19 protein-coding genes and 5 pseudogenes (1 of these 24 only partly in view) are annotated in these 48,278 nt (G+C 57.8%); 17 read left to right on the top strand and 7 right to left on the bottom strand.

Annotated elements, in window-relative coordinates:
• Positions 1 to 1,112: 1,112 nt before the first annotated feature.
• Together IB263_RS30085 and IB263_RS30080 are read right to left on the bottom strand one after the other, a co-directional pair.
• Positions 1,113 to 12,698 (bottom strand): SpvB/TcaC N-terminal domain-containing protein, encoded by an 11,586-nt coding sequence (locus IB263_RS30085; RefSeq protein WP_192439415.1) that lies wholly within the window; start codon positions 12,696 to 12,698, stop codon positions 1,113 to 1,115.
• A 203-nt stretch (positions 12,699 to 12,901) separates the two neighbouring features.
• Positions 12,902 to 13,774 (bottom strand): tripartite tricarboxylate transporter substrate-binding protein, encoded by an 873-nt coding sequence (locus tag IB263_RS30080; RefSeq protein WP_210338348.1) that lies wholly within the window; start codon positions 13,772 to 13,774, stop codon positions 12,902 to 12,904.
• Positions 13,775 to 14,029: 255 nt separating this feature from the next.
• On the opposite strand from IB263_RS30080, the gene IB263_RS30075 reads away from it, so the two are divergent.
• The 3 genes from IB263_RS30075 (at position 14,030) to IB263_RS30065 (ending at position 16,915) form a co-directional block, all read left to right on the top strand.
• Positions 14,030 to 15,235 carry a branched-chain amino acid ABC transporter substrate-binding protein gene (locus IB263_RS30075; protein ID WP_192439413.1) on the top strand — a complete coding sequence of 402 codons (1,206 nt, stop codon included), beginning with the start codon at positions 14,030 to 14,032 and terminating at the stop codon, positions 15,233 to 15,235.
• 14 nt (positions 15,236 to 15,249) lie between these two features.
• On the top strand, positions 15,250 to 16,317 hold the full coding sequence (locus IB263_RS30070; protein ID WP_192439412.1) for a substrate-binding domain-containing protein: 1,068 nt from the start codon (positions 15,250 to 15,252) through the stop codon (positions 16,315 to 16,317).
• Between the two features lie 157 nt (positions 16,318 to 16,474).
• Positions 16,475 to 16,915 (top strand): isocitrate lyase/phosphoenolpyruvate mutase family protein, encoded by a 441-nt coding sequence (locus IB263_RS30065; protein WP_192439411.1) that lies wholly within the window; start codon positions 16,475 to 16,477, stop codon positions 16,913 to 16,915.
• Between the two features lie 60 nt (positions 16,916 to 16,975).
• On the opposite strand, the gene IB263_RS30060 is transcribed toward IB263_RS30065, so the two are convergent.
• The 3 genes from IB263_RS30060 to IB263_RS30050 form a co-directional block, all read right to left on the bottom strand.
• Positions 16,976 to 17,212, bottom strand: a complete 237-nt coding sequence (locus IB263_RS30060) for a hypothetical protein (protein ID WP_192439410.1) — start codon at positions 17,210 to 17,212, stop codon at positions 16,976 to 16,978.
• A 73-nt stretch (positions 17,213 to 17,285) separates the two neighbouring features.
• The gene (locus tag IB263_RS30055) at positions 17,286 to 18,512 is read right to left on the bottom strand and encodes a type II toxin-antitoxin system HipA family toxin (RefSeq protein ID WP_192439409.1); all 1,227 of its coding nucleotides are present in this window, start codon (positions 18,510 to 18,512) and stop codon (positions 17,286 to 17,288) included.
• Positions 18,505 to 19,095, bottom strand: coding sequence for a helix-turn-helix domain-containing protein (locus tag IB263_RS30050; RefSeq protein ID WP_192439408.1), 591 nt, complete (start codon positions 19,093 to 19,095; stop codon positions 18,505 to 18,507). Before IB263_RS30050 ends, IB263_RS30055 begins: the two co-directional genes overlap by 8 nt.
• A gap of 177 nt (positions 19,096 to 19,272) precedes the next feature.
• Between IB263_RS30050 and IB263_RS30045 the strand changes: the two are divergent.
• Positions 19,273 to 19,416 (top strand): annotated as a pseudogene (locus IB263_RS30045) (S-(hydroxymethyl)glutathione dehydrogenase); the annotation flags it as partial.
• A 349-nt stretch (positions 19,417 to 19,765) separates the two neighbouring features.
• Positions 19,766 to 19,904: pseudogene (locus tag IB263_RS34805) on the top strand (DUF3363 domain-containing protein); the annotation flags it as partial.
• A 91-nt stretch (positions 19,905 to 19,995) separates the two neighbouring features.
• On the opposite strand, the pseudogene IB263_RS34800 reads toward IB263_RS34805, so the two are convergent.
• Positions 19,996 to 20,289 (bottom strand): annotated as a pseudogene (locus tag IB263_RS34800) (GNAT family N-acetyltransferase); the annotation flags it as partial.
• Positions 20,290 to 20,676: 387 nt separating this feature from the next.
• Here IB263_RS34800 and IB263_RS30035 point away from each other — a divergent pair.
• The 7 genes and pseudogenes from IB263_RS30035 to IB263_RS30010 form a co-directional block, all read left to right on the top strand.
• The gene (locus tag IB263_RS30035; RefSeq protein WP_210338347.1) at positions 20,677 to 22,917 is read left to right on the top strand and encodes an AAA family ATPase; all 2,241 of its coding nucleotides are present in this window, start codon (positions 20,677 to 20,679) and stop codon (positions 22,915 to 22,917) included.
• Between the two features lies 1 nt (position 22,918).
• Complete coding sequence (locus IB263_RS30030) at positions 22,919 to 23,848, top strand: HNH endonuclease (RefSeq protein WP_192439405.1); 930 nt, start codon at positions 22,919 to 22,921, stop codon at positions 23,846 to 23,848.
• A 51-nt stretch (positions 23,849 to 23,899) separates the two neighbouring features.
• Positions 23,900 to 24,091: pseudogene (locus IB263_RS30025) on the top strand (IS6 family transposase); the annotation flags it as partial.
• 174 nt (positions 24,092 to 24,265) lie between these two features.
• Positions 24,266 to 24,559 (top strand): helix-turn-helix domain-containing protein, encoded by a 294-nt coding sequence (locus IB263_RS34330; protein WP_246811116.1) that lies wholly within the window; start codon positions 24,266 to 24,268, stop codon positions 24,557 to 24,559.
• A complete protein-coding gene (locus IB263_RS34325) occupies positions 24,556 to 25,014 on the top strand; it encodes a hypothetical protein (RefSeq protein WP_246811115.1) in 459 nt (152 codons plus the stop codon). Before IB263_RS34330 ends, IB263_RS34325 begins: the two co-directional genes overlap by 4 nt.
• A gap of 147 nt (positions 25,015 to 25,161) precedes the next feature.
• Entirely contained in the window at positions 25,162 to 26,418 is a 1,257-nt protein-coding gene (locus IB263_RS30015; protein ID WP_246811114.1) for a hypothetical protein, read from the top strand.
• Between the two features lie 447 nt (positions 26,419 to 26,865).
• Positions 26,866 to 27,170 (top strand): annotated as a pseudogene (locus IB263_RS30010) (transposase); the annotation flags it as partial.
• Between the two features lie 398 nt (positions 27,171 to 27,568).
• Here IB263_RS30010 and IB263_RS30005 read toward each other — a convergent pair.
• Positions 27,569 to 31,411 carry a hypothetical protein gene (locus IB263_RS30005; RefSeq protein ID WP_192439404.1) on the bottom strand — a complete coding sequence of 1,281 codons (3,843 nt, stop codon included), beginning with the start codon at positions 31,409 to 31,411 and terminating at the stop codon, positions 27,569 to 27,571.
• Positions 31,412 to 31,785: 374 nt separating this feature from the next.
• Here IB263_RS30005 and IB263_RS30000 point away from each other — a divergent pair, with 374 nt between their 5' ends.
• The 5 genes from IB263_RS30000 to IB263_RS29980 all read left to right on the top strand — a co-directional run.
• Positions 31,786 to 35,433, top strand: a complete 3,648-nt coding sequence (locus IB263_RS30000) for a hypothetical protein (RefSeq protein WP_192439403.1) — start codon at positions 31,786 to 31,788, stop codon at positions 35,431 to 35,433.
• 181 nt (positions 35,434 to 35,614) lie between these two features.
• The gene (locus tag IB263_RS29995; protein WP_192439402.1) at positions 35,615 to 37,129 is read left to right on the top strand and encodes an MBL fold metallo-hydrolase; all 1,515 of its coding nucleotides are present in this window, start codon (positions 35,615 to 35,617) and stop codon (positions 37,127 to 37,129) included.
• Between the two features lie 675 nt (positions 37,130 to 37,804).
• Positions 37,805 to 42,985 (top strand): DEAD/DEAH box helicase, encoded by a 5,181-nt coding sequence (locus IB263_RS29990; RefSeq protein WP_192439401.1) that lies wholly within the window; start codon positions 37,805 to 37,807, stop codon positions 42,983 to 42,985.
• On the top strand, positions 42,982 to 45,747 hold the full coding sequence (locus tag IB263_RS29985) for a DEAD/DEAH box helicase (protein ID WP_192439400.1): 2,766 nt from the start codon (positions 42,982 to 42,984) through the stop codon (positions 45,745 to 45,747). The genes IB263_RS29990 and IB263_RS29985 overlap by 4 nt, the downstream gene beginning before the upstream one ends.
• A gap of 3 nt (positions 45,748 to 45,750) precedes the next feature.
• Positions 45,751 to 48,278, top strand: the 5' portion of a protein-coding gene (locus IB263_RS29980; RefSeq protein WP_192439399.1) for an Eco57I restriction-modification methylase domain-containing protein. 2,236 nt of this gene lie beyond the right edge of the window; 2,528 of the gene's 4,764 nt are visible here — the first part of the coding sequence; its start codon is at positions 45,751 to 45,753; its stop codon lies beyond the right edge, outside the window.

The following is a 48,278-nucleotide window of genomic DNA, read 5'->3' as shown; positions in this document are numbered from 1 at the left end:
GACGCCGCTCGACCGACGTAATGACCTCAATCTGATGCTTCGTCATAGGACTACCCCTAGTGTTTGCACTAGGACTTGCAGCCTTCAGCCTAACTCAGCAAGGCGGCCCTCACCGGAGGGGTACGATATTCTGATATTCTCACAAATTCGGCCCCTGGATCGGTTTGATCCAAGATGAAGGCGGTCGCGAACCCAGGGCCGGCTGGCGTTGGGTCACCGGTGAGGCACTGACATTCACAAAGTGACTGGAAGGTTCACCGAACGAAGACAATCCAGGCGATGACGTCGGCATGTACTTCGTTGGCATTGAAGGAAAGCACGACATGAAGTCGGTTCGGCTGGAGACCTGGGCGGATATGCCGTCGACGGATTCCACCCATAGTTTCGTCATCGAATTCGATTGATTGCAACGCCTCGCATCGTCGCTCTGTGCGCTACGGCGCCGCGTGTCGCTTCAAGAGAGCGTTCAACTGTTTGGGCAACAGGTGAAGAGAGGACGGCCATGCCGCTTCCTCTAGCCTGACCACCAGGCCCGCTTATGGTCGCCTTTTTCTTAGTTCCACATAGCGGATGCGGCGAACTTAGGTGGCCGTGTTGTACATCACTCCTGTCGCGCCCGGTTTGAGGGAGCTAGGTTGTTCAAAAGCTCTGAAGGAGCGCAACATCAAATCGTACATCTTGGAGTGCGAATAGAGTGAATTCATCCTCCTTCAGAAGGACATACTGAAATGGCGGCACCTCCTCATACTGCCTACCGTTCCAAGAGACGAACTGATAAAAGGGTGCTTCGTTGATACTCAGGTACTTATGGGAAAGATGTTCAAGAGCGAAAGCGGAGCGGCCCCGACAAAGGATTCGGTGAGTAGGGAGAGCCTCCGGGAAAATTACGCGACTGCTGCGCCCATTTATGTCCGCGCCGCCTCCATAAGGTTCCAACAATACGCTGCAATTGAGGTGTCTCGAAAGTGCTCCTTCAACGAGCAGCTCCCAGTTTGCCTGACACCAATCGCCTAAATCCGCCATTTCAACCAGCTCGGATTTCGCGAGACTAGATTGGGCTCTGTCGAGAAACAAACAGAAGGCCCGAAGTATTTTATCTATTTGTTCGTGGTTCATTTTCTTGGTTTGAGACCTTTGAGAAAATCGAGCTCCGCCGGCGTAGGATCACGCTTTTCACCCTTCGACCCAGGCTGCGCATCCTCGAAGGTTTTTGGTCGCCTCAGTTTCGAGGCACGAGGTTCATATTCATATTCCTTCACCCGATCCGGCGAGATGTCAATTACAGAGCCGTCGGGCCTAATTACCTCGACGGCCTTTTCCCCTTTCTTTGTCGTTCGGGGTTTAAGCACCGATCCAGGTGGGGCAATCTCTGGCGCACTTTCTGGGGCCTTCTCTTGGTAAACAAGGTTACCCCACGGCAGTTCGCGAAGCTTTGGTTGGACTAGGGGAGGAGCAATTTGCCAGTCCGGTATATTTTGCCCAATCACAATGGTGCTACCGATCAATCCGGCCGCTGCGAGTATGGTGACGGCTGCCTCTATGACCCAAGGAGCCACCATCGGAGCCGCCGCGAAAGCGAAATTTCCGTCGACGTCGATCTTGTTGATCGGATCGCCATGAGTAAACAGATAAACGCTCGCATTTTTCGGGCTGTATACCCCTCCCAGAGGCTCGCCAGCTAGATATGCCGACAACGCTGAATCTGGACTTAGCCACACTGCCGTTCTCGGGTCATAGTAACGCGCCCCGAAGTAGCTATATTCTGTGTCTGTATCCCTCTCCTTACCGGCAAAAGCGAAATTAGGGGCGAGTTGGATATCGGCCTGCTTCTCGCCGTACTGGTAGCCGTGTAGAGGTTCGCCAAACGGCGCATACGCCATGCGCTGATACAGCTCGCCTTGATGCTCGCCACCCAAAACTTGACGAGTAATCGCAGTGGTGCTGCCGCTGGGGAGTTCCGAGTGATAGTAGAAGGTGGTCCGATCTGACTTCTGGGCGGTGTTGTTGAAGGCCACTGACGCTACTCGTTGCGCGGCAAGCGAGATCTGAATGAACCCCGGTCCATCATAGCGCCGTGAGAAACTAGGGCTAATGTAGAGGTGCTTCCATCCCTCCTCGTTCGCAACAGTTCCAGGGATATTGCCCCTTCGCCCTTCACGCTTCACAGTCCGGGTGCCTTGGTAGTCGTAAACATAGTCATTGAAAATCGTGGCGCCCTGAGTCTCCGTTCCGCCATTCTTAGAAACCAAATTGGTCTTTGTGATCTGAATATCGGTCAGTCGAGATTCCGGATCCCACCCTAGTCTCCGAGTCTGGTTCTCTTCGGAAGTTGTGTCGGCCACGCCGACTAGCGAACCCCACCCATCATATTGATGAGAAAGCCCTAGGCCGCGTTTTTGGACGTCACGACCAATGAATTCTGGCGCATCGACAGGCTTCCATTCAGATGAAGGTCGAAAAGTAGGATAGACATAGTGATCGGGACCCTTTTGCGTGAGACGATGACGTAGATCGTAATCGTAATTCTCAGCAAAATTTATTGCCGTCTCCACGAAACGGGTATCTTGAACGGCTCCCGAAGCGCTAACCAGTCGATTGGCCCCATCGTAACCGTAGCTCATGTCGTCCACATAGCTATCCGCGTGTCCATATGGGACGAGGTTGCGGTGACGCAGCAGATTCCCGCCGGCATCATAAGAATAGCCGCCGGCTATTAATGGTGTGCCGTCAAAAAGTGTGGCAACCGTTGTATTGAGTCGGCGGTCAATGATATCGTAGGTCAGATCGGTGATTGTTCCGTCGCCTGTCCATTTGGCTTTGCTGGCGTCGAATTCATCGTACGCGAACTGCGCAATGCTCCGGTTGTCCAGACGAACTCCGGTCGGCCTGCCCGCTTGATCATAGCTGTAGAAGATCGAGTGTTGAAAATCGCAAAGGTAGTCATTCCGACGCCGGGAGTTTATGCAAGCCGGACTGGGCCTCTCCGGTACTAGATCCTTTATGTACTCCGATCGCAGGGTACCCCACGTGTCATACTCATTGCGCAACTCGAAGCGGCCGATTTCGGCCCCGTGATAGCGAATGGAGCGAAGAGTGTCGGTCACCTGCCCATAAACATCAAAGCCGCGGACAAAAAAGCCGCTGCCATCCCTGATCGCGACGAGGCGCCCTAGGCAATTGCGGCAGGCCTCTCCGGCGAAGTTTTCAAGCCACTTTCTTGTCTGATCATTGGTCGCCAGCGAAGACCAGTCAGTTGGGTAGTCGTCATAGACATAGTCCACGTTGAGGTGGCTATACGCTGCATCATACCTGATGCCCGTCATCCGATCAGCGGCAAAAAGATAGCGAATCTTGCGAGGTGCCACGGCACGGATCGACACTCGGTCTCGTCCGATGACATTGCTTAACGCGTCATAAGATATTATTTCATCACCGCGATCTGGATCGGAAATTCGCGTCCGACGGCCGATCAGATCGTACTCGCTTACAATGGCGTCGTCACCAAGTGGGCGTGAAACCTTCGTAATCTGGCCCAGAGCATCGTGGAAATAGCGGGTTTGCGCGGTTCTTGGCGCACCTGGGATCAATGCCGCGTTGCTTGGGCAAGCCAATAATTCGAGATCTCGCTTGTCACCAATCGCCAACCCTGCCGTATGCATGGGAGCGACGGTAGGCGGGGCTTGGGCTTCAAAGACGCTAGCGATGAGTCCGCGCGCATCCCGATCAAAAGCTCTCACAGCACAACGGGCATCGATTAGTTTCGTTCGGACCCGGCCCAGTTCGCTACTTGAACCCGCGAGAACACTATACTGGAATTGGATGTGGTTCTGGTCCGGCTGTTTGATGTTCGTGATCCGGCCAAGCTCGTCGTAAGTAAAATCTGCGCGCGGACTGCTCTCGACAATCGCAGGCAGGTGCAACTCTTCAACGACGGCGTCAACTGATCTGCCCGCGGACGACTGCACAATCGGGAACGGATAGTACTCGGCAGTAACCCGCCCCAAGCCATCAAATTTCTGCCAGCCTGACGCTATTCCGTGAGCTTCTGTGGCGCAAAGTTGCGGGAGTCCCGAACTCAGATGAGTTGACTTGTCTTTCGGATTTGGCCGTCGTCCTTGCGTTAGACAGACAGAAGCTTCGCGGTTTGACTGCAGGACCTTGCCAATGCCATCTGACAGAACCGCCTGCCAGATGGCGGATTTGTCATCTTGGCCAGCGCCAGCAGCATACAAGTCTTCGAGTACGTAGCGCCGCGCAACTGCGCCCCATACACTTTCCGCATTGCTTAGTTTCTTGTAGTCGACGTAGAGCATAACGCTGCACGCCGCCTGCCGCTCCGCCGGTAGGAGGTTGCAGTGAACTGAAGCGTTAGCGGGTATTCTGGGATCGTCCGCGTTGGGCGCGCCCCAGTCAGAAACCACCGTACGCAAGCGCCCCCAATTGTCGCGCCCGTAGCCCAGGCTGTTGCCGTTGATGTCAATGGATGCCGAGACTGTTCCCAGGTGGTCGCTGATGGACGTGCTCCAGCTGAAGTCGGCCAAGGAGGAACTTGAACTTATCGCGGGATTACACGCTGCGCCGCCTTCAGACAGCCCATCAGCGTCCACGGCAAGCCGAATTTGTCTGACATGCGTGGCAGCAAGGGCGAAAGGGTCCCCGGTATAACAGTTGTAGTTCTCGATCCTTTCTCCGCCCATGTTGAAGGGGCTAATAACGCGCTGCGGATTGCCGAACGGATCAAGATCTAGGCGACGGTCAACGATGATGTCCATCGGCCCAAGCCCAACCCGCCCAACTAGCGCTCTGTAGCCTTCCCAGTTGTTGCCCGCCTTCAATTCAGATGTTGCGTCATCGCAGAATGTCCGGTCCCGGGAACGCGCCAAGGCGGCTGTTTCCCTCAAGTATTGGCAAATAGTGATCAGGTTTCCACGAGCGTCATAAGCCGCCTCTCGAAAACGCATAACGTTATCGCCACGCCAGCCAGGATCGAGGCCTCGCTGAACCAACATCGTTTCAACGCGGTCCGCGATTGCCGGGTTTGCGGAGTTTCTATCGTACTGGAGATCGGCGCGAAAATCATCGTCTTGGTCCAAATGCGACTGAGCGACTTCTCCGATTTGGCCCAGATTCAGGAGCGTCGTCACGTTGCCGTGGGTGTCATAGTCATACAACAGCATGGAACGGAGCTGATCAGAACTTCTCTCCCAAATCAGGTCCCGTACTATGCGAAGACGAGGCATGTAGCGTCGGGCGATCTGCTGGTTCCAAAGATTGGAACGCAATGCCGACGTCGTGTCGTTGCGAGCTTGGTCAGTCTCCTGGATACATTTGTCATCCGCACCGGATTCATGTGTACAGGCGGCGTCGAATTTCGTGAACGGTTGCGCAACCTTAATCGACCACAGATCATAGGCGAACTCCCGCGCCCGGAACGCCTTGTCATCTAAGACAGACCGAACCTCCTCACGTGCGAGGAGGCCCTGCACGTATATGCTTTCGTTGCGATATTGCTGAACGGTTGTCCTTAGCGGCGTCGACGGCTCAACACCCGTGCAGGAGGCGGCACCACAATCGGCTCCCCCGTCTGTGATCGTAAGCTTTGAAAAGCCAAGGAAAGCACGTTCCCATCGATCATATTTGCCGGTGGAATAGGCCACCTCGCGAATTTGTTCATCCGCTCCGTCCTCCGGCTGAGAGGGATGGAAGCCATCATCGATTGCGATCCTACTTAACCCCCAAATTCCCTTCGGATTGTCAGCGCCCTCGTTACCCACCAGTGCGTAGTCAAGATGAATGACGCTACCGCTTGGATTTATAATCTGCTTCAGCTTGTTCTGTTTTCCGAGAGGATTGATGTAGTTCTGCGTTGCAAGCCCAAAATCAAAGCCAAGATTAGGGCGCTCGCCTACGATGCCTTGGTAAAGGCCACCCGTACTAGCCAGATCGACTAGCCCATCCCCGTTGAGGTCCTGTGCACTTACAATTTGACGCCCTACCGTTGTTGCAGTCCGCATGCCGGGATTTTGTATTACAAAGCACGGTGGCGGGAAGCCACACGGAAACGCCGGTGCGACGATCACACCTGCATCAACGGTCGAACTCTCCGAAGCTGACAAATCACGAAAGCTCCAGACATTCGGGGTTCGAAGCGGTAGGCCATCCTTCGAAAAACTAGAGCCCTGATTAAGATAGACAATGTAGTTTTTGCCGGTTGGGACGACGAGATCGACAAGACCGTCACCGTTGATATCAACCAAACTCTGCCGGCTCGAAGAGAATGTACGAGACAAGGCAAGCCCACCAGCCCACCCCCCGTTCCCATCGTTGTAGCCAAGCTGAGGGCCAAGTCCGCCGGCAGCGTTTACGGTAGCGGGAACTTGTATAAGCGGCCAGGGCTGTTCTGCAGCGAAGTCCTTACCCAGATTAAGCCGGACGTGGATCGATCCTGCCTTTTGGGGGCCTGTCGGTAAGAAGCTAGGCTGGTCAAAGCGAACGAGGTCGGGTAGCCCGTCGCCGTTAACGTCAAGAAAGTCATCAGGTGTGAACGAGGCTCCAAGGCTGGCATCTAGACTCAGACCGAGCCCGAATGGGCCGTCAGGCGAGGACTTGGCGGACGTCGTTGCAGACGAACCATCCGTCCAAGCACCGTGGACAGTATCAATGCTCATTGTTTGCCCCAGTGCACCGCTTCCTGCGGCGGCATGGGGCGTCGCAGTGGTGGTTACACCTCCATCACCGATAGATACAGACAGGTCCAACGAACGGGACTCACTACTACGTGAGTGGCCGGAGGCGACGCTAGTGGCCCCAGGCAGCCATTGATCCCGGGGCACGCCGGTCGGTCCTGTCCGGTAGACTGTGTTGTTTATAATTGGGTCTGGATAGCCGTCCCCATTCATGTCGAGGTAAAGCGTCCGAGTGAGCGCGGTCGACCACAAATTGGAAACTACCCCCACGCGTGCCGACAACGTGTCACCCTCACTATACAGGCCTGGAAGCGGCAGACTGGGAATGATCTCCGTTGGCTTGCCCGGCTCTGAGGGCCTGGGTTGGGGAATCGATTGAACTAGGCTCTCTGGAACGATGCGCCCGATGTCGTCCGGCCCTACGCGACCGGTCGATTGAGCGATCAGTATGTTTTTGTTCCCACGCAAAACCCCTAGCCAAATATCGGAATCCGGCCCTATATAGCATTCGGCAACCTGTCGCCCAGTTACACCGCAGGGGCTGCTATTGGCAAAGGTGCTCAACCCAAACCCATCTACGTCAGACCAGAACGTGCCCGTCGCTCCCGGCCGCGCCTGTTCGTAGACGCCCGTAAGATCGCTTGCCCAATACACCCCCGCTAATGGAAAGGTACTAACACGATTTTGTTGATTGGCGACGGCGCTCGCATTGGTCTTACAGTCGTTGACCACGCGCCCACTGCAGTTAACCGAGGCGGCGCTGATATTGGCGGAACTTGTCTCAGGGAACGGCTGTTCAAACTGAACCCTTTCATATGATGGTATCGAGCCGGCAGCGGGATAGGTGGACGCAAACCGAGTCCAGCCACGATGATCCGTGGCGACGCGCGGAGAAGATTTATCTATCTTCAGCACATGTTCCTGTTCCTCGTAGTAGTGCACAGGCGCGAATAAACGCGCAAAGTCGCGACGGCTTGGGTTAGAGCTACCGAGGCCCAAGCCACCCTCGATTGACAGTCTTAACTCACTTGATCGCAGACCAAACCAGCGCCTGCAATCACCGCCGACGAGCGTGTCCATCTCAAGTAAGGTGAACGCGTCTCGGGGCAACGGGGCTGGATTGATGCAGCTGCCACTAAGGTCGGCCGTGCTCAAAAAACTACTGTCAAACTCGTTCCAGATCGAGCGCACTGACGTCAAGACATGGAGGACATCGCCTGGTTTAGCCCGAAACGAAAAAATCAGATCCCGGCCACGAACCCGATTTCCGTCATTCAGGATGAATTGGATTCCAATGTTCTTCTCAGGTGCACGCGAATCGGGAACGATCCAATCAGGGTCCTCAAGTCCACAGTCCACTGGGCGATTGAAATGGACGTTTGGAAAATCTGCAGTGGGGTAAACGCCACAAGCAAAATGCGGCACAGTGCCGAGATAGTTGAGTACCTGGATCTTTCCGTTTACGAAAAGTGTAACGTCGAAAGCAAACGCACCAGGAGCATATTCAATTTCCTTGGGGGAGTCGCTGAAAAAGGAATGAGCAATCCTATACTCACAGAGGCCATCCGGGGCGGGAGCGCATCCCGCTAGGGATGTCGGTAGTCTATAGCCGTCTTCGTCTATGACCGGATCGTCAAACACTTGCCCTCCTGGTAAAGTCGATGCCTGGTTGACATAGTCTCGCTCCTTTTGGATCTCGTCGAACTGATAAGATGCCTTTCCTGTTCTCGGCCCAATTTTGTCGGCATCTACTACCTTTCGATAGCGTCCGCGAATAATTGGTGTAATGAAATCTGTCTTGGTGGTTGGCCTTTCCATGATCTGCTGTGACGTGGTACTTACGCGAACGCGTTCGATCCCATCGGGATCCATCGGCCATTTTGCGACATCCAGCGGCAACTTCCCCCTGCTCTCGTAAGCGATGCGAGGGGCGTTCACCCAAAACAGATCGTCGTATCGAAGCCCGTCTCCAGCATTGTCATAGGCAATGATGACGTCGGGATGCGGTTGGCCGCGGCGAATACCGAACTGCGGCTGAATTTCGAGCCGCACCCGCTTTGTGGTTGAGCAGTCCGCACCACAGAGCCGCAGTGCAACTTTATCAAAGCTCACTTCGATCCATTTGCCAGACCTGTCACAGCTCACTTTGATCCCGGCGACGACCGGTGCTACCTGCTGAGGTCGTCCGAACGAGTCCGTGCAATTGCCCGGCAACACAATTGAGAACTGCTTACCCCAAACAGGCTGCTGCCCAACGAGAGAAGAGGCATCATCGATAAGGTCCCGTTGGATCTGCTTCGACGTTATGTAGCTACGATCATCGCTCGCCGGCATTTCTCTGCTTAACAGTGTTACCTGCACGGCTTGAGTTCCAACGGGATATCTCAGCATGCCAGAGAAGCGGGAATCCGAACCACTGGTGTTGGGGAGAAAACCCGACGTGTCTAACAACAAATCGCCGTTCGCAACTGCCGAAAAGACGAGATCTTCTTCCAATGAGAACGAGTTCGGGCTTCGACCGTACTGATCGCACCGTGGCGGAGCAGGCGGCAGTGCCGCCATGCCAGACAGCACGCACGCCCTGAGCGCAGCATGGTTCCATCTGTTTCCGCTCGCGGTGACAACACTTGCGACAAACTGTGTGGTCTGGGAAGGGCCAAGTGCAACACCGGGGGACGCTGTCGCCCTTTCCCACAACGCCCTTGTTTTCACAGCATAGTCGATATTTATGCGAGCGAGCCCTGGATTGACTTGGGCGTCGTCTCCTCCACTAGTTCTGAAATACACGACGTCATGCTTGGCTACCGCAATGAAAAGCGGTGCGCTCGCACCGAGCGCATTCCGAAGAACCGTAAGATGTTGTGATTCTTGGCTAGATAAAGGTGGAAGACAAGTGCTCGGCGACCAGACAGGCTCTCCACCACCCACCTGAAGAATATTACTTTCTGAGCACCTGACGCTATTATTGGCTCCGGGCGACGATCGTTCGACAATGATCTGGGTGTTTTCGATCTTCTTCGGGCCGTCGGCCGCAGCAAGAACAGCGCCGCTTATTCCCACAACTCCATCGAACGGTGCGCGCCATGCATGCACAAAATCTGCGGCTTTGAAGTATCTCTCATCGGCAAGCGCTTCAATCTTGGCAGCATCATAAAGTGCTGTAAGTTCGCCAAAAACAGCAGCCGGAGCCCCCACGCCCGGTTGCTTCACGAAACTTGTCGACGAGGTGAATGCGATTCTGCCTGCAGTGTTCGGGCCTTGGTTGAAAGCGGCCCTACCGTTGCTCACAATGTCGATCAACCCGTTTCCATCTACGTCCGCAAGGTAGGTCGTTTGGGCGGTTCTGTTGTGAGAATAGGCGCCCCCGAAAATCAATTTTGTGAACGGATGAAACTCACCTGCCACACTGTAGGAGCTCGACGATTCACTAGACAATCTGGGAACACTAATCCCCGTGAACTCGGTTTCCGTACAGGAAGAAAGGGAACTAGGATAGACGACTTGGCCACTCGGCTGTCTAGTGCCGGTGCAAACCTTTATTCCTTGGTCATCAATGATGATGTCTGAAATTCCATCTCCCGTTAGATCGGCCACCAAAGACTGCCCACGCGTCGATCGAGCTGTGTAACCGGTTTTCGGTCCACCGGAAAGTTGCTTCAATGGGGCCGGTGACACTCCAACGTAGAGGCTAGCTCCGGTCTCAGAAGACAAGTTCGTTCCGAGCAACGAATGCGAGCCTAAGGGAGAACCTGTCAGGTCCTTGAGTATGCCGGCGCCTTTCAATGTGAGATTCTGAGCAAGGCTACTGTTCGCGCCCCCGCCGCGTTCAAATGTCTTTGGACGCTCGTGATATGCGAGTACCACTGTCTGCGAACTGCAGGGGGCGCGGCAATCATCAGTTTCAGGCACCTCGGCTTTTATCGAAGTGAGGAGGCTCTTTTCCATCGTTTCGGGCGCGGGCTCGCTGTAGTTCATTCTGTAGCTTGCAAATTCTCGTCGCTGACCATCCTTCTTATAGGTCACGTCGATTTGCTCGAGCCGATCCTTCTGAAGCACTGCGATCCCTGTGCGCCCAGTTGTCACCTGGTCACGGCGTTCGGTTTTCCAACCAAACTCTACTGATGTAATACCTATTTCTTGCAGCGAGCCTGCTGTGATGATGGGATGCTGGTTATAGATCAGACCCGACGGCACCAGGGAGGTCACGCAAGGAACCGGTGCACACGCTTCAGCAGACTTCCATGTATAGGAGATGAAGTTTCCATTCGGATCTTCAGCCTTAGTGAGTCCCCAATCGAAAATCTCGCCGCTAGCTTTTCGGCGAACAGCCTCTTCGACTGCATGCGAGCTATTGGGGTCTTCAGGATCTGGCAAACCGCCGTAGTATTCTCGGTTTCCATTTTTGTAAACGATCTCCCACCAGTAGTTCGACGGCGTATCTCCGTGGCGAATGAACTCCGCAAAAAGAGACTCCCTCCGCAGCCTAAATACGTAGGAGTCGCGCTTGATAGGGAAATCTGTAAAATTGTTTCGATAGCCTGCAGGCAGTTCCTGGTCGCTTTTGAAAGCGACAAGTTCCTCGCCCTGATAGGCGTACGTGTCAGTCTCGAACTCTTTCGAATACTCTGGGACGCCCCATTTTGTTTCAACGCTGATCGTGGGAACCTCAAGCGTCCAGCCATCCCCTGCAAGACCGTTACCGCGCTGCGAATTGTAGGTAAGCGCGAAACGAGGTTCATTCGCCCCGCGCACGGGACGCAGCATCATGGGAAACTTAAGGTTAGCTGAGCCATATGGATTGGGTTCCGGGGCACTTAAATTGACCATTCCGGCGAGTGGCTCAAGTTTGCTGGCAAGATCGGACAGCGACCCCTTATCGTGCAGCAGGGGCTCGCCGGCATCGGGACGCGGACCTGGCAGTATTCCACTGGTGACGATTGAAGAACGGTCGCGCAACGTCACCACAGTCTGCTTGTTATCGAAGTCCAGGAAACCTTCGGGAGCGATCGCCCAAGTATTGCTGGCCGTATCATAGGCGATTGCTCGCGTGTCGTAAGGCTCGAAGCCGTCTGGGAGTTTGTCGACAATCGTCGGCATACGCAAAGTGATCGCGGCTTGACCTGACTGTTCGAGACGGAAAGCTGTGCAAGCGCCATTCAAATTCTCAAATGCGTCTAATGCGGGCGTATCGACCGTCCGTAAACAGGTCAGCGACACGTCGGTCGCCCGCGCTAAGTCTTCACCGACGGACAACATTACGCCAAACAACATCGCTGCCGGCTTGCTCGATGAAAGCGAGATTGTTTTTACCTGCGGCTCACTCAAATTGGCACGTGGCATTTGAGACACAAACGAGACGATGCGCCTTTCGGAAGTACCATCCGGACGGACCGCGACCACTTCAGCGGATCGTTTCCTGCCTTCGTCGATAGCCAACACTGTTTCGAAAGCTCCGTTGTGCTGCCGTGTTGCCCGTCCGTTAATGTAAATCTTCGCGTCTGGTGCTGAATGCCCCCTTATAAGCGCCCGGGTATCGTAGTATTCGCCTTGAAGTGGATAAAACAGGGTAAGCGACTCCGGAGGCACCCTTGGCGGCGGTATCGGGGACCAATCGGCTGGAATAAAGCCTGACGTGATTAGATCATCGTCCTCAAGGGGCTCCGTTCTGATGGCGACGACGCTTGACCGGAGACCATCCTGATCGGAAGCCCTCGACCACAGCATCAGCTTGGCATTGCGAACTGCAGGATTCTGCCCGAAGTCATTATTCAGAAAATAAAGCCTATTCTGTCCTTGCCGCAATTCTTGCGGCGACAAAGTTTCGCTAACGGTATGCCAATGTGCATCGTTAAGCCTGAGGTAGCCACCGAGGGGTGGACCGGTATTTATAACGCGCCTGACTTGAGCCACATTTGTTGCACCCACAACCTCATATTCCAGATTGGCAGCGACGATTTCGGCTGGGCGGTCGGACAAATAGAACGTAGCTTCGCGAACCGGGTGAAGCTTCACCTGGTTGACTAGAGCCAGCTCCTCAGCAGCATATATGGGAGTTGATTGAACGAGGTAAGCTATCTGGAGAAGTGCCAGAAAAAATCGCAAAAATGTTAGGCAGCCCCTCCTCAACATACGCAACTGCTCCCCCCCGAGCGCTCGACGTGCGTATTTTTAGGATTGCAAGCTTAGCAAGAAAATCTAGCCCCTGCAAGGTTGTGTCAATCAGCCTTTAGGCCATCCTGTAACAACTCATGGTGGATGGCTTCTTGTTCGGTTTCAACAAACGCGCCAAGCTCATCGGAGGGAGCGTACTGATTATACCAACCGCCCCTGTCCAATACCTCGCGCCACTGATCGCGCGATGTCATGTTTTTCACTAGAGCCGCCAGTCGTTCTCGTTCTTCAGGGCTGATTGCGGAATCGACCATAACCGCTGTCCACGATTGGCTGTCCGCACGAAGGCCCTGCTCATCGAATGTCGGCACTTCGAAGCCATTCTCACGGACGCTTCCGGTGATACCTAGAGCCTTCAATTTGTGATCTTCAATCTCCTGCTTCACCGAACTTATCGGCGCGATCGTCACACTAGAGGAATCCAACGCCGCAACTGCCGCCGAAGGCGTCCCCGAATTTATAAGTTGAACGTTCAAATCGGAGGGTTTAACGCCTATTCGACGAGCAATATCAGCAATTCCTAGCTGCAAACTCGCTGAAGAATCTCTATCCAGTAACCAATTCACTCCCTTAGGCTTTTCACGCAATTCATCTACCAGATCCGCAAGTGCACCGTATCGAGAGTTCGTAGGCACAACCATAACATGGTATTCGCCTGTCAATAACGCGAGCATTTCAAGACTCTTGAAGTCGACCTTTGAACCGGCACCCAACTGATCGGAACTGATGAAAACCATCGATGGATTGTCTGCATCTACCAGAGCATCGGGAGGTCTGTGAACGACATCGACTACTGCAACTGTCCCAGACGCTTCCAGGATCCTTTCCGCCGCGGCGGCGAGATCGTAAAGCGATTGCGAAGAGCCGTCGGGCACGACAAGCGACAGCCGATCGCTCGCGCACACGGCGGAACTCATGAGCATTGCCGCAAGAGTGACACCCGTAACATACAGCCATGAATGCTTTAGCATCTTGTCCTCGGCGTTACCGCGCTTTCGGAAAGGGAGAGCACAATCGATTCGCTTATATTTTCACTGAACACATTGAACCTGACAAGGTTCCGCAGCAGAACAAATATTCATCTTTTCAAATTAAGGCAATTTGGTATTGTAAGAACGTATATTTGCAACTCCGCGAGTGTTGTATTTGAATGCAGCACTGGAGGGATTGGCATGAGCAAATCTAATGCCAGCAAGGCAATTGGAGCGGCATTTTTTGCTCTGACGTTGTTTGCGTCATCGGGCCAAGCGGAACTCATCGTCGCCGTCATTGCTCCGTTGAAAATCGGAACTCCCTTTGCGGCCGTCGGTCGTCAAATGAAAGCTGGCGCCGAGCAAGCTATAGCCGACGTCAATGCCCAACGTGAGGTCCACAACGCCGCGGGTGTAGGGCGCAAATTGGATCTTTTGGTTCTGCAATTGGCGGATGATGAGTGTCAGGTAGCATTAGGCAAAACAATAGCAAATCAGGTAGCAAACCAAGGAGTGCCGCTGATCGTCGGTCACTTTTGTTCCTCCGTTTCAGTCGAGGCTGGACAGATCTACAAAGCAAATGGCGCTCTGCAGATTGTGCCGTTCTCGTCGATGCCGAGCGCAAGTTCCTCAAGTACGCTTTTTCGCCTTATGGGAACACTCTCGAGCCAAGCCGGGCTTTTTGTCAATTTCGTTAAAAATCTAGTTCAGGGAAACCCTGATCTTTCGGCAAATACCGACGTCGCGATCATTGTAGATCGCTCACCCTATGGAGAGGAGCTTGGGCGAGAGATTGTCCAGCAACTCAAGGTTGCTGGGGTTGATATGCCCGCTCTCCCAGAGGATGATCCCAAGGTATTTACATTAAAAGAGAATACTAAGAACGCTGCGCTCGAAACTGCCACCGAGCTCGTTGACTGGGGGCCAGAGGTTGTATTTCTCGGTGGCTACCATCCAGAAATGGATGTACTCACGGCTGAGATCAAGAGCAGGCTTCCTAACGCAAAACTGTTCTTAAGTGATTTGAATGTAACTTCGGCCTTTGTAAACGGTGCTGCTGGCATGCCATCGAATCCACCGGTAATGATCCACCCTGCAAACCCTGTGCCTGATTCGTGTGGTGGAAACCCAGCACCCGCCAATTGCGCGGTGAAAGCGAGGATCGCCACCCGGCTAGGAGGTGGCCCTCAAGTCGAACCGTCGGCCCTTTTTGCCTACGCGGCGATCGAGGTTTGGGCAAAGGCAGAGGCAACTCAGCCAAATCCGTGGTCAGTTGGCTTGACTTTGGAAAGTAATGACTTCCCCTCCGTGCTCGGCTTGGTCGGCTTTCAGAACGGCGACACAAACGATCAGCAGTTCTATTTCTTCACTTGGACCGGCAATAAGCTCACGCCCTTCAGTCCCTGAAATGGTGACCGATTATGGTAATTCGTCTACACCTTGCATTGTTGGCTTTCCTCATCGCGGCACCTCTGGGTATTGCGCGGGCGCAAACCGAAAGAATAGCCATTGTCTACCAAGGCGCTCCCGGCGACTATTTCTATCAACAGCTCGAGCGGGGCTGCAGCGAATTAGCGGCGAAAGAGATGGGCGACGTCGCCTGCGACGTGCGCCCAGTGACTGCCCCGACGCCGCTTTCAAACACGCTCCGTGACCTTATCGAGGGCGATTATGCAGCAATCGCGGTTTGGCCAGTGGATCCCAACGAACTTCTGAGCGCTCTTGCCGATGCCCGAAGCGCGGGTATCCCGATCTTGACTTTCAATTCAGATCTTCCCCCTGAGCATAAAGACTTGCGATTGGCTTACTTCGGAAACGATCAGCGGGAGCTGGGCACTATTTTCGGGAAACTTGTGCGCCAGTTCGCGCAAGATGGTGGTCTCATATGCATGCTTTACGATCCGGGAAACCCGGCGGAGGTCGAGAGGCTAAAGGGTATGCGCGACGTCCTCCCTCAGCCTATTCCGCCGGATCCACTGACCCCAGGCTCGACAGGTACAATAGGCTGGGAGGAGGCGCCTGGCTGCCCTATAGCGGTCGCAAATGATGTCGAAGGGGCAGCTAAACAAGTCGGCGACATCCTTGACAGCATCTCTGGATTGCAGGCGCTTATCTCCCTCAACAGCCGCTCGCAGGAGAGGGATGAAACATACAGACAGGCAGTTACTCCCTTCATACCCAAGATCCTCAGCTTCGACCTTGGTGTGTTCGGGTACGGAACATCAAAGACTCAGGAAGATTTCCTAGAACGTGGAACTTCGAGCGTGCAAGTCGGTGAGCGGCCCCTTAAACTGGGTTACGATCTTGGCTACGCGATGAAGCGTGTCCTGCAGCGTAAGGAGCTAGTTATTCTCGATGGCAACGGAAGGCCAATCATAAAGTCAATTGACATGCTGCAACCTCAAGACCGGACGCCTCCGATCGGATTTGATGTTTGCAGGCGCGACAATGCTTTTGAATGCACCGGACGGAGCACCGCAATTCAATGATGTTCCTGGCAGAGGCGTTATTCTGCGGGTTTACGAAGGGAGTTGAAGTCGTCTCTATCGAGGAAGCCACTTCAAAGTATCGCGCGGCCTGCGCGAAAAGGGATCGCCTGGACCCCGACGTGGTGGTAATCGCCCGCACCGATTCCCGCGCGGCAGCGTGGACGAGGTCCTTCGTCGATGCGAGGCCTATTTGGACGCGGGCGTCGACATGCTCATGGTCATGGCGCTTCAAAGCCGAGACGAGATGCGTCGAGTTGTAGAGGCGTTTCCCCGTAAGCACATTTACATCAACGCCAGCGCAGTGAAGCCGGCACTTTCTGCGGCCGAGTACGCCGACATCGGGGTATCCACTTACAATATCTCCATTTCAAAAGTCGCTCAGTTGATGATGGAGCGGTTCCTGCGAGACTGCAAAGAACGGCATGCAGATGCTATCAACGATTTCATGGAAACGCAGAAGGGATCGAAACTCGGTACCTTTCCGTATTTGGACCTCACAGGATTTCCTGCGGTAGTTGAACTGGAGAAGCGCTTCCTGCCCGAGGCTAGTCTACTAAAGTACGAGACTTCTCTTGGAGAGTACGATCCAACCGCCTAGCCTATCCTCAGGCAAGCGTCCAAACCGAGACAGTGCTCGCGAAGAGTGGAATGAAGGCATTCATACCACTCGAACATTGTCGCGATCTTCCGAGTTGATGAGTTGATCGCCTTGAAAGAATGTGAACCAGCGACCGCCGCATTCAGGTGCCGGTTCCTTGAACATCCGGATGGGAGGATGATCGAAATCGAACTGTGCGAACGGGTATTGATGTTCGACTAGCTGGGCGAAACGTGTCCAGTTCACGCCCATTATGGCTTGGTTCGCACCACTCACCTGCGCGAGATTGATATCCATACTTACCAAGAAGACAATCTACGGATGGCGCCCTGTCGCTTCCGGCTTTTCTGCTTATGGATGATCCTGTCGCCTACGTGGATTCGCGGTACAGCTCGATCGAGGGTGCATGCGCATCGATCATATCGCGGACCTTGGCGGCCATCGGCAGGTTGGCTTTCTCCGCGTCCCACACTGCGCGGAAACGTTCGACCGTCTCGCGTGCGGTGTCGAGCACCAGCTTTTCGGACAATTCCGCCTTGGCGGCGAGATGCGTCAGTTCGTCCAGTGACAACGCAGCCATTTTCTTCGTCCGCGAGAAGTTCAGTGCCGCCGTATCTTCACCTTCGATATAGGGTATTGTCGATAGCAGGTCGTAAGCGGGGGAAAGCGCCGGTGTTCGTCTGTCGGGATAGATCAGCGACCAGTTCTTCAGATGCATGTCGCCATTGCCGATCAGCGTACTGAATACGAGCCGCCGTATGAACTCGGCGACATCGGCAGCACCTGTTTCGATTCCCAACACGCGCGCGATGCTGCGGTAATTGCCCTTGCTGTACTTATCGTCGGGTTTTACGCCGAACACCTGCGCGAAATCCTCGATATGGACCGGCCCTTCCGCTGTGCGATCGAAGCGCCTTATCGCCAGCGCCTGGCCTTGCAGCTCACCGAGACCTTGCGGTAGGCCACTGACGGCATCCAGATCGACAAGCTGGATCTCGGGTACATTCATTCCCATCATGCCGGCGATCGTCATCATCGCGAACTCGTTCTCGGGAACGCCGCTATACTGTTGCGACGGCAGTTTCACGATCCATGAACCGCCGGTCCCTTCCGCTGGTATGGTCAGGCCACCTGCCTTTCCCGTGTTCTTGAATGCCGAGAATTTCAGCTGCACGCCGGCCAGCGAAAACCGCAAGGCGTTCGGTCGCGCTTCGGTATCGGCCCGTTCGTCGTCCGGAGGCGCGTCATCCCCTTCCGAGGGGTGCACGGTCACCGCCCCCGGCAGGTCGCGACCCAACATCCAAAGCAGGAAGAATTCGCGTGTCTGCTTCACGCCGGCGCGATCGGCAAGGTATCGGCGTAGCGGTCCTTCCGGCAGAAGGTTCGAGAAGAACGGCGGCACGACTATGTTATAGGGTCGGAACTTGGTCACGAGGCCGCCGAACGCGTCTTTGTAGGAAAGACTGAGTGTCGACCGCTTCTCGTTTTCGATATAATCCGTGTTGAACGCGAAGATGGTGCGGCCATCCAGCAGGTTGGTCAAGGTCGCAACCGGTTCGCTGTTCAGCCTGACATCCAGTACCGTGACCTTAGGCATCATCGTCCTCCTCATCCAGCGCATAGGCCGAGCGCGGAACCGCGTCATCACGTTCACGATGCACCGCTGCGTTGCGCACGGCCCTTACGGCGCGCGCGAACTCGCTCACCTGCTTGGCGGGGGGAGGATCACTCTGCCAGCCTTGAAGCTTCATGGCCAAGTCGCTAAGCGTTTCCAGCTCGTCGGCCGCCAATGGCAGATGGCGCAGGAGCGCGAGGCTGTCCTTCAGGCTATCGGCATCGGAGGCGATGGCGAAGCGATCTCTCTCTTCAGCCAGCCAACGGTCGATGCGTCCCACCAGATTGCGCTGTTTCGAGGTCAGCGTGTCGCTCGTGAAGGATGCGCTGTCCAGGATGTTGCGCATCGCCGGCATAAGCTTTTTTGGGGCAAGGACGATCTCGAGGTCGAGCGCGCGCGCAACATCTACGAGGCTTGCAAGCCCCGGCTCCATGGTGCCCCGCTCTATCTGGGATATGTGGCTCTGTGTCAGGCCAGAGCGCGCACTTAGCTCGCGCTGGGACATACTTCTTGCCTCGCGTGCCGCACGTATCTGCTGGGTGATGTGTTCAGTCTTATACGCCATAGTCATTATCCTGCATCATACGACACCACGCATACATAATAATATATAGACTTTTCTGTAGGGCTTAGCAACTACGATATCTAATAGCGCATCACGTGTTCTAGCTATGCATAATACTATATCAACCAACGTGCAGATTTCCGTACCGACGGGAACATGTGAGGTATCGACTACGCGCGCCGCGTGACCTCGGACAAGAAAGGCGATCACGTCATCCCACTCTATACGCCGGAATGCCGCTCCTGCCCGTCGTACCTCAGCCGCAAGACCAACCTGTGCACCGCGATCCGCTCGACCCAGGGGCAGGGTCTGATGCACGACTGTGCCCCATTTCTGAGAGCTCCTAGGCCTCCAAAGCTTGTTAACAAGGACGAGTCATCGATTTGGAACCAGCTCACCGAAGCAGCGACGCTGGCTGCGATTGGAAGACCCTGCTGCTTGCGCTCGTTGCGCGACACCCAGACCATCCATTCACGTAGCCTCTTCTCCGCGATCAAAATGTATGCAGTCGGATCAGCTTCTCGCAAGCTGGCGTCGGACCGAACCCACATACGTTCGCGGATCAGATCCAGCTGTCAATGCGGGACGAAGTGCGCCCAAATTTGGAGTGCGCCCCTGAGGATGGATCGCCCCCACCTTTGAGGTTTCCGCGCTGCGTCATCTGGCGGATCTTCACGTCTCAAGCGGCAGGTTCGCAGTGGTCGAACAGAGCCACGAGTTCCCCTTGTCCGTGGCGACCGGTCCATTCCATGCCGCCAGCTCGATCGAGAGGTCATCGGCAACGTCAGGGCGGATCGGTGTCGTGGTAGTTGGGACGCCAGAGAAGAGGAATTTCAGTATCATCCTCATGCCGGAAGGAACAATCTCCGGCCGGGCCTCGCCGACTTGTTCAAATCCGACCTTGAGAAGAAACTTCTGAGACGCAGGGTTTTCTTGAACCGTTCGAGCACGTAGCTTTTTCAGGCCCAGCTTGCGGCCCATTTCCATCGCCAGCGCCAGTGCCCGGCCAGATACCTCTCGGCCGCGATGCTCGGGCGCTACCCAACAGCCAATCTCCGCGTCGTCTGGCTTGATGTCAAAGAGCATTAGACTTCCGAGGAATAAATCCGAGCTTGCATCCGAGATTGTCAGCACAGCTAGGGTTCCATCACGTAGACCGTCTGCAATCGCGGCCTTGATCATGTCGCGAACCATTTGTGGCGATATTCCTCCAACGGCAAGTGGGCGAACCGCTACACCTTGTGCCTTCGACTTCGGGCTGATCCCGCAACGAATATCTCGGGCGCATTGGCGCTTTCCACGATGACGAGTTCGAGGCCACCAGGCTGAACCTGACATAGAGCTCGTTTAGATCTTTGAAACGCTTAGCGTGCAGGTTGAACGCGAATTTTTGAGAACCGCATATGTTGCCGACAGCAATGCTGCGATCATTCAAAAGAACACTCTCGGCATGGCGTGCTGCGAAGTTCGTCATGATCCGAACTCCGAGTACTCCATGGGGATGAAATGCTCTATATATCACGTGCCTCCGAGGCGCCCGACGTCTTGAGGTCAGCCGAGGCCAAGCGGTCCCGTCGTGCCATGCAAACGTTCATGGCAATGGATCGGGGCCGACGGTCCCAGACCAATGTGCCCGAGCTTGGCATTAATCCAAACAATGTTCTTCTTGTCGAAGCCTTGTCGCAGATGACTGGGGGCAAATGCGCATTTTGCGAAGCCAAGGACATGCTTACCACACATCGATTCCGCCCACCCGGCAATGCGTTACCGCTGGCGGGACGTAAGGAGGCCCATCTTTTCTACGTCTGGCTCGCCGACGCCTGGCATAACCTGTTCCCTATCTGCTTGGGCTGCAGGCCCATCGAGCCTTTTTTCCCCGTCGATGGTCCCCGCTACAACCTGCCCTCATCCAAGCAGATTGATAAATATCTCTCAGGCGGCACTGGGATCTGGCCATATGCCTGCTCGGAAAAAAATCAACTCATAGATCCGACAAGAGAATCTCGGTTCGATGCCCATTTCAAACCGAAACTCGATGGGACACTTATCGCGCTGAACCCGAGGGCAGCGATGACAATGGAGGTCTTCGATCTCAATCGCGAAGACAGGCAGCAACAGCGCGCCACGACCTACAAGACAAATCTCGCAACGCTCAAGAGGCTAGTCGGCAATCTTCGTCCGGTGCGCAAGCCACCAAGCACACCCGACGCTTTCGATGAACTCTTCGGTTTTGACAGAATGGAGTTTGGTGGCACGTGGTTGCTTCTCCTAAAGCGTCTCGCTGTACATATTGATCTGCCTGAAGGGCCGATTGGCTTAAGACGCAGGCAGTTGAAAGATGGCTTCCGACGATTGGCTGCGGCGGCAGATGGAGTAGAGCGTCTTAACCAAGCAATTGCTGCGGTCGTGCGGGAGGATCCGGCTCTCAGGTCTGCAGGCACAGGTCCAAAAAGAATCCATCGCGTCCGCGCCCAGCTTAGGAGTGTGGACGTAGCAAACTTCAAATCCATCGAGCGCCTCACTCTCGAACTGCCCGCTCCGCTCGTAACCGCTGAGAGGGTTGTCCAGCGCACGCCGTCGCTCGTGATCCTCGGCGAAAACGCGACCGGCAAAAGTTCACTTCTGGAAGCCATAGCACTCGCACTAGCGACCGAGGAGGCTAGAAGGTTTATAGACATCGACTGGCCTTCCATTCCGCTCGATCCGAAGCAGATGGGTAGCAGCGAAACCCATGGCACTCTCGAGGCCCGAGTACGCCTCGAATTCGATAGCGGACAGACCGCCACCCTCTCAATTGGAGAGCAGGGATCGCGCGTGCGCACGGAATTTGGTAGCGAACGCGTGGCCGTCTTTGCCTACGGAGCATTTCGACGATTTGCGAGCGAATATGCCGGGGCACCTTCAAGTCGACACATCAAGAACCTCTTTGATGCTTCGCCTTTGGCAAATCCGGAGCCTTGGCTGAAATCGCTTGCCCCCGAAACATTCGACATGGTCGTTCGGACGTTGCGGGATCTCCTGTCTATCGAAGGGGACTTCGACGTTATCCAGCGTGTTGGCCCGTCGCGCCAACTCCAGATGGTCACTGCCTTGATCCAGCCCGACGGAACGCCCCGGTACAACCGGACGCCGCTTCATGCGGTCAGTTCGGGTTACCGTTCGATGCTCGGCATGCTTTGCGATATCTTACGCGGCTTGTGGGACGAAAACGTCGACGCAGATTTCAGCTTCGGGACGTCGCGTGGCGTCGTCCTGATCGACGAGATCGAGGCGCATCTTCACCCGCGATGGAAGGTCCAGGTCATGGAAAGCTTGCGAAAAGCTTTGCCAGGCATGACATTTATCGTAACCACGCATGACCCGCTTTGCCTGCGAGGAATGGGGAGCGGCGAGGTCATCGTGCTTCAGCGCGTTGCCGCCTCTGATGCGGGGGTCTCGAGCACATTGCCGATCACCGTCGAACAGATGACCGGTCTGCCGGACGCCGCGGACTTAACGCTCGAGCAGTTGTTGACCTCAGATTTCTTTCAAATGTTTTCGACCAACGACGCCGTCATAGATCGCAAGATGGCCCGAATAGGCGATTTGACGAGGCGACGTGCTGCCAAAGAAGAGCTGTCACCTGAAGACCGTCGCGTGCTCGACGAGTTCGAGCGCGACATCGCCAGTGCGCTGCCGGTTGGGTCTACCGAAGTCCATCGCCTTGTGCAGGAGGCAGTCGCTAACTATCTGGAAAAACGCCGGGAGGCGTCGAGCGTCACGCTAGCAAGGCTTAGCGAAAAAACTAAGGCTGATATTCTTAAAGCCCTGGAGACCCTTTGAAATGCGTGCCGTCGACCGTAAAGGCGTGTTCGTACCCGACTCACTTCAAGCAGAAGGCGCTGGCCCACGGGAGTTAAAGCGAGCACAAGCCCATCAAAACAACGACGCTCCCCAAAAGAAAGCGTTCCCCTATGCGGCTTACAAGGGATCGGACGTCAAACTGGCTTTAGAAACACTGTTTCACGGAAAGTGCGCTTATTGCGAAACGCGCTACAGCACATCGGCGCCAGTCGATATTGAGCATTATCGGCCGAAAGGTGCGGTCGCAGAGGCCCCACTTCATGGTGGTTACTGGTGGATCGCCATGGATTGGGAAAACCTTCTCCCCAGTTGCATCGACTGCAACCGCCGACGCGACCAGGTTCTAGTCGACGTTTCCGCCAGTTTGGAGGAGTTAGCGGCGAGCGCGACGCCTGCAAAGTCAGCCGCTGGTAAGAAGGACAGCTTTCCGCTTGCCGACGAACGCCTCAGGGTTTTGGCTCAGAGCACGAACTTTTCCGATGAGGGTGCCCTTCTCCTCGATCCCTGTCGTGACGATCCAGCAGAATGCCTCACCTACAATTTTGATCCCGTGCGCCCTCTGGGCCTGATGGTTCCAGCTGGCGACGACAGGTCAATGCTGCGGGGTGCGGTGTCGATTCAAGTCTACGGGCTCAATCGTCTTCGTCTCGTCCAGGATCGAACGGAAGTCCTTAGGCGTCTCGAATTCCTTGCCAGCCTCGTCGCCGACATTTCCAAATCAATTGCGGACCTCGAGGAAGCCCAGAGTCGGCTCAAAGGCCTAGCCGCAGCGACAGTCGCCTCGCGCCTGCGCCTTCTGCGCGACAGGACGATTTCAGAAATGAAGTCAATGGCATCGAACGAAGCCCCCTACGCCTCGATGGCGAAGCGTTGGCTCGAAACCTTTAAGAAAAGGATCGCAGGCGACTGACGGCGGCATCGTAAAGTAACCTTCCGGGATCGAGCTGTGTAATGTTGCCGCATGACCAAAGATACTCGTGATCACCTTTATCGTCGCCACCGGTTCCCGGCAGAGGTGATTGCCCAGGCCGTGTGGCTCTATCTTCGCTTTCCACTCAGTCTCCGCATGGTCGAAGATCTGCTGGCAGCGCGTGGGATCATCGTTTCGCACCAGACCGTGCGTTTCTGGGTGGAAAATTCGGTCGGCACTTTGCTGGCTGCGGATTCCAGGAATTAGCCGGACGGGATTCCAATCAAAATCCGGACAGCGTTGCGATCTGAAGCCGGACAGCATTCCGATCAATTACCGGACGATTTTTCGTCCTGACGATGCCTTTGGGTCAGCGACCTTGGCATGAAGCTCCTCTGTATCCACGAGGGGGATTTCATGCCGTCAAAGAGAAGGCTGACCATGCGACACATACGACAAATGCTGCGGCTCTCTGCCGGCGGGACAAGCGTACGCGAGATTGCCGTGCTCCTCGGGATCGCCCGCAGTACGTTGCAGGACAACCTGGATCGGGCCAAGGCCTCCGGGTTGAGCTGGCCATTGCCAGGAGAACTGACAGACGATGCGTTGGAGCATCGGCTTTTCACCCGCGCCGGCGTCAAGCAGGGCCAACGGCGACGGCACGAGCCGAACTGGGCACAGCTCTCTATTGAATTGAGAAGCCCGGCGTGACACTGCTGATCCTGTGGGAGGAATATCGCAGCGTCCATCTCGATGGTTATGGCTATAGCCGCTTCTGCGAGCTATTTCGCGGCTTCGAGCAGCGCCTTTCGCCGACGATGCGCCAGGAGCATGCGGCCGGCGACAAGGTCTTCGTCGACTATTCCGGCAAGAAGGTGCCGATCGTTGATCGCAAGACTGGCGAGGTCCGCGAGGCGGAGCTGTTCCTCGGCGTGCTCGGCGCATCGAGCTACACCTTCGCCGAGGTGACCTGGACCCAGACCTTGCCGGACTGGGTCGGCTCACATGTGCGCATGTTTGCCTTCTTCGGCGGTGTGCCCCGCCTGGTCGTGCCCGACAATCAGAAGTCCGGCGTCAGCCGCGCCAGCTTCTACGATCCCGAGATCAACCGCAGTTATGGCATGATGGCGTCCCACTATGGCGTCGGCGTTCTGCCGGCACCATAGTGGGACGCCCGAAGGACAAGGCCAAGGTCGAGAACGGCATGCGCTTCGCCCAGAGTTGCCTTCTCGGCCGCATGCGCAAACAGACTTTCTTCTCGCTCGCTGAGGCCAATGCCGCGATCGCCGAGGTGCTGGAGCGCATTAACAATCATGCGCCGGTTGGGCGTCAGCCGCCGGCAGCTCTTCGAGACGGTCGAACGGGCGGCGCTCGCCAGCTTGCCCGCCCAGGAGTACGAGTTCGCCGACTGGCGCTTTGCGCGGGTCTCGATGGATTATCATGTTGAGTTCAAGACCTTCTTCTATTCCGTCCCGCACGCACTCATTCGCCAGCAGGTCGATATCCGGGCGACCGCGCGAATGATCGAGAGCTTCCATCGCGGCAAACGCATCGCGGTCCATCAGCGCCGCTATGGCGGGCCGCGCTATGGACATCTGAGGAAATCGCGCGCGGCAAAAGACGGAGAGTTCCTTCGGCCCTACAAGCGAATTCTGCCAGACGTGATTTCATCAGATGCCGCCCTGCTTCGCGCACTATCGATCGCCAATGACCTTTACGTCGCGCTGGACAGGCAGGGCTATCGCGTTCACATCGCCCCGGCCGGAGAAGGCCACCGACGCATTCCCGTTCAGGAACAGGAGGTTGAGCGGAAGGATCGAAAGTACGGTCGATATAATTCCGGCAGTATCTGGGGACCAGACAGGCCAACGATTTTCTACATCGACACAGTCCCGATCGGTCTCGCCATCACTGAAATGACCGAACGGGTGACGATGCGGTACATAAACGGCGACTATCATCGTGAGGACAGCAGGCTCGTCCGGTCGATGAAAGCCTGGCAACTGACGCACTCCTGGACAACCGAGCAGGATATGCCTTCAGGTCGCTTCCGGATAATTGCCTATTCGCCGAAGACTGGCGTTGATTGGTCCCTTAGCTGGCAGGATACAGAAGCGGAACCGCTGGCCAAAGCAATTCCGAGAATCGTCGAGACGTTACGGGCGTCAAGAGACAGACTGCAATCCCTTATGGCAGCAGAAGATGAAGCTGAGGCCAGAAGGAAAAAAGAGCGGGAGGAGGAGTGGGAACGCTACCTGCAGCGCGAGGATGAACGCAAAGTTGCCCAGGCGATCAAGGAAAGCCGGCAACAACTGGCAGAAATTATCGAGAGCTGGGGCAAGGCGATCATCGTTGAACGCTTCTTTTCCGATGTAGAGCAACGGATGGAAGGGGTCGATGAAGCGCTACGACAGCATCTGGAAGGACGGCTGAAGCTCGCTCGCCAGATGATGGGTAGCATAGACCCACTGGACTTTATGGCAAACTGGCGGGCACCTGACGACAGGTACCGGTCGAGATATGACCCGTCACCGCAACCGCCGTCAGGCGGCCCCACAAAAGAGCAATGAAGAGTACCGGAGAAATCAGCATGACGCCGCCTCGGGCGGGATTTCGGGGTTCTCGACACGGGACAGACGAGAACGGGGCAGCCGGCCCGCCACAAACCTCTAAACTGGGGTATCCCCGAAAATCAACGAGTTAGCTCGACCTGCGCCCTATCCATTTGGAGGCGACGCCACATGCTTATGACCAAACTTGTCCCCAACGCCACATCCCGTTAAACGACCGAGCAAAAGGCTGTTTTTGCGAGACATTTTCGACGGCTTTCTCGGCAGCAGCACGTGTGGCAGCGCGATGCTCGTCGATAGGCTCGCCATAATATAGCGCATCGAAATGGTGGCTCATCGCGAGCCAGGCATGCGCCCCAGCAAAGTCCGGAGCGATCTCGATGGCCTTGGATAGGAGCGGTCGGCCCGGAGCGATTGCGTTGCGAGCGCTCGGCCCGTTGGAAGATCAAGGACTTGGGCAACGCCAACGTCACGTCCTTGGTTGAGCGCAAGAGCCGCTACACCGTGATGATCAAGAACCAAAGCCGGCACTCGCGACCGATCATGGACAAGATCATCGAAACGTTCTCTCCCTTGCCGGCCTTTGCCCGGCAGAGCTTCACCTTTGATCGCGGCACGCGAGTTTGCCGGCAGCCGTGTCGCAACGCAAGCTCATCCAGCTTGCTTGCCATCTCAACGACCAGCCGAGAAAGTGCCTCGACTACAGGACGCCAGCCGAAGTGTTCCGGGCACATTTGCCAGATGGAGGCTGAACCCCTACCCTGAAAACCGGCGTGTTGCACTTCAGTTAGGATGTGCCAAAAGTAAACATAACAGCAACAAGCCGTAGCGGGCTCGTGGGAGCACAATTCTGTCCGCCGCTAAGGCGACGTCTACCCTTAGGTATGCGAACGGCGGCATTGCGCCCTCTAAGTCGGACATTCAGGCAAACTTTGTCTTCGCCAGAAGCGGACATTCCGGCTGATACCAGGGAGCGGGGCAATGCGCCCTCATATCGGTCGTTGAATAGTGTTGCCGTCCCCAAAACTGCAGTTCGGTTGGCTTGCACAACGTCTATCCTTGTAAGGATAAACGTAACGAGCACTTATCAAGAGCCGCTTGAACGCTAAGCCCATTCGCAAGCTGATGACTCACCCAATCGTGCTCGATGTCATGCAGGTTCTGTTTCCCGCCGTTTCGTCACCAGGGGATCGCCGAAGACAGTCAGGGCAAGGCGGTTTGCGGGAGAGTTTCCGAGGGCGCGTTCGACGGCCCTGTTCCCTTCGAAGTTCGCATCGATCACAGTTGCTCCGACTGACCATGCTTCCATAAAGGCGGGCAGCCAGTAGGCGGGGACACTCGCATTAAGCGGCCAAGGCGATGCGATCACCACCGAACAGCCCTGATCGAGCAGTTCCTTTGCAAACCCGATTGTGGTGTCGGCCATCGGGTGCTTGTCGAACCGGCCAGCGCTACAAACAAACAAAATAACAACGCCTGCGTTGCGTGCAGCGCGTGATATGGCGTCTGGCGTAAGCCGCATGTCGGAATCATCCGCGACAACCTGAAAGAAGCGGCCTTCAGGAATGATGCTTCCGTGCGCAGTAACGATTGCCAGCTCGGCACCCGACAAGCCCTCCGGAACGGCAAGTCCTGTTTCGAGTCCGATTGAGTGGTCGCGGAGCGTTCCGCTGAGCCTGTCCGCCAGCACTCCCAGAGTTTGAATGGCTTCCGGGTCGTCCGCGATAGGAATCCAGGCGAAAGGGGCACCAGTCCTCGCCGGCCGGGTCCTCGCCTCCCTGAGCCAGGACAGGGACGGTGCGGCGGCCACGGGGACCTGCAGGCCGAGGAATTCACCGGATGCCATGAGCAGGTTCGCGGGGACCTGCTGCAGAGCTACGTCGGCAATCAGAAGAGCACGAGTCGTCGGCGCGGCGCCGATCCCAAGTCCGCGCATGCTATTGTAGAACATGTTCGGGTCGTCTGAATCGAAGCCGTACCGGTAGGGGTACTGTTCCCCCCAGGTGTCGAACGCTGCCTTGGAAAACACGTCCGCCGGTTCATGGATCGTGGCAGATAACTCGCCGCCTTCTGCGGTAACGCGCACCACGCGATTTGAGTCAGCGACACCTAGCAGAGTGACGCTGATGTCGGCGCGCGAGATCTCAATTGCGATGTTTGCCGGCTCGTCGATGGAGGACGGAAGGCCAGAACCGCTGATGGATTGACGTTTGATTGCCTGGTCGGCGAGAAGCTCGATTGCGAGCGCGGCAATTTTTGCATCCTCGCCCGCCTCTCCAGAGTCGAGCAGTCGCCGGGCTGCCATTGCCACAGGACGAACATCATATGCCGCATCTTCAGAATGCCGCGCCGGTTCGAGGCGCTTCGCGAAAGATAACACATCCTTTGCCGCGGGTCCCCTCGCGGAAAGAGTTCGGACCATCGAAGCGTTTGGCTCGCCGAGCGTGACCAATGCGGCTTCTAGCCGTTCCCGCGCCTCCTCCGGCACACTAATTCCATTGACCTCCGCCATCCGGATCGCCTGCGCCAGCAAAATCGAGACGGGGGCGAGTTCGTCACAACGGTCAATGATCGTCTGGCAATTATCGGCAAGAGCGTCAAGAATCTCAGTCACGTCTTCGGAAGCGGGGATCGTCCTTACCAAATCGCGGAAGCGAAGGCCGAGCTCGATCGTGTGCAGGCGATGTCCCTGAGACTTCTCGACCCCCATGGTCCGGAAGAGCTCTTTCGCAGTAGGCAGAAGAGAGCGCGCGAAGGCCGTCATGTTCAGGTCGCGCAGGAGGCGGATTAGGCCATGCGTTTCGTACCACACCTCTTCCGGGCCGACGGGCGCTTCGCATGAAAGGGCGCACGCCATTCCAACCAGCGATTCAGTCAAGTTGTGGAGGCGATGGTAGATGTCAGCGAAGCCGTACCACGCGATACGCGACCGCAGCGGGTCCTCGCCTGCGACCTGAAGACCGTGTTCGGCAAGATTACGCGCATGCTGGACGCGTCCAGCGTGGACATATGCGCCCGCAACGAGCCTTACGAGCATGAGATCAATGTTGGGCGTGCGCGTATGCGGGGCAGTTCCCACGGCGATCACCAGAAGCTTCTCGATATAGGCGATATCTGAATCATCGCGCAGGCCTTGTCCTACGTACTCGATTAGTCTTGAAAGCCCCTGAACCAGCGCGTCCGCCTGACCGTTGAGAAGGGCTGGGGGTAGCGCCGTCCGGCCCAGAACAACGATCCCTTGATCCGCCAACCATTGGAGGGCCGATTTCAGGAAGGGCGCTAGGATTTCTTCGTAGTCTGCCTGCTCCCCTGCCTGCAGTTTCGTTGATCCGCTTGTCGGCGCGGGAGCGGCCTGCACCAGGTTCAAGGTGGCGGTCGCGATCACCGGCAGGCCGTAGGTTCCCGTCACCTTTACCGAAAGTAGCTTCGCGAGTGCCTGCCGCGTCTCGCCGTCGGCAGGATTACATGCAAGGTAGCGCAGAAGCGAATTGACCGGTCGATCAAGGTCCGCCGGATCGATACCCAGCCCGCCGTGTTCATCACGACGGATCAGGAGTTGCTCGATGGCATGCAGAAGCGCCCACGCGGATCGCTGGGCGTGTTGTCCTTTCAGCTCGAGCGTCATGGTGAGAGCGAGGGCTTCGGAGAACAGACCGCGCGCATCAGCATCTCGGATGCAGGCGAGCCGCGCCTGGACGAGCCGGCCCGGCCAACGATCCGCGACCTCGGCCAGAACAACTTCATAGCCGGGCTTGTCCCCACCAGATAAAGCCTCAGCGAGCTGCGCATGATACGCAGCAGCCTCTTGATCGATGCCGGGCGGCGGCGCTGCCAACATCGCTGTCACGCCCGCGTAGTCGCGCGTCCTCAATAGCAATCTGAGGAGATGCCTCTGAAGGAGGTGCGCCCCAGGAAATAGGCGCTCCAGCACCGCAACACTTCTTGATTCGAGCTCTTTCTCGTCGAGATCGTAAGCGAGGGTCACAGCGGCTTCGAGCATTTCCTGCGAAGTCAACTCGCCGATAGCCGAGCTCAGCAACTCGACGGCAAGGTCATGCGCGCCGGCTTCGACGGCGATTTTGGCGAGCTTTACACGGCCCTCGGGGGTGGTGTCTGATCCCGAACGCAAATCCTCCTGGATCAGTCCGACAGCCTGCGCCGCAAGCCCCGCCCGGTGAAGCATCTGGATTTTCAATCCGGTCTTATGGTGCCTGAAGCCGTCGGGCAACGCGTCGATGGCCGCGAGCACGGAACCAATCCGGCCGGCCTCGATGTCGTCAAACCACCGCTCTCCGTCCTCTGCCAGAACACTGTCGATGTCTTGGGCGTTTTCAGCGGTCAGCAGACCGCAGTTTTCGACGGACAAAAGAAGGCCTGTGTTGGCTTTGCGGTGCGGACGCCACTTGCTTGTATGAAGCGCAATATAAAGCTCGTTCCGACCTGCGGCAGCTATCGCCTTTGCCGCGAGGCTGTGAAAGTGGGGGACCCACAAATCCTCCTCCAACCCCAGCCGACCAGGCTTGGCATCAGGGAGTTCGAGCGCTTCGTCGCGGTATTTTGCCCCGGCACAAATTACCAGGACCGAGTTTCGCCTTGCCCTCTCGACAATCTCCGTGACGGCATCGACCTGAAGGTTGGCGGCGTGAACAATCCGCAGACGCCTTGGCAAGACCTGCAGTTCCTGCTCGTCGAGCGGCTTGCCGCGACGCACGGCAACGACGTTGGCGAATGCGGTCATTACATCCTCCGCCGTGTGTTCGGAATCCGGTGGAAGCACCACCACGAATTCCGAGATCGGGTTACGGCCATTCCCGTCTTCAACCATGGACAGGAAAAAGACCATGTTCGCCACGTGCTCCAAAAAGCCGAACGGCCCGCAGCTGAAAATGTCGCCGCCACCAAAACCGAACGGGGAGTCCTTGAAGAAGTTCGCCATACCGTCGAGGTCAAAGCTAAATCGAGGTTTGCCTTCGCCGTTCATTGTGGCATCCATGTTATGAGTATCTTGAGATCGAATCTTACGGCCGCCGCTGACGCCACCATTGTGATGGTGCGCAGCCGAGTCCAACCCATAATTTATTGTGGCGGGTTCTAGGCAGCAAGCAGACAAACCACATCGGATGGAGAAATTGGCGCAGGTTAGAACGATCCTCTCGTGCTTCTCTTGCCTTTTAAAGATGATTGAATTTGGCTACCCTTCATCAAAAATATTCATGGGAAATTGATAGATCAATAAGCCGAGCGTTTCCAATGGTTGCCGACTAGCGATAAACTGTAGAAGTTTGGTGGATTTTTTTGTTTTCTCTTCAGCCTCCAGTCGACGTTGCCCGTCGCCTCGCTTCACTCGATGGCAAGCCCCTTCGGCTCATGTTGGCGGGTATCCTGCTCGAGCCGGCCTATCTCGCTAACCATGCCCGAGTCCTAACCCTGTTGCACTGGACGCTCGTGCTGGCGAATGGTCGGCGACCGCCGGTCAAAAACGACCTAACGGGCCTCTTTGCAGCGATGTCGCATCACCCCGCTGCTTCCAGCGAGGATCCACCAGAAGATTCATTCGTGGACATCGTCTGGACGCCGCAGTCGGGTTTCCGGATATTTCCTGGCATTTACACCGGAGCGGGCTTCCACCTGCAACGCCTGCTCGACGTTGCCCAACAGGCCGAGGACAGCGTCGCAGACGCCGCGCATGTACGCGATGTCATGGCGCTACTTCGCCTCAGTGAGACCATTGCGTCTCGGTGTGGTCTGGAGGCCGGCGCGTTCGAAGAGAGCGAGCCGAGAGCTTCGCTCCGGCCAAATTCGCGGCATGCGCTCAAGCTTGGCGCTCTCACCTGTTTTAGCGCCGAAGAATTGAATGCGCTCGGTATCGAGCGCGAGCAGCTAAACAGATTCGTTCTTCAGCCCACGCCTTATCTGCTCGAACAGCCGTTCGGCGGGACGGATCTGGAACATTTTCCTCTTTTAGAATGGGAGGGTGGCGTACAGGTTTTGAGCCCACCGGGCCTTGTGGGCGCAGCGATTGCACACATGGTGCTGGCGCTGGGTCCACCGCTCGCGGAAAGCCTGTACCTCCGCGATATGGCGCGCTGGCTTGGGGTGGATCTGCCACGGGCGGGCGCCAAAGCGCTTCCGGGGCGGGACGTTGCCATCGCCGATCCGGGTTGGGGCAAGTCCATCGAGGATCGCGCCTTGGCGTTGAAATTCGACCACGACAAGCATGCGCACCTACTCGTGCTGGAGGCAAAGTGGCCAAGATCGCGCCACAAAGCCGTGCCGCCACCGCTGGGTGGCGGCAGTCGGCTAGCGTCTGCGCTCGGCGAATTGGTCCTCAAGTTGCACGACGAAATTGTGGAGAGCGAAAGTGCAGACGCCGGCCTGACCCTGGTCGTGTACAACTCGCCTGGGTGGGGCCTTCAGATCGACGATCTACCTGACATTGGACCGAGGTGGTTCGTTGTCGCGATGAGCGCCTACTCGTTTTCGATGCTCCTGCGTTCGCCCGGCTTCGAAGTTCTGAAACTCTGGAAAATGTTGGCCGAGATTCAGGAGCTCAGGCGCCGCGGCACGATAATCAAGTTGTGGCCCGATCCGCTCGTCTACTGGAGCGTCTGGGAAGATTTCGGGTTCACGTTCACGCCGGCGCTGGCCGATATGCGCGGCACGGCGCTTATCGGTGACACAACGCTGGTGGCGCCGCTAATCCGTCGTGTGCGAGATACCTGGTCCGCCCATGGGGTCCGCACCCCTTGGGGCGAGTTCGTCGTTGTCGAACGATATCCTACCGACGATAATACAGTGCCCGATTCGCAGTCGCCCATCTACAACGATCACTTGGCCATCGCAACCGGCACACTCGTCGGCGTGGTTGAAAACGAACACGGCCCCTGGTGGGTCTCCGTTGGCCGTCCTCCTACAGACGTGGAAGACCGGCAGTTTCTTTTTCTTCTTTGGCAGGCGGTGCTGGAATGGCTGGCACGCGCCGCCAACGGCATGGGAGGGCGGCTGTCGGTAAACGCGAAGCCGCTTCTTGTGACACTGCTTCCGATACCGATCACGATCACCGACGGACCGGACACTGCGCAGTTCTTCTATAGCCCGGACGGCTCGGAGGTGAGGATCGCCCTGCCGGCTGATCTCACGGAGCGCATGATCCGGGTGGACAACGCGGCCGAGATTCAGGTCTTGGCTTGGATCCTGGAGGGCATCCAGACGCTTCGCGGCGAGACGGCAAACGTCGACGCGCTAACTTGGGCGCGCGAGATCCTTGCCAATCCGGATTTCAAGATGATCCACATCACCCGCGACATCGATCAGGCCTTCGCCATCGACCTCACTACGGACAAAACCCGCTACCGCCCGCTCCAAGAATCCGACCTCGCGACTGCAGGCCGCTGGATGGACGAGCGCCTTATTGCCCGCGACAACCTTCCCGTCGCACCGCCCATGACGCCGATCAGAGATGCTGGACAGGTCAATGCCATTCTCAACGCAGCCGTAGACGTGCACTGGGAGACATGCCGCGACCGTCTTTCGAGCCTCGATCGACGCGAGACATTGCGCCTTGTCCTCGGATTGATCGAAGCGGCGCACAGGCACCGTGTCGACGACGAGCGCGGCGCGCGGGCAAGGCGCGTCGCCTACTCGGATGATCCCCAACTTAGCGTCCGGCGCGCCAGCCAGCGTGATCACGCCTTCCGAACCTATCGCGTGGTGGCCGAGATGGCGCTCTGCGCCTGTACTAGGACCGGCGGACGTCCGCCGGGGCTGTCGGACATCGACGCTGTCGCGGCGCAGGTGGCAGCGCTGGTCCACATGGCCGAGTTCAGCGATGCCGCGCAGCGCAAGCTCATAGAGGGAGAGCTTACATTTCTGCCAAACGGCTCCATCTTGCCGTATGGCGGCGGCGCCGAGGCGTTCATGTCGCAATATCTCCAGGCGTGCCTCGAAGAGTCCGTTACCATAGACGAGGAGCGCTATTCGGACCTCTTCGACACACCACAAGACGACACGGAGTGGGTCGCCCGCCATCAACATGATCTGATGTCTTCTGAGATCGAGGAGGAGAGAGATAACATCGCCTTCGAACAAGCGATCCGAGAGGAGATAGGCCTGACCATTTCGGCCATCGTGACAATCGCGTTCGCGCTGCAAAGCATCGCCGCTGAACGATCCTCCGAAGTCATTTGCCTGCGGCGGTCTGAGTTAACCTCGGCTACCGTCGCTGTAACTGGGCGCTTGGGGAATCCCATCACGAGCGATGAATTTGATCACTTCCTCGCCGCCTTCGGGCTATTTACGCGGCCTGGGTGGGACACGCCGCCTCCTGGCTTCACGCCGAGCGACATATTCCCATGGTTCTTCGAGCGCAGGCTATCGCTGATGACGCGTCCGCTCCTGGTGCTGAGCGAGGAAGATGATCCTGAGATCATGTTCGGCGTTCGCCAGATCCGAATGGGAACCGAGTACGCTGTGCTACTGCTGGAAATGGGAATCTGGGACAAGGCCAAACTGCGCACCGCCGCAGCCAAGGCCTATATCGACGCAGAGGTCGCCCGCCGCGGCCGGGCGTTCGAAAGCAAGGTCGCGGCGATCTTCGCCGAAGGAGGTTGGACGCCGCATACGTCGATTCCAATGACGCGCTTCGGAGCGAGCAAAAAGCTCGGTGAGATTGACGTGCTGGCAGTCAGCGCTGACGGAACGGTTTGGGTAGTTGTCGAATGCAAGTGGTTCGGCGCTGCCCGCACCCCCCGCGAAGTGGCGGCGTGGATGCAGGACTTCCACGGTCGCGACGGCGACAAGCTGCACAAGCATCTGCAGCGCTGCGAATGGATAGAGGCCAACTCTGACACTGTAGCGCAGCGACTTCGCCTCGCGCCGCCACAGAGTGTTTTGAAGCGGCTGGTAACGACCCGCCCTGTCCCGCTCGCTTACGCCAACGAAGTCCCAGTTCAAACAAACGTGCGGACCGAGCGCCAACTGCGGGCAGAATTTGGCCAATTTCCGGCCGTGGTGTAATGCTCCGCTCAGTAGTCGAACTATACATTAAGGAAGGATAGTCATCCGCGATGATGATTGAAATTGGGGATGCACAATGAGGCGACCTTGGCCCTTGGCCATGCGGGGCGTTCATCTTCCAGCGCCTTGGCGCGGCCCAGATGGTCACGAAGTTCATCTTGTCCTGCATGATCGACGCCAAATGCCCGTGGGCCAGGGAGGATTTCATGTCGGCGCTCTGCGGCGCGTCCTGGGCGACGAGTATCTTTCGCCTCCGTTTGACGACTGCAGTCGCTTCGGCGGCGCCGACTTTCTCTATGTGTACGACTGCGGTTCGTCACCGAAATCAGGCGTCGAAAGAGAGATCAAAGACCTCCTGTCACATCGAGCAGAGCGACGCCTCGACATCCTATTCCTTTCGCATTTCGACGTTGATCATATCTGCGGTACGCCCAAGTTGCTCGGCGCGAAGCGCAAGCGCTCACCTGGCTTTGCGGTCGATACGATCGTGCTTCCCTATGTCGATCATGCCGAGAGGTTTCTCGCGTTTGCACGCGCGACCGTGGAGGGTCTCGACCGAGGCAGCAGCGTACCTGACTTCTTCCGGAGGATGGTGATTGACCCTGCCGAGGCCCTTAGCGATTTCGACCCCCGCCAGATCATTTTCGTTGAGGGTGATGAGCCTCCCACCGATGACGAAGCGGGGACGATCCCGGATCCGGATATCGGCCCATGGTCGGGAGGCGGAGAGGGCAAACGGCCAGGATCAGAAGATGGGTTCAGCTTCAAGATCGAGGCAGCGCACGCCGGCACGTCTTTTGATCGAAAAGAGACCGTGGAGCAACCCAGCGACCGGACCGTGCGGGTACGTCGGCTCCGGGGCGGACGCCGCTCTGCCGGTGCTTCGATCCTGCTCGTGGCCAATGTCGCGTTCCGCGTGCACGACTTGCGTGGCAAGCTCGGCTGGCGGCTGCTGCCGCATGTCCGCCCTGCCACGAAGGCTGCGGTTGCTGCGTTCGAGAAGGCTGCAGAAATCGAACTCAAATGGACCGCAGGCTCGTTTCGCACGAAGATTGCAAACGCCTCCGTTCGCGAGGAGGCTGTGACCAAGCACAGGATGAAGCTCGCCCGGGCCTATCGTGCCATCTTTGGAAAAAACAAGAACTTGACCTCGATGTCGCTCTATTCCGGGCCGGCCAATCCACAGGAGGCTGACGGCTGGACGATTGCGCCAAATCTGGCGCCACACCACGAGACAAAGATTGGCTGGATGGGAACGGGCGACGCGCCCTTGAAAGACGTGGACGACATCGCAACGTTCGAGCATTTCTTTTCAGATGACATAATCAGGGTTGCGAGCTTCATGTTCCCTCATCACGGCTCGATCGAAAACAGCAATCCCGCACGACTGGTCTCCGATGCCGACATCTATGTTGCCGCCGCTGATCCACGGCATGATTGGGAGCATCCGAGCAATGCGCTCCGCCATGCTGCGTATTATACTGGAAAGGCCGTTGCCGTTGTTCGGGAACAGCGCCGCACAGCCTTTGACGAATGCATTCTGGTCACATGGGGCGAAGGCAGGAACCAAGTTGAGGCTCGTCTGTTGCAAGCAACATGCACTACATATGTGGACCCGGACGAGGGCGTTCGAGTGAAGTTGAGAGGCCCGCATGCCGATCGTCGGGTCAGCGCGAATACGCCCCTACCTCTGTGAGATCAACCGCGAGGAGTACGCGAAGCCCATCTAGTTTCGCTGAATAGGCGCCAGGCGACTGCGTCTTTGACATTGATGAGCAGTATGACGCAATGGGCAGAATCGAGTTACGTGGCTCCAAACGTGATGCTGGTTCGAATTCCGTTCGACGGGGAGGCGATCAGCTCGCGCGATCTGTGGGCGCTACGGCTGGGCACGGCCCGCCACGGGTGATGGACGCCGAGCGGACCTTCCGGGAGAAAGCGGCGGCGATCCGGGTAGCTTGCAGGAGCGGTTCCGCGGCGATCCGTTCGTTCGCCACGGTACGATGCCGGAGGTTCAACTCAGTCAAGATCGTTGCAAGCGCCGTGGCTCGCGAGTGCTTTCGCGCGCATAGGGATCCTTCGGTAAGAAGACCGCGAACGGCGCGGCAGTTGACTAGGACGTCGCCGTCAACGCTGGCCTGCAGGTTTTGCTGGGGGGGGTGACCCGCTCGGCCGCGCATAATGCCAGGCGCGTGACCTGCTGGGCACACAGATAAAAGCCGAGGGGCATTGTGGAGAAATATCAACGGGGCATTGTGCAAACCTCATAGATAGAAATAGATGATTTTGTAAATTTCTCGGATGTGCGTACGAGCCACGACATTTTTGTCATTTTCAATAGCAAAAATCTCGGCAGTGTTAGGGGATGGCAATGAGGGCGTTTGAATTCGGCCATCGTCTTGTAGATTCTTACGCTCGTTTCTCCCGATCATTCAGCACCATCCGATCTGATGATCTGAAAACAGAGATCGACCGTCAGTACGACGCCGGACGCTTTTGGCCAGATGCACTATTATCCCTGAACCCTCGCTATCTTGAGGGTCCGACCGTTGATGATCTGGTCGCGTCGGGTGATCTCGACGAGGCCACAGGCAAGATATTTCGTTTCGGCGAAACGCCCTTACGGTTTCATCGTCACCAAGCGCAGTCCATCGCAAAAGCTCGGGGTGGGCACAGTTATGTCGTCACGACCGGGACCGGCTCGGGAAAGTCCCTATGCTTCTTCGTGCCGGTGGTCGACTCTATTGTCCGCGCGCGGAAGGCCGGGAAGCCACGCCGGACCAGCGCCATTATCGTCTATCCGATGAACGCGCTGGCCAACAGCCAGCTCAAGGGGATCGAGGACTTCATTTCCAACTCCGGCCTGCCCGAAGATCTAATGCCGGTCGTGCGGCGCTACACTGGCCAGGAGAGTCAGGAGGAGCGCCAGCGGATCGCCGACAATCCACCGGACATTCTGCTGACCAACTTCATGATGGCTGAGCTGCTTTTGACTCGGCAGGACAGCCTCGACACCAATGTCATAGAGAACGCCAACGGTCTACAATTCATCGTTCTTGACGAATTGCACACCTATCGCGGCCGCCAGGGCGCTGATGTCGCAATCCTCGTTCGGCGTCTTCGCAACCGCTGTACGCCGGACAAGACGCCGATCTGCATCGGAACCTCGGCCACGATGGTGAGCGAAGGATCCGATGCCAACCGCGCGCAGGCGGTGGCGGACGTAGCGTCGCGCCTATTCGGAACCCCTATTGGCACCGAGTCGGTCATCGACGAGTCTCTCCAGAGGGCGACGGATGATCGGCTGAAACTCGACGACGTGCGCCCGAAGCTCGCGCCTGTGCTGACATCCCCAATTTCTGACGTGCTGACCGACGAAGTCCTGAGAGTGCATCCTCTGGCGGTTTGGGCTGAACTGGCGATCGGTCTGGAGGATGCGCAGGAACTTAAACGTAAGAAGCCGATTCCGTTCGGCGAGGCCGTCACGCTGCTGTCCAGGGATAGCGGCGTGGATCTCGAAACCTGTCGAAGCGGCTTCGAGACATTTCTGACCCGCATCAGCCTTCCGGAAACCGAGCGGGGCGGTTCTGGGACCGGCGCATTTCTCGCGTTCAAGCTCCACCAGTTCATCTCTGGCGCGGGCGAGGTTTTCACAACTCTGGCCGAAATGCCCCGGAATGTGCTGTTCGAAGGACAGCTCGAAGACCCCAGCGCGCCGGGCCATCGGCTCTACCCAACCCGGTTCTGCCGGGAATGCGGACATGAGGTCCACGTCGTCACCCGCACCGAGGACGCCGAAGGCGCTCTGTACCTACCACGGAACATCGACGATGCGCCGCTCGATGATCAGGAGGAAGACACCGCGGGCTACCTCACCCCCACATGCGACGGCGATCCCGATTATGCTTTCACGGGGGAAATCGAATCCTATCCCGAGGATTGGCGCGAGGAACGGAATGGCACCGAGCGAATTCGCGCGACCCGGAAACGCCGACTGCCTCAGATGACCACAGTGGGTCCAAATGGCCGCTATGATGCGTTGGGGAAGAGTTTCTGGTTCATACCCGGCAAGTTTGGGTTCTGTCCGTGCTGCCTCGATCAACCGCATTCCAGCATGCGCGAACGCACCAAGCTTACGGGCCTGTCGGGCGAGGGCAGAAGCTCGGCCACGACGCTTCTCGTCGCAACCGCCCTCGAGTGGATGAACAGGCGTGACAGCGGTGTTCCCAAGGAAAAACGCAAGCTCCTTGGCTTTACAGACAATCGTCAGGACGCTGCCCTTCAGGCGGGTCACTTCAACGATTTTCTGTTCGTCAGCCTTCTGCGCGGCGCGATCTTGCGGGCGGTTCTGGACGCCGGCGACGATGGCTTGACTGAGGACGAGTTCGGCCTGCGGATTGTCAGGGCGCTCGGCTTCACCGCCGCCAACCGGGATGCTCGCGTCCACTGGATGCTGGACTCTGAGGCGGGAGCGGTGATCCGCGAGGATGCCCAACGCTCTCTCCAGAAGGTGCTCGCCCATCGACTCTGGACGGACTTGCGCCGGGGATGGCGCTACACGAACCCGAGCCTCTCTGTTCTCAAGCTCATCGATGTCGAATTCATCGGCCTTGATGACATTGCGGAAGATGCCGTGCGCCTTATGGCCATCCGGCCAGAATTCGGCGCGCTCGACGTCCTCATGCGCAAGATGATGCTGAAGAAACTCCTCAGCGCCATGCTTGACGGCCTAGCCGTCGGAACGGAGGCCCTCGACCCGACCGTTCTCGAGGGAGTTGCCCAGAAGTCTCGCAACCTGTTGCGCGCCCCGTGGGCCATCGACCTGAAGGAGACGCCCCGAAGCCGAACGACCCTGTTTTTACAAGTCCCGGGCAGGGATCGCGTCGGGCTGCGAGAGGAACAGACTATGGTCCGTGCCGGCTTCAATTCCCGCATCGGACGCCTCATCAATCGTAGAAGCGTCATCGGGACCAAGCTCGGCAAGGGTGACTACCTGACGGTCATGACCGGCCTGATGGACCTTCTCGCGCGGGAGGGACTGGTATCGCGCGTCGATCTGGAAGAGGATCTGCAAGGATGGCGTCTGTCGCCGTCAGCCGTCCGTATCGTACCCGGCGAAGCCGTTCGAAGCGGCGGAGCGCAGGGCAATCGCTACTTTCATGATCTCTACAACGAGATCGCCGCCGATCTGAAAGCCGGCCACAGCAGCTTCTGGGGTCTCGAGGGCCGTGAACACACGGCCCAGGTGTCCCAGAGACAGCGCGAGTGGCGTGAGTGGCGTTTCCGCTTCGAGAAAGAAGATCGGCAGAACCTCATCGCAAATGCCGCCGATCTCAAGGTGGCTGGCGAGTCGGAGCAGTTTCTGCCCGCCTTGTTCTGTTCGCCGACTATGGAGCTCGGCGTCGATATCTCCGCGCTTAATGCCGTCTATCTGCGAAACGTGCCGCCGACACCGGCCAACTACGCCCAACGTGCAGGCCGCGCAGGTCGCTCCGGGCAGGCAGCGTTCATCGTGACCTATTGCGCCGCTCAATCGCCCCATGACCAGTATTTCTTTGAACGGCGCAATGAGATGGTAGCGGGCGTCGTTCGTCCTCCGGCCCTCGACATTACCAACGAAGAGCTCGTATGCTCCCATCTGCACGCCGTCTGGCTTGCCGAGGCAAGGCTTGCCCTGTCTCCAGACATCCCGGAAATTCTTGACCTGACACAGACGGGATACCCGCTGAAGCAAGAAGTCCACGATGTCATCGACCGGCCCGAACTGGCGATGGCGGCGCACGCACCGATGAAGCGTGTTCTCGATCAGATTCTCGCTTCAGTGAACGGCCGTAAGCCGGTCTGGATGAGCGACCCCGATGACTTTGTTTCCTCCGTTGCCCAACGCGCACCATGGGAGTTCGACAGTGCCTTCGACCGGTGGCGGGAGCTTTACGACTCCGCCCGGACCCAGTTGATCGAGGCCAACGCCCGCTCAGAAATTACAGGTCTCTCGGCCGCGGACCGTCGTCGCATCAAGGCTTCGCAGATGCAGGCAAGCGACCAGATCGCCATTCTAGAACAGGGGAAAGCTTCCAACGGCTCAGACTTCTACTCCTACCGCTATCTCGCGACGGAGGGATTTTTGCCGGGCTACAATTTCCCCCGGTTGCCGCTTTACGCCTTCATCCCCGGTGAGGGGAAAACCGGCTCATTCCTCCAGCGCGCCCGCTTCCTGGCCATTTCGGAGTTTGGGCCGCGTAGCCTGATCTATCACGAAGGCCGCGCCTACCGGGTCATGAAGGCGAAGCTGCCGCCGGAAGTGAGAACGGGCGATGGGTCGGAACTAGCAACCCGGGACATTTTCATCTGCTCAAACTGTGGCGCCTGCCACGACGGCGAGGTCGAGCGCTGTCACGCCTGCAATACCTCGATATCAGACAAAGACAGTGTCCAGAGAACACTGCGGATCGACAATGTAGAAGCCATGCCTGCTGAGCGTATCACTGCCAATGACGAGGAGCGGGTGCGTCAAGGATTTGAGATTCAAACTGTCTTTTCTTGGCCAAAACGGGATGGCCGAGTGCAGATCACCGAGGCTGATTTCCGTTGCGACGACACTTCGCTTCTCACATTGCAATATGCCAACAGTGCGAAGATCAGCCGAATCAATAAGGGCCTCAAGCGGCGCGCAAAACAAACTGAATTCGGCTTCTATATCGACCCGCGCAGCGGCTACTGGGCGAAGTCCGTAGACGAAAATTCGGATGTCGATGTGCCACCGGATATCGTGAAGCCGGTCAGAATCGTTCCCATCGTCCGGGACCACAAAAACGCGCTGCTCCTCCGCTTTCGGGAGCCGTCGGCCTATGCGCCGGAGACCAGCGCAACGGTTCAGCACGCACTGATGAGAGGTATTGAAGTCGTCTTCCAGTTGGAGGAAGGCGAAGTCCTCGGCGAGCCGTTGCCCGCGCGCGACAACCGGCGCGCCGTCCTGGCCTATGAGGCCACAGAGGGCGGCGCTGGCGTGTTAAGCCGCCTGATCGAGGACCCGCAAGCCCTCGGCAAGGTCGCGCGGGAAGCGCTGGTCCTCATGCACTTTGAGAAGGTCGATGAAGCGATCGCAGCGGGCGACGCGAAACTACTCGCCAACCATGATGGAGAGGCCTGCGTTCGTGGGTGCTACCGGTGTCTACTCTCTTATTTCAACCAGCCCGATCACGAGCTGATCGACCGCACGAGCGATGAAGCGAAACAGATGCTGATTGATCTGGCGCGGGGGCATGTGGTGCTTGCCACAGCGCCTGGTCAGTTCGGCGAAAGCGCTGAATGGGAGAGCGTCTTCAAAGATACAGGGCTTCCGGCTCCCGACACTTCCGCCGTCAGCTTTTCCGGCCAGACGATGAGCTTCGTTTGGCGCAGCCACTTTGTCGCTGCTTGTGTCTCCCCTCTGACTGAGGCAACGCACCAAGAGGCTGAGGCGAAGGGCTGGGCGCTGTTCGAGTTGCCGAGCATGGTTGCTGCAGGCGTGCCTGACGCGATGATCTCGATGTTTGGGGAGAAGTCCCGATGACGGTGAATTTCGCCCCCGGAGATCTGGTGCGCGCTCGCGGGCGAGAATGGGTCGCGCTGCCCTCCTCTCAGGAAGGCATTCTTGCGCTCCGTCCCCTTTCGGGCGGTGAGAACGACACGGTCATCCTTAACCCCGAACTCGAAATCCTGCCGGTCGAGCCGGCCAGATTCGATTTGCCCGCCGCCGCTGCAACAACCGTTCAGGCGAAGGCGGCATTGCTCGCGGATGCGATGCGCCTGATCCTGCGTCGTGGTGCAGGCCCATTCCGATCGGCGGCGCAGCTCGCGTTCGAACCGCGGACCTACCAGCTCGTCCCCTTGCTGATGACCCTTCGTCTACCGACACCGCGCCTTCTCATCGCGGACGATGTCGGCATCGGCAAGACGATCGAGGCCGGACTAATCCTGCGCGAACTGATGGATCGGGGCGAGGTGGACGCCTTCTCAGTCCTCTGCCCTCCCCATCTCGTCGAACAATGGGTAGATGAGTTGAGAGCACGCTTCGGGATTGAAGCCGTTCCGGTCACGTCCGGTACCGCCAGCCGGTTGGAACGCGGCCTACCGCTCGCTCACACTTTGTTCAACGCCTACCCCTTTACCGTTGTCAGCCTCGACTACATCAAGGCCGAGAAGCGCCGGGAGGGTTTTGCACGAACCTGTCCGGATTTCGTCATAGTCGATGAAGCGCATACTTGCGTAGGGACGCACCAGGGCCGGCAGCAGCGTTTCGAGCTTCTGTCGGGGCTAGCCCGGAACCCTGAGCGCCGGATGATCCTTCTGACTGCGACGCCGCATTCTGGAGACGAAGAGGCTTTCGCACGTCTCCTTTCCCTCATCGATTCATCGTTTGCTTCGATGGATTTCGAAGATCCCCGGTATCGCGAACGCCTGGCCCGTCACTTCGTACAGCGGCGACGGATCGATCTCATATCAGGGGATTGGAATGAAGACCGCGCTTTCCCGAGACATGAGACGACCGAATTTGCCTATCGCCTGTCAGACGCCCATCGTGGCTTCCAGGAGGCCGCGCTCGACTACTGTTTAAGCATCGTGTCCCGGGCAGGATCCGGGCAACGAGAGCGGCGGCTGGCCTACTGGGGTACGCTGGCCCTGATGCGATGTGTCGGTTCTTCACCCGCCGCAGCCCTTAGCGCACTCAGGAACCGACTGTCGAGCGAGGGCGATCGGCTGGAGCCTCAAATCTACGATGACGATGGAGACGACGAGGACGCAGTCGATCTCGAGCCGGGCACGCCCTTCAACGACGATCCAGCCCTGCTTGCGCTGGTGAAGCGCGCCGAGGAATTGGTCAACACATCTGATCCGAAGCTAGCCGCATTGGTCGATGCGCTGACGCCTCTCATCAAGAAAGGCGCCAATCCAGTCGTCTTCTGCCGCTATCTCGCGACGGCCGAGCATGTCTGCGAGGCCCTTCGCAACGCCTTCCCGAAACTGATGGTCGAAGCTGTTACGGGTGTCCTGACCCCCGACGAGCGTCGCGACCGCGTGGCCGACATGGCGCCGGCGGACGAGGGAACGCCGGTTCAGCGCATCCTTGTCGCCACCGATTGCCTGTCCGAAGGGATCAACCTGCAACAACTCTTCGACACGGTCGTCCACTACGATCTGTCGTGGAATCCGACCCGGCACCAGCAGCGGGAAGGACGGGTCGATCGCTTCGGGCAGCCGGCGGAGCTTGTCCGGTCGATCATGATGTTCTCGCCGGACAGCGCGATCGACGGTGCGGTGCTCGAGGTTATCCTTCGCAAGGCGGAGGAGATCCGCGAAGCAACCGGCGTGACCGTGCCGCTTCCCGAGGAACGGGGGCCGGTGACAGATGCACTGATGGCCTCGATGATGCTGCGTCGGGGTGTATCCCCCCAACTCACGCTCGATCTGCGCTTCGATGATGGCGCCAAGATCATGGAAGCGCGGTGGCGCGATGCTGCCGAAAACGAGAAAAAGTCCCGTGCGCGTTTCGCCCAGAACGCAATGAAGCCGCAGGAAGTGGCCCCAGAATGGGAGAAGGTCCGGACGCTGCTCGGCTCGCCGGCAGACGCAAAGCTCTTCGTCGAACGGGCAATGTCACGCTTCGGCGTGCCGCTGGAAACCAGGAAAACCGTGCTGCTGGCTCATGTCAATGCACTCGATATCGGCCTGCGCGAGCGTCTCGCCGAGCATGACCTGACTGGATCGGTGCGTCTGGTGACTGCCGAGCCGGCGCCGTCGGGCACGGCGCTGCTGACTAGAACACATCCCCTGGCAGCGACTCTTGCAGAAGCGCTGGTTGAGGCGTCGCTTGATCCGGAGGCGTTGTCAGGTCTCGGCATCGGTCGGGTCGGCGCCTGGCCGACCATGGCCGTGCAGCAGATCACCCGTGTGCTCCTGCTTCGTATCCGCTTCAAGCTGACCGTCCATGCTCGCAAGGAACGGTTGCTGCTGGCTGAGGAGGCAGCACTCGTCGCGATCCAGCGTGGCCAGCTCGTAGCAACCGGCGAGGCTGCTCGGGAATTGCTGAATGCGCCCGCCATCGCCGATCTGGCGCCCATCGCGCGTGACCGGTTCGTTGCGAAGGCGAAGGAAGAACTACCCGGCTTGCTCAAAGGGCCGATTGCCGATTTCGCCCGGTCACGCGCGCAGGAACTCATGGCGGACCACGCGCGGCTCCGCGCCGCGTCAGGTTCCGCTTCGCGCGTCACGGTAGAGGCCGTGCTGCCGCCGGACATAATCGGCCTGTTCACGCTCATGCCAGGGGAGGCCTGAGCCATGGCGCGCAAGCCCGTCACCGACATGTCGGCCTGGCCCTCGCTCACGCTCGAGGGCAATCTCATCGCGCCGGCCATGGTCGCTAGCATCGATCGCAGGCAGGCTCCCGAGCAGACGGAAGAGGAGTACCGGATCCGCAAAGGGTTGACTATCCGTGAGGAGATCTCGACCGCCTTCCGTGTCGGCCAGTCACATTTCGACGCCTTCGCGAAGCTGGAGAACCCCTCGGTCGAGGCGACGCGGCGTTTCGTGCGTGGCTTCTTCGCGGAAACCTTTGGCTTCGACGATCTCGTCCCTGCCGATGGCGTCGTCGCCTTCCTTGCCGGCGGGCGTGTACCCGTCGTTGTCGTGCCGCCTGCCGACGAAAAGCTCGATAGGCGCAGCCCGACGCTCTCGACCGATCGTTCGCGCTCACCGGCGTTTGCACTTCAGGATTATCTCAACGACAGCGACGACGCGCTGTGGGGCCTAGTCACGAATGGGGCGATCCTTCGCCTCATGCGGGACAACGCATCGCTGACTCGGCCCGCCTACATCGAAGCTGACCTGACCCAAATCTTCACAAATGAGGACGCCGCCTCCTTTGCGGTTCTCTGGTCGCTGGTTCACCGGACCCGGTTCGGCCTTGCCGGCGCGCCTGTCGCCGATTGTGCGCTCGAACGCTGGCGCGAGGCTGGCTCCCGCGAGGGCGAGGCTGCTCGCGATCGGCTGGCAGCCCAGGTCGAAACCGCGCTCAAGGTGCTCGGCTCGGGTTTCCTCGAAGCCAACCCCGACCTCGCTACTCGACTGAAATCCGGCGATGTCAATTTGACCGAGTGGTTCAATGAGCTTCTGCGTCTTGTCTACCGCCTCATCTTCCTGATGGTGGCCGAAGATCGAGATTTGTTGCATCCGCCCATCAAGGAAAATGACCCCCTGCGCGCGGAGAAGCTTGCTGCTCGCAAGCTCTACTCTGACGGCTACAGCCTTGCCACGCTGCGCGCGCAATGCGTCCGCGCAACCACCTGGGACAAGCACCACGACCGCTACGAGGGCATCAAGGTCATCTTCTGCGCTCTCGCCCGCGGGCAGGAGGCGCTCGGGCTTCCTGCACTTGGCGGACTTTTCAGCGCCGACAAACTGCCGCATCTCGAAACCGCACGCCTGCGCAACCGCGCCTTCATGGAAGCGCTCTACCGCCTTTCCTGGCTCTCCGACAAAACCGGTATGGTCCCGGTGAACTGGCGCGCGATGGAGACCGAGGAGCTGGGATCAGTTTATGAGTCCCTGCTCGAACTCCAACCGCAGCTCGGCGACGACGGCAAGACCTTGACCTTTGCCTCGGAAGCGGCCGAGCAGAAGGGTAACCAGCGCAAGACAACTGGCTCCTACTACACACCCGACAGTTTGGTGCAGCTCCTGCTCGACACTACGCTCGATCCGGTGCTCGACGAGCGAGAAGCCCAAGCTTCCGATCCCGCCGAAGAACTCTTGAAGCTTACTATCATCGATCCCGCCTGTGGATCGGGGCATTTCCTGCTCGCAGCGGCGCGGCGCATTGCTACCCGCGTCGCCCGCCATCGCGCCGGGGGACTCCCTTCGGCCGCGGACTTCCGCCATGCGCTGCGTGAGGTCTCTTGCCGCTGTCTCTACGGCGTGGACCGCAATCCCATGGCGGTTGAACTGACCAAGGTGGCGCTGTGGATCGAAGCGCTGGAGCCGGGTCGTCCGCTCGCCTTCTTTGATGCGCAAATCCGTTGCGGTGACAGCCTGGTCGGCGTGTTCAACCGCGCGATGCTGCGCGAAGGACTACCGGACGAAGCTTACAAGCCACTAACAGGTGACGATAAGGAGCTCTCCCGCCGCTACGCCCGCCTCAACAAGGAACAGCGGGAGCGGGCGAAGGAGCATCCGCAATTGTTCAAGAGCTGGTCACCCCCTGAAATCTTGACTGAGCGGGATCATAGGCTGAAGGAGATGGCGCAGGACGATCTGGCGAGCGTCGAAGCGAAAGCCCAAGGTTTTGCGACAATGCGGGCTTCGGACGACTGGCACCGCCTGAAGACAGCCAGCGACCTCTACATTTCGGCCAATTTCTATATGGCGGCCTTCTTTACGCCCAAAGCCGCCGACTCCGACGGTGCGGATGCCATGCCGCTCACCGAGCATGTATGGCAGGCGGCGGGAGGTCAGGAGCCCGCCCAGCATTTGCGTCAAGGCGCCAGCTTGACCTCCGACAAGGTGAGCGCCTTCCACTGGTTCATTGAATTTCCAGAGATTATGGAACGCGATGGCGGTTTCGATGCCGTCATCGGCAATCCGCCGTGGGAGCGCATCAAGCTTCAAGAACAGGAATTCTTCGCCGCGCGCTCGCCGACGATCGCCAGCGCACCTAATAAGGCGGAGCGGCAAAAGCTGATCGATGCCCTTGAACAAGCCGATCCTGAGAGCGCAGATGGCCGGTTGTGGAGGGATTTTGTCTTCGCTAAGCGCACAGCGGAAGCAGCCAGTGAATTCGCGCGTTCGTCCGGCCGCTATCCATTCACGGG

The organism is Ensifer sp. ENS03 (assembly GCF_014852035.1).
In the GTDB taxonomy this organism is placed as follows: domain Bacteria; phylum Pseudomonadota; class Alphaproteobacteria; order Rhizobiales; family Rhizobiaceae; genus Ensifer; species Ensifer adhaerens.
This window is presented reverse-complemented; position numbering and strand designations above follow the sequence as displayed.

Bases quoted from the DNA above. Each gene is read 5' to 3' on its own strand.
- IB263_RS30080 (WP_210338348.1), bottom strand. From the start codon at position 13,774: ATGAGTTCCGCCGTGTGCGCGAGCGATCGGCTGTCGCTTGTCGTGCCC.
- IB263_RS30075 (WP_192439413.1), top strand. From the start codon at position 14,030: ATGAGCAAATCTAATGCCAGCAAGGCAATTGGAGCGGCATTTTTTGCT.
- IB263_RS30070 (WP_192439412.1), top strand. From the start codon at position 15,250: ATGGTAATTCGTCTACACCTTGCATTGTTGGCTTTCCTCATCGCGGCA.
- IB263_RS30060 (WP_192439410.1), bottom strand. From the start codon at position 17,212: ATGGATATCAATCTCGCGCAGGTGAGTGGTGCGAACCAAGCCATAATG.
- IB263_RS30055 (WP_192439409.1), bottom strand. From the start codon at position 18,512: ATGCCTAAGGTCACGGTACTGGATGTCAGGCTGAACAGCGAACCGGTT.
- IB263_RS30050 (WP_192439408.1), bottom strand. From the start codon at position 19,095: ATGGCGTATAAGACTGAACACATCACCCAGCAGATACGTGCGGCACGC.
- IB263_RS30035 (WP_210338347.1), top strand. From the start codon at position 20,677: ATGCAAACGTTCATGGCAATGGATCGGGGCCGACGGTCCCAGACCAAT.
- IB263_RS30030 (WP_192439405.1), top strand. From the start codon at position 22,919: ATGCGTGCCGTCGACCGTAAAGGCGTGTTCGTACCCGACTCACTTCAA.
- IB263_RS34330 (WP_246811116.1), top strand. From the start codon at position 24,266: ATGCCGTCAAAGAGAAGGCTGACCATGCGACACATACGACAAATGCTG.
- IB263_RS30015 (WP_246811114.1), top strand. From the start codon at position 25,162: ATGCGCCGGTTGGGCGTCAGCCGCCGGCAGCTCTTCGAGACGGTCGAA.
- IB263_RS30005 (WP_192439404.1), bottom strand. From the start codon at position 31,411: ATGGATGCCACAATGAACGGCGAAGGCAAACCTCGATTTAGCTTTGAC.
- IB263_RS30000 (WP_192439403.1), top strand. From the start codon at position 31,786: ATGTTGGCGGGTATCCTGCTCGAGCCGGCCTATCTCGCTAACCATGCC.
- IB263_RS29995 (WP_192439402.1), top strand. From the start codon at position 35,615: ATGCCCGTGGGCCAGGGAGGATTTCATGTCGGCGCTCTGCGGCGCGTC.
- IB263_RS29990 (WP_192439401.1), top strand. From the start codon at position 37,805: ATGAGGGCGTTTGAATTCGGCCATCGTCTTGTAGATTCTTACGCTCGT.
- IB263_RS29985 (WP_192439400.1), top strand. From the start codon at position 42,982: ATGACGGTGAATTTCGCCCCCGGAGATCTGGTGCGCGCTCGCGGGCGA.